Source organism: Ensifer adhaerens (genome assembly GCF_002007205.1).
GTDB lineage: Bacteria > Pseudomonadota > Alphaproteobacteria > Rhizobiales > Rhizobiaceae > Ensifer > Ensifer adhaerens_D.
In genome coordinates this window covers 1-57671 of sequence record NZ_LAZS01000008.1, presented here as the reverse complement: position 1 = coordinate 57671, position 57671 = coordinate 1, and the positions used below count along the sequence as shown (strand labels likewise).

Annotated in this window: 50 protein-coding genes; 35 read left to right on the top strand and 15 right to left on the bottom strand. The window is 63.1% G+C overall.

All coding sequences use genetic code 11. The features are described 5' to 3' along the window. Nucleotides 1-48: 48 nt before the first annotated feature. The 11 genes from XB14_RS18635 (at nt 49) to XB14_RS33580 (ending at nt 15386) form a co-directional block, all read left to right on the top strand. Entirely contained in the window at nt 49-1167 is a 1119-nt protein-coding gene (locus XB14_RS18635) for an NAD(P)-binding domain-containing protein (protein ID WP_077963102.1), read from the top strand. Between the two features lie 213 nt (nt 1168-1380). Further along, nucleotides 1381-2325: an ABC transporter permease gene (locus tag XB14_RS18630; RefSeq protein ID WP_077963101.1), complete on the top strand. Its 945-nt coding sequence runs from the start codon at nt 1381-1383 to the stop codon at nt 2323-2325. Continuing rightward, entirely contained in the window at nt 2322-3140 is an 819-nt protein-coding gene (locus XB14_RS18625) for an ABC transporter permease (protein ID WP_077963100.1), read from the top strand. Before XB14_RS18630 ends, XB14_RS18625 begins: the two co-directional genes overlap by 4 nt. After that, nucleotides 3137-4780 carry an ABC transporter ATP-binding protein gene (locus XB14_RS18620; RefSeq protein ID WP_077963099.1) on the top strand — a complete coding sequence of 548 codons (1644 nt, stop codon included), beginning with the start codon at nt 3137-3139 and terminating at the stop codon, nt 4778-4780. Before XB14_RS18625 ends, XB14_RS18620 begins: the two co-directional genes overlap by 4 nt. Nucleotide 4781: 1 nt before the next feature. Beyond that, entirely contained in the window at nt 4782-5639 is an 858-nt protein-coding gene (locus XB14_RS18615) for a serine hydrolase (protein ID WP_077963098.1), read from the top strand. A gap of 31 nt (nt 5640-5670) precedes the next feature. Continuing rightward, entirely contained in the window at nt 5671-7215 is a 1545-nt protein-coding gene (locus XB14_RS18610; protein ID WP_077963097.1) for an ABC transporter substrate-binding protein, read from the top strand. 113 nt (nt 7216-7328) lie between these two features. Continuing rightward, on the top strand, nt 7329-8768 hold the full coding sequence (locus XB14_RS18605) for a M20 family metallopeptidase (protein WP_077963096.1): 1440 nt from the start codon (nt 7329-7331) through the stop codon (nt 8766-8768). 250 nt (nt 8769-9018) lie between these two features. After that, nucleotides 9019-10278, top strand: coding sequence for a plasmid partitioning protein RepA (repA, locus tag XB14_RS18600; RefSeq protein ID WP_077963095.1), 1260 nt, complete (start codon nt 9019-9021; stop codon nt 10276-10278). A 5-nt stretch (nt 10279-10283) separates the two neighbouring features. Further along, on the top strand, nt 10284-11351 hold the full coding sequence (gene repB, locus XB14_RS18595) for a plasmid partitioning protein RepB (RefSeq protein ID WP_077963492.1): 1068 nt from the start codon (nt 10284-10286) through the stop codon (nt 11349-11351). A gap of 341 nt (nt 11352-11692) precedes the next feature. After that, nucleotides 11693-14554 carry a DNA translocase FtsK gene (locus XB14_RS18590; protein WP_077963094.1) on the top strand — a complete coding sequence of 954 codons (2862 nt, stop codon included), beginning with the start codon at nt 11693-11695 and terminating at the stop codon, nt 14552-14554. A 148-nt stretch (nt 14555-14702) separates the two neighbouring features. Beyond that, nucleotides 14703-15386 (top strand): DUF930 domain-containing protein, encoded by a 684-nt coding sequence (locus XB14_RS33580; protein ID WP_234804080.1) that lies wholly within the window; start codon nt 14703-14705, stop codon nt 15384-15386. Nucleotides 15387-15478: 92 nt separating this feature from the next. Here XB14_RS33580 and XB14_RS18580 read toward each other — a convergent pair whose 3' ends face one another. The 6 genes from XB14_RS18580 to XB14_RS18555 all read right to left on the bottom strand — a co-directional run bounded on the left by XB14_RS18580 (nt 15479) and on the right by XB14_RS18555 (nt 19574). Then, entirely contained in the window at nt 15479-16357 is an 879-nt protein-coding gene (locus tag XB14_RS18580; protein ID WP_077963093.1) for an SDR family NAD(P)-dependent oxidoreductase, read from the bottom strand. Further along, nucleotides 16354-17136, bottom strand: a complete 783-nt coding sequence (locus XB14_RS18575; protein WP_077963092.1) for a hypothetical protein — start codon at nt 17134-17136, stop codon at nt 16354-16356. The genes XB14_RS18580 and XB14_RS18575 overlap by 4 nt, the downstream gene beginning before the upstream one ends. A gap of 10 nt (nt 17137-17146) precedes the next feature. Then, nucleotides 17147-17734 carry a protein-S-isoprenylcysteine O-methyltransferase gene (locus XB14_RS18570; protein ID WP_077963091.1) on the bottom strand — a complete coding sequence of 196 codons (588 nt, stop codon included), beginning with the start codon at nt 17732-17734 and terminating at the stop codon, nt 17147-17149. Between the two features lie 207 nt (nt 17735-17941). Next, a complete protein-coding gene (locus tag XB14_RS18565) occupies nt 17942-18514 on the bottom strand; it encodes a hypothetical protein (RefSeq protein ID WP_077963090.1) in 573 nt (190 codons plus the stop codon). 150 nt (nt 18515-18664) lie between these two features. Next, nucleotides 18665-18796, bottom strand: a complete 132-nt coding sequence (locus XB14_RS33575) for an ABC transporter (protein WP_077963089.1) — start codon at nt 18794-18796, stop codon at nt 18665-18667. 190 nt (nt 18797-18986) lie between these two features. Then, a complete protein-coding gene (locus XB14_RS18555) occupies nt 18987-19574 on the bottom strand; it encodes a L,D-transpeptidase (RefSeq protein ID WP_077963088.1) in 588 nt (195 codons plus the stop codon). A 336-nt stretch (nt 19575-19910) separates the two neighbouring features. Between XB14_RS18555 and XB14_RS18550 the strand changes: the two genes are divergently transcribed. From XB14_RS18550 to XB14_RS18490, 13 genes are all read left to right on the top strand, one after another. Beyond that, on the top strand, nt 19911-20666 hold the full coding sequence (locus XB14_RS18550; protein ID WP_077963087.1) for an SDR family NAD(P)-dependent oxidoreductase: 756 nt from the start codon (nt 19911-19913) through the stop codon (nt 20664-20666). Between the two features lie 193 nt (nt 20667-20859). Beyond that, entirely contained in the window at nt 20860-21933 is a 1074-nt protein-coding gene (locus tag XB14_RS18545; RefSeq protein WP_077963086.1) for a LacI family DNA-binding transcriptional regulator, read from the top strand. Nucleotides 21934-21952: 19 nt separating this feature from the next. Beyond that, the gene (locus XB14_RS18540) at nt 21953-22699 is read left to right on the top strand and encodes a transporter substrate-binding domain-containing protein (protein ID WP_077963085.1); all 747 of its coding nucleotides are present in this window, start codon (nt 21953-21955) and stop codon (nt 22697-22699) included. Nucleotides 22700-22778: 79 nt separating this feature from the next. Then, the gene (locus XB14_RS18535; RefSeq protein WP_077963084.1) at nt 22779-24434 is read left to right on the top strand and encodes an amino acid ABC transporter permease; all 1656 of its coding nucleotides are present in this window, start codon (nt 22779-22781) and stop codon (nt 24432-24434) included. Further along, the gene (locus XB14_RS18530; RefSeq protein ID WP_077963083.1) at nt 24415-25107 is read left to right on the top strand and encodes an SDR family oxidoreductase; all 693 of its coding nucleotides are present in this window, start codon (nt 24415-24417) and stop codon (nt 25105-25107) included. The genes XB14_RS18535 and XB14_RS18530 overlap by 20 nt, the downstream gene beginning before the upstream one ends. Before the next feature lie 13 nt (nt 25108-25120). Beyond that, the gene (locus XB14_RS18525) at nt 25121-28153 is read left to right on the top strand and encodes an aminotransferase class III-fold pyridoxal phosphate-dependent enzyme (RefSeq protein WP_077963082.1); all 3033 of its coding nucleotides are present in this window, start codon (nt 25121-25123) and stop codon (nt 28151-28153) included. Nucleotides 28154-28348: 195 nt separating this feature from the next. Beyond that, the gene (locus tag XB14_RS18520) at nt 28349-29497 is read left to right on the top strand and encodes an ABC transporter ATP-binding protein (protein WP_077963081.1); all 1149 of its coding nucleotides are present in this window, start codon (nt 28349-28351) and stop codon (nt 29495-29497) included. Nucleotides 29498-29517: 20 nt separating this feature from the next. After that, nucleotides 29518-30747: an ABC transporter substrate-binding protein gene (locus XB14_RS18515; protein WP_077963080.1), complete on the top strand. Its 1230-nt coding sequence runs from the start codon at nt 29518-29520 to the stop codon at nt 30745-30747. Between the two features lie 19 nt (nt 30748-30766). Further along, nucleotides 30767-31726, top strand: a complete 960-nt coding sequence (locus XB14_RS18510; protein WP_077963079.1) for a carbohydrate ABC transporter permease — start codon at nt 30767-30769, stop codon at nt 31724-31726. Then, nucleotides 31719-32531: a carbohydrate ABC transporter permease gene (locus XB14_RS18505; RefSeq protein WP_077963078.1), complete on the top strand. Its 813-nt coding sequence runs from the start codon at nt 31719-31721 to the stop codon at nt 32529-32531. Before XB14_RS18510 ends, XB14_RS18505 begins: the two co-directional genes overlap by 8 nt. Before the next feature lie 3 nt (nt 32532-32534). Next, entirely contained in the window at nt 32535-34241 is a 1707-nt protein-coding gene (locus XB14_RS18500; RefSeq protein ID WP_077963077.1) for an amylo-alpha-1,6-glucosidase, read from the top strand. Nucleotides 34242-34270: 29 nt separating this feature from the next. Further along, nucleotides 34271-35305: a LacI family DNA-binding transcriptional regulator gene (locus tag XB14_RS18495; RefSeq protein WP_077963076.1), complete on the top strand. Its 1035-nt coding sequence runs from the start codon at nt 34271-34273 to the stop codon at nt 35303-35305. Between the two features lie 125 nt (nt 35306-35430). After that, nucleotides 35431-37443, top strand: a complete 2013-nt coding sequence (locus XB14_RS18490) for a beta-galactosidase (protein ID WP_179119612.1) — start codon at nt 35431-35433, stop codon at nt 37441-37443. A 105-nt stretch (nt 37444-37548) separates the two neighbouring features. Here XB14_RS18490 and pcaF read toward each other — a convergent pair whose 3' ends face one another. The 3 genes from pcaF to XB14_RS18475 are packed head-to-tail and all read right to left on the bottom strand — an operon-like array spanning nt 37549 to nt 40408. Further along, nucleotides 37549-38754 (bottom strand): 3-oxoadipyl-CoA thiolase, encoded by a 1206-nt coding sequence (gene pcaF / locus XB14_RS18485; RefSeq protein ID WP_077963074.1) that lies wholly within the window; start codon nt 38752-38754, stop codon nt 37549-37551. Further along, nucleotides 38754-39536: a CoA-transferase subunit beta gene (locus tag XB14_RS18480; RefSeq protein ID WP_077963073.1), complete on the bottom strand. Its 783-nt coding sequence runs from the start codon at nt 39534-39536 to the stop codon at nt 38754-38756. The genes pcaF and XB14_RS18480 overlap by 1 nt, the downstream gene beginning before the upstream one ends. Before the next feature lie 11 nt (nt 39537-39547). Beyond that, entirely contained in the window at nt 39548-40408 is an 861-nt protein-coding gene (locus XB14_RS18475) for a CoA transferase subunit A (protein WP_077963072.1), read from the bottom strand. Nucleotides 40409-40577: 169 nt separating this feature from the next. Between XB14_RS18475 and XB14_RS18470 the strand changes: the two genes are divergently transcribed. Next, complete coding sequence (locus XB14_RS18470) at nt 40578-41333, top strand: IclR family transcriptional regulator (protein WP_077963071.1); 756 nt, start codon at nt 40578-40580, stop codon at nt 41331-41333. A gap of 88 nt (nt 41334-41421) precedes the next feature. Next, a complete protein-coding gene (locus tag XB14_RS18465; protein ID WP_077963070.1) occupies nt 41422-42084 on the top strand; it encodes a sulfite oxidase-like oxidoreductase in 663 nt (220 codons plus the stop codon). Here XB14_RS18465 and XB14_RS18460 read toward each other — a convergent pair. Then, nucleotides 42069-42713 (bottom strand): helix-turn-helix domain-containing protein, encoded by a 645-nt coding sequence (locus tag XB14_RS18460; protein WP_077963069.1) that lies wholly within the window; start codon nt 42711-42713, stop codon nt 42069-42071. The genes XB14_RS18465 and XB14_RS18460 overlap by 16 nt on opposite strands. Next, complete coding sequence (locus XB14_RS18455) at nt 42698-44167, bottom strand: amidase (protein ID WP_077963068.1); 1470 nt, start codon at nt 44165-44167, stop codon at nt 42698-42700. The genes XB14_RS18460 and XB14_RS18455 overlap by 16 nt, the downstream gene beginning before the upstream one ends. A 167-nt stretch (nt 44168-44334) precedes the next feature. On the opposite strand from XB14_RS18455, the gene XB14_RS32740 reads away from it, so the two are divergent. Next, nucleotides 44335-44646 (top strand): hypothetical protein, encoded by a 312-nt coding sequence (locus tag XB14_RS32740; RefSeq protein WP_143348445.1) that lies wholly within the window; start codon nt 44335-44337, stop codon nt 44644-44646. Nucleotides 44647-44699: 53 nt separating this feature from the next. Next, nucleotides 44700-45587, top strand: a complete 888-nt coding sequence (locus tag XB14_RS18450; RefSeq protein ID WP_234804078.1) for a sterol desaturase family protein — start codon at nt 44700-44702, stop codon at nt 45585-45587. A 47-nt stretch (nt 45588-45634) separates the two neighbouring features. Here XB14_RS18450 and XB14_RS18445 read toward each other — a convergent pair whose 3' ends face one another. Next, nucleotides 45635-47083 carry an NCS1 family nucleobase:cation symporter-1 gene (locus XB14_RS18445; protein WP_077963066.1) on the bottom strand — a complete coding sequence of 483 codons (1449 nt, stop codon included), beginning with the start codon at nt 47081-47083 and terminating at the stop codon, nt 45635-45637. A 146-nt stretch (nt 47084-47229) separates the two neighbouring features. Then, complete coding sequence (locus tag XB14_RS18440) at nt 47230-48117, bottom strand: helix-turn-helix domain-containing protein (protein ID WP_077963065.1); 888 nt, start codon at nt 48115-48117, stop codon at nt 47230-47232. 128 nt (nt 48118-48245) lie between these two features. Between XB14_RS18440 and pobA the strand changes: the two genes are divergently transcribed. Next, entirely contained in the window at nt 48246-49418 is a 1173-nt protein-coding gene (pobA, locus tag XB14_RS18435; protein WP_077963064.1) for a 4-hydroxybenzoate 3-monooxygenase, read from the top strand. On the opposite strand, the gene XB14_RS18430 is transcribed toward pobA, so the two are convergent. Beyond that, complete coding sequence (locus tag XB14_RS18430) at nt 49412-49954, bottom strand: GNAT family N-acetyltransferase (protein WP_077963063.1); 543 nt, start codon at nt 49952-49954, stop codon at nt 49412-49414. The two genes, pobA and XB14_RS18430, sit on opposite strands and share 7 nt — an antisense overlap. Nucleotides 49955-50028: 74 nt before the next feature. Beyond that, nucleotides 50029-50943: a LysR substrate-binding domain-containing protein gene (locus tag XB14_RS18425; protein WP_077963062.1), complete on the bottom strand. Its 915-nt coding sequence runs from the start codon at nt 50941-50943 to the stop codon at nt 50029-50031. A 300-nt stretch (nt 50944-51243) separates the two neighbouring features. Here XB14_RS18425 and XB14_RS18420 point away from each other — a divergent pair, with 300 nt between their 5' ends. The 6 genes from XB14_RS18420 to XB14_RS18395 form a co-directional block, all read left to right on the top strand. Beyond that, nucleotides 51244-52350 carry an extracellular solute-binding protein gene (locus XB14_RS18420; protein WP_143348444.1) on the top strand — a complete coding sequence of 369 codons (1107 nt, stop codon included), beginning with the start codon at nt 51244-51246 and terminating at the stop codon, nt 52348-52350. A 113-nt stretch (nt 52351-52463) separates the two neighbouring features. Further along, nucleotides 52464-53450, top strand: a complete 987-nt coding sequence (locus XB14_RS18415; protein WP_077963061.1) for an ABC transporter permease — start codon at nt 52464-52466, stop codon at nt 53448-53450. Further along, complete coding sequence (locus XB14_RS18410) at nt 53450-54244, top strand: ABC transporter permease (RefSeq protein WP_077963060.1); 795 nt, start codon at nt 53450-53452, stop codon at nt 54242-54244. The genes XB14_RS18415 and XB14_RS18410 overlap by 1 nt, the downstream gene beginning before the upstream one ends. Continuing rightward, on the top strand, nt 54244-55326 hold the full coding sequence (locus XB14_RS18405) for an ABC transporter ATP-binding protein (RefSeq protein ID WP_060530477.1): 1083 nt from the start codon (nt 54244-54246) through the stop codon (nt 55324-55326). Before XB14_RS18410 ends, XB14_RS18405 begins: the two co-directional genes overlap by 1 nt. A 69-nt stretch (nt 55327-55395) precedes the next feature. Continuing rightward, nucleotides 55396-56505 (top strand): NAD/NADP octopine/nopaline dehydrogenase family protein, encoded by a 1110-nt coding sequence (locus tag XB14_RS18400; RefSeq protein ID WP_179119611.1) that lies wholly within the window; start codon nt 55396-55398, stop codon nt 56503-56505. Then, on the top strand, nt 56506-57671 hold a 1166-nt coding region (locus tag XB14_RS18395), incomplete at its 3' end, for a glycine C-acetyltransferase (protein ID WP_077963059.1).

Below are 57671 nucleotides of genomic sequence, written 5' to 3'. Positions count from 1 at the left end.
CGTGGATGATCTGGCAAGGACTGTCCGGCTTTCGCTTCGGGCCGCACCATGACGGATGCCGCTCCGTCCGTCGATGTCGAAACGCATGCGCGCGTGGCTCGCAAGATCGACATCGTCGTCATCGGCGCAGGGCAGGCGGGACTATCCTCTGCCTACCATCTGGGCCGGCTCGGTCTGGCGCCTCACAGGCAATATGTCGTCATCGATCGGTCGCCGCAGCCGGGCGGGGCCTGGCAGTTTCGCTGGCCGTCGCTGACCCTGAATACCGTCAACGGAATTCACGATCTTCCCGGCATGAAATTCTCCGAAGCGGCAGATACCAGCAAGGGCGAGGTCCACGCGGCCGTCGCGGTGCCGCAATATTACGGCGCCTACGAGAAGGCGTTCGACCTCCCGGTCCGCCGGCCGGTGGCCGTCAAGGTCGTGTGCGAGCGGGGCGAACGCTTCAGGGTCGAGACCGATGACGGCGCCTACGCCGCCCGCGGCATCATCAACGCGACCGGCACCTGGGAGGCCCCCTATGTTCCGCCCTATCCGGGCGCGGAACGCTTCAGGGGACGCCAGCTGCACACGAAGGACTATCAGTCGGCCGGGCAGTTTGCGGGGCAGCATGTGCTGGTCGTCGGGGGCGGTATCTCCGCCATCCAGCTGCTCGATGAAATATCGCAGGTGACGTCGACCACATGGGTAACACGGGAGGAGCCTGCCTTTCGCGACGAGCCGTTTACGCCAGAGGTTGGACGTGCCGCCGTGGCGATGGTCGAGGATCGCGTCCGCCGCGGCCTGCCGCCGGGCTCGGTCGTCTCGGTGACCGGCATTCCGGTGACGCCTGCGATCATTGCAGCACGCGCACGCGGCGTGCTTAAGCGCCAGCCGATGTTTACCGAAATGACCGAACACGGCGTGCGCTGGGCCGACGGGCGCGAACTGGCCGTCGACGTCATTCTCTGGAGCACCGGCTTCAGAAGCGCGCTCGATCACCTGGCGCCGCTCCAATTGCGCAATGTTGACGGCGGTATCCTGATGACCGGTCGGTTGGCGACGCAGGTGGCGAAAGATCCGCGGATCCACCTCGTCGGTTACGGGCCGTCGGCTTCCACCATCGGTGCGAACCGGGCGGGAGGTGCAGCCGCCCGCGAGCTCGCCGATTTTCTTCATCTGACGTAACGAAAGCTGGCGCGATCGCGCAGGTTCGTTGCCAGCAAGCAGCCGGGAAGCGTCTATCCGGCCGCGTTGGAGTTGCATGCCGTTTTCATAGAGGTATGACGTTTACTCATAATATTGCGCGGTTTTTTCCAATCGATCATAGTTCCTGCAACAAGAGCCGACGGGCGGGAGAATCGCGGTAACGCGTGCGGCCAGCCTCAGTACGGGGAACCCATGATCAAGTTCATTCTCAATCGTCTCGCGATGGCGATACCGACGATCGTCATCGTCTCGGTGGCCGTCTTCACGCTCATCCGTCTCATTCCCGGTGACCCGGCAGCGCTGATGCTCGGCGATATGGCCGAGCCGCAGCAGATTGCCGCGTTGCGCACGGAACTCGGTCTCGACCGCAGCATCCCGGAGCAATTCGTCATCTGGGCCGGCAATATCCTCTCGGGGGATTTCGGTACGTCGATCGTCACCGGCGAGCCGGTGCTGCACCTGGTCGTCAGCCGCTTTTTCGTCAGCGCCGAAGTCGTCGTCATCGCTGTGTTTCTCGCGAGCCTGATTGCAGTGCCGGCCGGCGTCATCGCCGCCTGGCGGCAGAACAGCCTGACCGATCTTGCGCTCGTCGGTTCGGCGACCGTGCTTCTGTCTATCCCGACCTTCTGGCTCGGTCTTCTGCTGTTGCTCGCCTTCGGCTTGAAGCTCGGCTGGCTGCCGGTTCTCGGCTACGTGCCGATCTCGGAGAACTGGAAGGCCGGCCTTCTCTATCTGGTGCTGCCGGTCATGACGCTTGTCATCCACGAGATGGGCGTGATCATCCGCATGGCGCGCGCCTCCACGCTCGAAGTGCTTCGGCTCGATTACATCACCCATGCCCGCGCCAAGGGGCTTTCGGAAAGTGCCGTCCTCTGGCGCCACGCCTTCAAGAACGCCTTCGGCCCGACCTGGACGATGATCGGCCTGATCCTCGGCAATCTGCTCGGCGGCATCGCCGTGATCGAGACGGTGTTCACCATTCCCGGTCTTGGCCGCCTGATGGTCGATGCGATCTTCCAGCGCGACTACCCTGTCATCCAGGGCTGCCTGCTGCTCGTCGCCTTCTCCTATGTCGTCGTCAACCTCGTGGTCGACCTTCTCTATCCTCTCTTCGATCCGCGGGTGGTGGCAGAATGAGAAAGCTCACTTTCAACGGCGCCATCGGCGGCGGCCTGATCGGCCTGCTCGTGCTCGTTGCCCTCATCGGCCTCGTCTGGACGCCCTATGACCCGATGGCGCTCGGCTTCACCGCGCGCCTGGCAGCACCCGGTGCCGCCCACTGGCTCGGCACCGACGAGTTCGGCCGCGATGTCGCGAGCCGCCTGATGGTCGGCGCCCGCGCCAGCGTCTGGATCGGCTTTCTGACCGTCACCTTCGCCGTCGTCTGCGGAACCTTCATCGGCATCGTCAGCGGCTATGCCCGCGGCTGGGTCGACGGCGTGATCATGGCGATCAACAACGCGCTCTTGGCGTTCCCCGGCATCCTGCTTGCGCTCGGCCTGCTCGCCGTCTTCGGCGCCAACCAGTACGGCATCATCTTTGCGCTCGGCATCGCCTACACGCCGTCGATGGCGCGTGTGGTGCGCGGCGCGGTGCTGTCGCTGCGGGAACGCGAGTTCATCGAGGCCTCGCGCGTCATGGGCAATGGCGAGATCTACACGATGCTGCGCCATATCCTGCCCAACTGCGTCGCGCCGATCACCGTGCTTGCGACCTCGATGTTCGGCTGGGCGATCCTCTCGGAAAGTGCGCTTTCCTTCCTTGGCCTCGGCGTGCCGCCACCGGCGCCCACCTGGGGCAACATGCTCGCCGCCGGCCGTCCGTTCATCGAACAGGCCGTCTGGCTCGGTTTCTTCCCCGGTCTCTGCATCGCTCTCACTTTGCTCGGCATCAACCTTCTCGGCGATGCGCTCCGTGACAAGCTCGACCCCCGCATGCGAGGCCTGAAATGACCGGCAAAACTCCTCTGAGCCCCCCTCTTCTGAGCGTGCAGGGCCTCTCGCTTGCCGTCACCCATACCGGCAACCAGGTGGTCAGGAATGTCAGCTTCGACGTCGCTCCGGGCGAAATCGTCGGGATCGTCGGCGAAAGCGGCTCGGGCAAGACGCTTGCGACGCGGGCGATCATTGGCCTCATCCCACCGGCCGTCCGCCATACCGGCGGCACGGTCCTCTACCGGGGCAAGGACGTGCTCAGCATGAAGGACCGGGACCTGCGCCAGCTTCGCGGTGGCGCGGTCGGCGTCGTCTTCCAGGAGCCGATGACCTCGCTCAATCCGTCGATGACCATCGGCCGGCAGCTCGAAGAAGGCCTGATCCTGCACACCAAAATGTCGGTCGAGGAGCGTCGCACAGCGATCCTCTCGATGCTTGGTCGCGTCGGCATCCGCGAGCCCGAGCGGGCGCTGACCGCCTATCCGCACGAGTTTTCGGGCGGCATGCGCCAGCGCATCATGCTGGCCTCCGTCATGCTGCTTAAGCCGGCTTTGCTGATCGCTGACGAGCCGACGACGGCGCTCGATGCCGTCGTCCAGCGCGATGTCATGGAGCTGATGGTCGAGCTCACCCAGGCCGAGGGCACCGCGGTGCTGCTCATCAGCCATGACCTGCCGATGGTCGCCCGCTACACCAACCGCTTCGTCGTGATGGAAAAGGGCGTCGTCGTCGAGCAGGGGCTGACCGAGGAGATCCTGCAGGCGCCGCAGCATCCCTATACCCGCAAGCTGCTGTCGTCGCTGCCCTACCGGGGTGCTGCCCGTGAGCTCGACATGACCCGCACGCCGATGGTGTCTGCGCGCAACATCGTCGTCGACTATCCCGGCCGCAAGGGGCTGTTCCGCAGGCACGAGCCGAAGCGGGCGCTGCACGGCGTCAGCGTCGACATCCATGTCGGCGAGGTGGTGGCGCTCGTCGGCGGATCGGGTTCCGGCAAGACGACGCTCGGGCGAACGATCGCCGGCCTCGTTGCGCAGAGCCAAGGCGAGATCCTGTTCCAGGGTCGAGAGCGTAGCGCCGACTGGCGCGATTATCGCCTGAACTGCCAGATGGTGTTCCAGGATCCCTATTCGTCTCTCGATCCGCGCATGACCATTCAGGCACTGGTCGAAGAAGCGCTGCGGCTGGTGCCGGACCTCGACACGCCGGCCAAGCGCCGTCGTGCGCTTGAAACGCTTGAGGAAGTCGGTCTCAGCGCCGATTTCGCCAATCGCTATCCGCATGAACTTTCCGGTGGCCAGCGCCAGCGCGTCGCAATTGCCCGCGCCATCGCAAGGCGTCCGAAGTTCCTGATCGCCGACGAGCCGGTCTCCGCGCTCGACGTCACGGTCCGCGCACAGGTGCTGGAACTCTTCTCCAACCTGCAGAAGCGCTACGGCTTCTCCTGCCTGTTCATCAGCCACGACCTCGGCGTCGTCGAGCAGGTCGCCGACCGGGTCATCGTCATGCAGGACGGGCGCATCATCGAAGAAGGCGACCGCGACCGGATCTTCGATGCGCCGAAGGAGGCCTATACCCGCAAGCTTTTGTCTGCGATCCCGGCGCTCGATCTCAACCAGACCGGCGGCGTCACTCTCAAATGGCGACTGGAGGCCTGAGATGAGCACGGAAATTAAGACCGGTGCGATCGCGGACGAACTCCACGCGATCGCCGACGCGGAGCCCTTCGTCACTCGATTCCTGGTGCGCAATCTCGTGAGCGGCGAAACGATCGGCCGTGGCGAGCGCGAAGAGACGCCGTCGGCGAGCACCCGCAAGACCTCGATCATGATGGCGGCGCTGAAGGCGGTGGCAGAAGGCCGGCTTAATCTCGACGAGCGCATCACCTATGAAGCACGGCTCGCCCAGGAAGTGGCGAGCGGCATGTTCCGCTACCTGACGCCCGGCATCGTCATTTCGCTGCGCGACGCCATCGTCGGCATGATGGTGTTGAGCGACAATGTCTGCACCAAGATGGTGTTCGAGCGGCTGACGCTCGAAGAGGTCGACGGCTATTGCAAGGCGCTCGGGATGGTGGGCACGCACCACCGTTTCCTCATCCCGCCGCTGGCGCTCAAACCCGATCATTCGCTGGCCGACGTCACGACGACGACGGCGGCCGATCAGGTGATGCTCTTGGAACTTATCCTGGCGGCTGAGAACGATGCCGCGGCCGCAGCCAAGCTCGGCATCTCCTTCGAGCTTGCCGCCTTTGCCTTGAAAACCCTGAAGAACCAGGTGCTGCGCTACGGCATCCGTTCGCGGCTGCCCTTCGATACGGTGGCGGCCTGCAAGGGCGGTCGCGGCAAACGCGGCCGCATGGATGCCGGCGTCGTCTACCGCGACGGCAAGCCGCTCTATGCGATCGCCGCCTTTACCGACGGTGTGCCCGCGCTGATGCCCGACGGCACGCCCGGCTACACCATCGCGCTCGAAACCATCGGCAAGCTGTCGCAGGCCTGCTGGCGCGCCTTTTGAACCGACAACCAACAACAAGAGAGAGGAACCCATGAAAACCGTACTTCTTGCCGGCACCATGCTGATGAGCGCGATCGCGCTCGGCCACGCCCGCGACCTGACCGTCGCCCAGAGCTCCGACATCCGCAGCAACGAGCCCGGCGTCAACCGCGACGGCAACACCGACTCGGTGATCTTCCATATCGTCGAAGGTCTCGTCGGCTACGCCGAAAACGGCGAAGTGAAGCCGTTGCTGGCGAAAAGCTTCGAGGTTTCCGCCGATGGCCTCACCTATACCTTCAAGCTGCGCGACGACGCGAAGTTCCACAACGGCAAGGCGCTGACCGCCGAGGACGTGGTCTGGAACTGGAACCGCTACATGAAGCCGGAGACCAAGTGGACCTGCGCCGGCGACTTCGACGGCAGCAAGTCGATCAAGGTCACAAACGTTGCAGCCGCCGACGCCTCGACCGTCACCATGAGCATCGAGAAGCCGTCCGCGATCTTCCTCGGCCTGATGGCGCGGCCGGAATGCGGCTATACCGGCATCGTCTCCAAGGATTCCGTCGGCGCCGACGGTGCCTATGTCGCGCCGATCGGCACCGGCCCGTTCAAGTGGGCCGAGTGGAAGAAGGGCGAATATGTCCGGCTCGAAAAGAACGCCGACTATGTTTCGCCGGTCAATGACGGCAAGCCCGATGGCATGGTCGGCTCGAAGCGGCCGCTCGTCGACGGCATCAAGTTCATGGTGATCCCGGACGCCTCGACCGTGAAGACCGGCCTGCTTTCCGGCGCACTCGATACCGCCGAAGTCTCGGCCGATCTTATCGCGGAGTTCAAGGATAGCGACACGATGCAGCTCATCGTCAAGCGCAACAACGGCAAGAACCTGCTCTACTTCCAGACCCGCGACAAGATCCTGAGCAACGTCGCGGTCCGCCGCGCCATGGCCGAGGCGCTCGACCTCGATCAGCTCGTCGCCGCCGTTTCCAACGGCACGGGCGAAGCCAACGCATCGATGGTCTCGGCCGACTCGATCTTCTATTCCGACGTCCAGAAGAAGAAGATCCCGATGGATTTGGAAAAGGCGAAGAAGAACCTCGCTGAAGCCGGCTACAACGGCGAGCCGATCACCATCATCGCGAACAAGCGCGGCAACGTGCCGAGCTTCCCGGCTGCCGTCATCGCCCAGGCGATGATGCAGCAGGTCGGCCTCAACGTGCAGATCGAGGTGCTCGATTATGCGACCCAGGTCGATCGTCGTCGTTCCGGCAACTACCAGGTGATCTCGCAGTCGGTGTCTCCGCGTCTCGATCCGGCGCTGATGTACAGCTTCTATGTCGGCAACAAGGACAAGAACGCCTCGCTGATGTGGGACAACCCGAAGGGGGTCGAACTGATGAAGGCGGCCTATGTCGAGGCCGACCAGGCCAAGCGCCAGGCCATCTTCGACGAGTTCCACCAGCTGATGCTCGACGAGGTCCCCGGCATCTTCATGTACGACATGGTCGACATCTGGGGCGCCACCAAGAAGCTGCATGGACAGCCGGTCTGGCAGTCGAACACCCGCCTCTGGGAAGTGACGCTCGACGACTGATGCGGGCGTAGTCCTTTCTCTCCAGCGGATGGCTGCCGTTTGCCGCCCTCCGCACCTCCTTAGACAAAACTGCTGATGCGACCGCGCCCCGCGCCGTCGCAAAAGGATGATTGATGCCAAATCCAGCCGCCCGGACCGCCCTTGTAGACACGATCGAAGCGCTGAAGCCCGAATTCGCCGCAATGAGCGACGCGATCTGGGACCATGCGGAACTGAGTTTTCATGAGGAAAAGTCGGTAGCGACGCAGATCGCCATGCTGGAGAAGCACGGGTTTCGCGTGTCGCGCGGACTGGCGGACATCGATACCGCCTTCGTCGGCGAGAGCGGGCAGGGCCTGCCAGTGATCGCCTTTCTTGGTGAGTTCGACGCGCTTGCGGGTCTGAGCCAGGTGGCCGGTGTCGCCGAGGCGAAAGCGCTCACTGAGGGCGGTACGGGCCATGGCTGCGGTCACAATCTGCTCGGCACCGGTTCGCTGCTCGCCGCCGTTGCGCTTGCCCGCTACCTCAAGGAAAACAACTTGCCGGGCACCGTGCGCTATTATGGCTGCCCTGGCGAGGAAGGCGGATCCGGCAAGACCTTCATGGCGCGCGCCGGCATCTTTGCCGATGTCGATACGGCGCTGACCTGGCACCCCGCGCCTTTCAACGGTGTGCGTTCGACCAACAATCTCGCCGTTCTCGAAATCTACTACCGCTTCAAGGGCGTGGCGGCACACGCGTCGAACGGCGCACATCTTGGCCGCAGCGCGCTCGACGCGCTGGAACTGATGAATGTCGGCGTAAACTTCCTGCGGGAGCACATGCCGCAGGATTGCCGCGTGCACTATGCGATCACCGACGCCGGCGGCAAGGCGGCAAACGTCGTCCAGGCCCGCGCTGAAGCGCTTTATCTCGTGCGCGCGCCGCAGATGCCGGAGGCGCTGGCGCTTGCGGCTCGCATCGACAACATCGCCAAGGGAGCGGCGATGATGACGGAAACCGAGGTCGAGATCGTCTTCGACCGCGCGGCGACCAATCTTCTGCCGAACATCGCGCTGGAAACGGCGATCCACGACAACATGGTGGCGCTCGGACCGGTTCCCTTCGACGAGGCCGATATCGCCTTTGCCAAGGACATCCAGAAGACGCTGACGCAGGAAGCAATCTCGAGCAGCATCCGGCTTTACCAGATCAAGGGCGATGTTTTTGCGAACAGCCGCATGGACGGTTCGACCGGTCTGCATCTCGGCCTTCGCGATTTCGAGGGCCAGTCGCATTTCCGCGCCGGTTCGACCGATGTCGGCGACGTCAGCTGGATCGCGCCGACCGCGCAATGCTGGGCGCCCGCCTGGGCGATCGGTACGGCGCCGCACACCTGGCAGGTAGTGGCGCAGGGCAAGAGCCCGGCCGCCCACAAGGCTTTCGCCCACGCGGCAAAATCACTGGCCACGACCGGCCTCGACCTGATCCTCGATGCCGATCTTTTGGCACGGGCAAAGGCCGAGTGGCGTGAAAAGACCGAGGGCAAGCCTTACCAATGCCCAATCCCCGATCATATCGGTCCGAAACTCTGAAATCATTTTTCGATGTCTGCAAACGCCCGCGCCACCCCCGCGGGCGTTTCGTTTTGTCGGCGTCCGGAACGTCTGCCCGGCGAGTGCACGCCCCTTTGAATGGCGTCCGACTCTTGACGCGAATCGCAAGCTCCGGCATCTCTGTTACGGAGTTTTCCGAATAAGTGCCGATTGGCCGTATTTGAATTGAATCTCTGTTAGCGTGATGTGGCGCCGTTGGGCCGCTGACGCGCGCAAGGAGTATGGCAGAATGAATATGACGGCAACCCAGGCAAGACAGGACGCGGGTCACTCCCAGGCACGCCGTCCGGCCGACGAAGCGATCGCGGCCGATGCCCGCGCGCTTTCCGAACAGTTGAAGGCGATGCGCGAGCGCCTGTTCGCGCCGACGGCGATGAAGACATTGCGCAGCTTCACCTCGGGCGAGGCGGCCAAGCTGATCGGCGTTTCTGACGGCTATCTGCGCCAGCTCTCGCTTGCCGGTGAAGGTCCGCAACCGGACACCGGGCTTGGCGGCCGCCGCTCCTATTCACTCTCCGACATCAATGCGCTTCGCCGGCACTTGGCCGAACAGGCGCTTGCCAAGGGCAACGTCGCCAAGGCGCGCAGCTATCTCAAGTGGCGCGATGCGGAAGCGGGCGAACACCTGCAGGTGATCTCGGTCACCAACTTCAAGGGCGGCTCCGGCAAGACCACATCGTCGGTGCATATCGCGCAATATCTGGCGTTGACCGGCCACCGCGTGCTCGCCGTCGACCTCGACCCGCAGGCGTCGCTGTCCGCACTCTTCGGTTACCAGCCGGAACTCGACCTTACCGGCAATGACACGCTCTATGGCGCGATCCGCTACGACGCCGAGGCGCGGCCGTTGAAGGACATCATCCGCAAGACCTATTTCGACGGCCTCGATCTCGTACCCGGAAACCTTGAGCTGCAGGAGTTCGAGCACACGACCCCGCAGGCACTCAGCGCCCGTCACAACGGCACCGATGCCGGCCCGCTGTTCTTCGCCCGCGTGCAGGCAGCCCTTGCCAGCGTCGCCGACGACTATGACGTCGTCATCATCGACTGCCCGCCGCAGCTCGGCTATCTGACGCTTTCGGCGCTCTGCGCCTCGACTTCCGTCGTCGTCACCGTGCATCCGCAGATGCTCGACGTCGCCTCGATGAACCAGTTCCTTTACATGACCTCGGACCTCCTGAGCGTCGTGCGCGAGGCCGGCGGCGAACTCAACTTCGACTTCCTGCGCTACCTCGTCACCCGCTTCGAGCCGAATGACGGGCCGCAGGCGCAGATCGTCGGCTTCATGCGCTCGCTGTTCGGCGATCGGGTGCTGACCTCGGCGATGGTGAAATCGACGGCGGTTTCCGACGCCGGCCTGACGAAACAGACGCTCTACGAAGTCGGGCGCGAGAATTTCACCCGCGCCACCTATGACCGGGCGATTGAATCCCTCAACGCCGTCAACGGCGAGATCGAAACGCTCATTCATGCGGCTTGGGGGCGCTGATCGATATGGCTGGCAACCGCAAGAACGAACTGCGCGCGCTCTTCTCCGGCAACGTGGCCCCGGCCGCGGAAGCTGACGACAAGGCACCCGCCGCAACGAGCGTGCAGCCCGTAAAACCCGTGGTCGTCCCCGCCTCCCAGGCGGATGTGCCGCGGGCGGCCTCCGGCGCGATCAAGGCCATGGGGCTTTCGCTCGGCAGCATCACCCGCGAGGCGGAGGAGGCACGCGCGCTGCGCGAGGCCTTGCACCAGGGCGAGCGCGTCGTCGAGCTCGATCCGGACCTGATCGATGCCTCCTTCATCGGCGACCGCCTGACCGATGGCGAGACCGATGACCCGGAGTTCCTGGCGCTTGCCGACAGCATCCGCGACAGCGGCCAGCAGTCGCCGATCCTGGTGCGCCCGCACCCGGAGAAAAAGGGCCGATACCAGACGGCCTACGGCCACCGCCGCCTTAACGCCGTGCGCAGCCTCGGCATCAAGGTCAAGGCCATCGTCCGGCCGCTGACCGACGACGAACTGGTGCTGGCACAGGGCAAGGAAAACGCCGAGCGGCGTAACCTGTCTTTCATCGAACGCGCGATGTTTGCCTCTGCCCTTGCCGACCGCGGCTTCGACCGCAAGGTGATCGGTGAGGCGCTCGCCGTGCAGAAGAGTGAGCTTTCACGTCTCATCCAGGTGGCCGAAGGCGTGCCGCCGGCGATCGCGCGCGCCGTCGGTCCGGCGCCCAAGGTCGGCCGCGAACGCTGGATGGCGTTCGGCGCGCTGCTTGAGGATATGGCGACCGTCGAAGTGGCGCAGGAAGAGTGCCGCTCGCGACGCTTCCTCGAAGCCGAAAGCGACCAACGGTTCCAGATCCTGTTTGCCCGCCTGTCGCGCAAGCCGAAGCCGGAAGCGGCGGCCAAGCCGGAAACGCTGGTCGACGCCGGCGGACGCGCCTTCGCCAAGCTCAAGCGTGACGGCAAGAATGCCCACATCGAGTTCGCAGCCGATGTGGATCCCGCTTTCATCGACGAGGTCGTCGAGCTGCTTGCCAAGCAGCATGCGGTGTTTGCGTCCGGCCGCGAAGGCTGAGCGAAGCCTACGTCTCTGAGAGTTCCAATCGGGCCTGCGTGATGCTCTCACGTGGGCCCGATTCGTTTTGCCAGTGGCACCGGTGGCAGGTCGCCGCGGGCATCCCTTTCCGGGCGCGGATATCACCTCCATCCAAGAAATATTTTCGGCCGCGCGCGGCCGGCGACCGGATGTCGCGGCGCCCTTGAGGCGTCGGGCATTGCCGTTGCATGAAGCCCACAGAAGGGCGCCAATCGACCACAGGCCCCGGCTCGAAACGGGGCGTTGGAAGGGACTTGTTAACCTTCATTTCCTATCGCTTAGAAGGCCCCGCGGCGATGTCTCTAGCTCTTCCAGGACCCATGCGTATTCCCAGGACAAACTTCTCACAGGCTGCTTTGCATGATGCAAACCAGGCGGATTATTTCGATGGTCCGCAGGATGATGCGTTGAGCGGTATGCCCACCCATGAGGCGGAAACCGCCGATCCCTATCAGCTGTACGAGGCGCCGTCGGCGCCCCGCCGGCCGGCCAACCAGCAGGCCGAAACCATGAGCCGAGCGACCCGCCTCTACGGGCAGGGTTCTGCCTACGCTCCTGCACAGGTGACGTCGACGATGAGCGAACCCTTGCCGACCCTTTCGGAGATTGCCGGCCACTACGGCGATTCCACCTGGGAGAGCCATTTCTTCCTGGCGCCGAACGTGCGCTTCACCCGCACGCCGGAGCGCGAATTCATGAAGCGGCGCGCGCCGCAGGTCGAGGAAAGCGAAACGGCAACCGAAGTCGAAGAGGCGACCGTTGCGGTGGCGGCGGAGCCTGCTCCGGTCTTGGTGGAAGCCGTCGAGCAGGTCGTGACGGCTCCGGCCGAGCCGGCGCGGGTGGAAGCAGCGGCCTCTGCCGTTGATGAAACGCCGCAGGCCGAGGTCGCCCTGCCGTCCTTCAGCCCGTCCGAACTGTTGCGCATGCTGACCAACCAGCTGCCGACCTGGACCGCGGCGCAAAACACGATCGAGCCGGCAATGCTTGAGCGCGCCGAGGCCGATGACGCTATCGCGCTTGCCCCGGTTCTCACGACTCCGATCGCCGTTTCCGACCCGGTCGCGGAAGCGCAGCCGACGCCCGCGCAGGCAGCAGGCGACGCCCCCGCCGATCGGGGTTCTGCGCATCCGATTTTCCTGTCGGATTTTGCTTTCTTCGAATTCGGTCCGGCCGATGATGCCGAGATCGCCGGCGAAGAAACCGCGCGTCCGAAGCCTTTTGTCGAGACGCCTGCACCGACGTCGATGACGCCGGTTGTCCCCACTGCTGTCGTTGCTCCCGCTGCGCTCGCCCCGCCGGCGCCCGTGCGCCCGGTCGAAATCCGCCGCATGCCGCCGACGGCGATCACTTCGCTGTTCCGCGTCGTCGACGTTCGTGGGGCAAAGGCAGAAGAGATTCCGGCACCGCAATCGCTTGGCGCCGCTGCCGAGGTCGTTGCCGACGCTGCTCCGGTCGCCGTTGCCGCGGAACCCGTGTCCGTCGCCGCAGTTGAAATCATCGCCGCAGAACCCGTCGAGATCGAACAGCCCGCTCACGTCGCGTCGAAAGCCGCGATCACCATGCCTGCACAGGTCACTCGCGCGCCGAACACAATGCCGGCGATCGGTGTGGTTGAACGCACATTTGCCGGGGACGCCTACGAGTTTCCGTCCGAGGACCTCCTGCAGGAGGCGCCTGTCGGTCAGGGTTTCTTCATGACCCAGGAGCAGCTGGAGCAAAATGCCGGCCTGCTTGAAAGCGTGCTTGAAGATTTCGGCGTCAAGGGCGAGATCATCCACGTGCGTCCCGGCCCGGTCGTCACGCTCTATGAGTTCGAGCCGGCGCCCGGTGTGAAATCGTCGCGCGTGATCAACCTTGCGGACGATATCGCCCGCTCGATGTCGGCGCTTTCGGCCCGCGTTGCCGTCGTTCCCGGCCGCAACGTCATCGGCATCGAACTGCCGAACGCGACCCGCGAGACCGTCTATTTCCGCGAGCTGATCGAATCCGTCGACTTCCGCAAGACCGGCTACAAGCTGGCGCTTTGCCTCGGCAAGACGATCGGCGGCGAACCGGTCATCGCCGAGCTTGCGAAGATGCCGCATCTGCTCGTCGCCGGTACCACCGGCTCGGGCAAGTCGGTGGCGATCAACACCATGATCCTGTCGCTGCTCTACCGGTTGAAGCCGGAAGAGTGCCGCCTGATCATGGTCGATCCGAAGATGCTCGAACTTTCCGTCTATGACGGCATCCCGCATCTGCTGACGCCTGTGGTCACCGATCCGAAGAAGGCGGTCATGGCGCTGAAATGGGCCGTGCGCGAGATGGAAGACCGCTACCGCAAGATGTCGCGGCTCGGTGTGCGCAACATCGACGGCTACAACCAGCGCGCCGCCGCCGCCCGTGAAAAGGGCGAGCCGATCATGTGCACCGTCCCGGCCGGCTTCGAGAAGGGCACCGGCGAGCCGCTGTTCGAGCAGCAGGAAATGGATCTGGCGCCGATGCCCTACATCGTCGTCATCGTCGACGAGATGGCCGATCTGATGATGGTCGCCGGCAAGGAGATCGAAGGCGCGATCCAGCGGCTGGCGCAGATGGCGCGCGCCGCCGGTATCCACCTGATCATGGCGACGCAGCGTCCCTCGGTCGACGTCATCACCGGCACGATCAAGGCGAACTTCCCGACCCGCATCTCGTTCCAGGTGACGTCCAAGATCGACAGCCGTACCATCCTTGGTGAACAGGGCGCCGAACAGCTGCTCGGCCAGGGCGACATGCTGCACATGCAGGGCGGCGGGCGCATCGCCCGTGTCCACGGCCCGTTCGTTTCCGACCTCGAGGTCGAGCACGTCGTCGCACACCTGAAGACACAGGGGCGTCCGGAATACCTCGAAACCGTCACGGCGGAGGAGGAAGAAGAGGAGCCCCAAGAAGAGACTCCGGTCTTCGACAAGAGCGCGCTTGCCTCCGAGGACGGCAACGAACTCTACGACCAGGCGGTCAAGGTGGTGCTGCGCGACAAGAAGTGCTCGACCTCCTACATCCAGCGCCGCCTCGGCGTCGGTTACAACCGTGCCGCATCACTGGTCGAGCGCATGGAAAAGGAAGGTCTCGTCGGCCCGGCGAACCACGTCGGCAAACGCGAGATCATCTACGGCAACCGCGACCACATGAGCGCGCCCGACAACGACGACATGGATTGATCCGGTCGTAGGCGTCGCCCCAGGAACACGGATTTCAAGCCGCCGCTGACAGGTTGTCGGCGGCGGCTGTTCTATCTTCGACGTGGTGATAGTGTCACAGCCGCCAGGAGTGGTTGTGACCGGTGTCGCGCATGGGATGATCTGATCGGTGCAAGCAGTAGCGCGTCGCCGCAATGAGACTACCATCTGGCAAAGCCTAACGCTTGCTCTCATCATTCATGCCATCGCCGTGCTGGCGCTTTTCCTTCTTCCGCCGCCTCAAAAACCCGCCCCGACCCCGGATGAGGGGATCGCCGTTCAGATACTGGAATTGCCGCCGCTCCGCCCTGACCTGGTGCAGCCGGTGCTTGGGCCACAGAACGCGTCGCCGGCGCCGCAGTCAGCTCAGGAGACGGCTCCTGCGGTGGAAGCAGCCACGCCACCGCCGGATGCCCGGCCGACCATTCAAGCAAAACAGTTCTTTTCGGCGGCGATACTCGCCGACCCGCGCAGCAGGCAGGCGCTTGAAGGGCTCTCGCAGCTTGCAGCCGATGAACGGATCGTCCAGCTCTGCAATCTCGAGGCGATGGAGCAGGTTCACCGCTGGCGCGTTGACTTCATCCCCGATTTGCTCGTCGCCTACGCCATGGCGGATATCCTCTTGGCCGGCCGGAATCTCCGCGCCGATGGCGCCGCCTTTCGCAGCAGGGGCCGCTGGTTCAACATCAAGTTTGGCTGCGCTGTCGCGCCGGATATCGAAAGCGTCGTCCAGTTCGAATTTCAGATTGGCGACGAAATTCCGGAAAGCGAGTGGGAGGCGCATTTCCTCCCCGCTGATGCCAAAGCCCAGTGATCGTGGCCATTGATCGTGGCCATGGCCGAAGTCCGACCGCTCCTGGCGCACTTTGACGAGTCATCCCACGGGACGCTGGCTGCGGAGGCGGATCAAGCCGAGGCCGTCCCGCCCTTGGCGTGGCCTGCGCGGCAGCAGTGCTTGAGCTGCTTGCCAGATCCGCAAGGGCAGGGGTCGTTGCCGCGCAGTTGCAGTTTACCGACCAGCGGCAAAAGCGCCGCGGAGGGAAGGATGCCTGCCATCAGGATGGCCAATCTGGCCGACATGCCGGGAATGACGAGCCGCCGGCGGGCCTTGAAACCGCGCCAGGCGCAATCGGCCACATATTCCGGACTGGCCTTCGGCAAAGCCTTGAACAGGGCAGCCCTGTTGGCGCCGGACTTTTCGAGGAATTCGGTCGATACCGGCCCGGGCGCAACGCAGGTCACCGTTACACCCGTCCTTCGCGTCTCCTGATACAGCGCTTCGGAAAAGGAACGAACGAAGGCTTTGCTCGCATAATACATTGCCATGTACGGGCCGGGCGTAAAACTCGCGACGGAGGCCAAATTGATGACGCCGCCACGGCGGCGCGCGACCATGCCCGGCAACAGGCGCAAGGTGAGATCGGCAAGCGCGCGAACGTTGACATCGATCATTCCAACCTGGTCGGCAATCGGCAAAGCGGTGGCCGCGCCGCGCAGACCATAGCCGGCACTGTTGACAAGGACGTCGCAGACGAGGCCTTCGCGCGAGAGAAATTCTTCAAGGATGCTTGCCGCATCGTGGGCGGTAAGATCGACCGGCAGCGAGAATGCCTCGCCGCCCGCTTGTTTGATCGCGGCCTCCACGACGCGCAAACTTTCGATGGTTCGCGCGACCAGAACGACCGGCGCGTCGTCTCGTGCGGCAAGCTCGGCAATCGCTCTGCCTATGCCCCGGGACGCTCCTACAACGACGATGGCGGGTCGTGGTGACTGCTGCGATGTCATGCCGATGGTCCCGGCGTAGCGATTGACGGATTGTCGACTTTGGAAAGGCCCGCCACTTCCTCGGCGATTTCCCCGTTCAAGATTTCCTCGAAACGAGCCAGGGCGCGCGCGACGTTGGCGCCGTCCATGACGCGATGATCATAGTGGATTCTGACGGTGACCGATCCGTCATCGCCGATCGGTCCGTAGTTGAAGATCGTCGTCAACGGCGTCAGCGGATTGAGCGATTCCGCACCCAGGCCGGAATAGACCGACAATTGGAAGGTACCGAACCGGTGGCCCCTTTGGCGCCCCATGTTCAGGCTGAGCCACATCAGCAGCCGCCGCAACGGCGCCGGCAAGCGCGCAATCTTCAACGCCCGCCGGAATTCCCTGACCTCGAGCACGGGACGGGACCGGGCCTCCTGGAGCAGGGCGCTCAACTCGGAGATGGACCGTCGCTCGGGTGTCTTGATCGTACTGAGAAGGACCACCCGTTCGCCTTCGTGCTCGCGCTCGTGGGCCACGGACGCGACGCTTCCCGGGTACTCATAGAGTTGCGGTCTCGGCAGCTTGACGTAAGCCCGGCGAAACTCCGGCGTCTCCGCCGAAAGCAAACCGTAGCCCTTGAGAAACAACACCATCCACGAAGGCCGATCCGATTGGCTTGCCCGGGCCTTGTGCAGCGCGCTGATGTTCATCTGTCGCTGCACCGTCACCCGGGGGACGCCGATCGAAAATCGCATCAGATCGCCGACGAGGCGTCTTGCCGCAGAAAGCTTGACCGGTCGGCCGCGCATCGTGTCACCTCTAGTACAGATAAGGTATAATGCGCTTCGTCCTGTCCATGTAGGCGCGATATTCGGGGCCGAAGAATTCCAGCATCAGGCGCTCCTCCTTGTCCACACGCAGGAAAAAAAGCACGGCAAAGCCCAGGACACCCACGAGGCCAGCCACCCAGTTCGACAACAGAAACATCTGGCCGATCCCCATAAGCAGGAAACTCGTGTACATCGGATGGCGCACGAGGGCGTACGGCCCCCTGCTGATCAGTTGATGTTTTTCGCGGATTTCCAGTGAGATCGACCAGTTTCGTCCGAGTTCCTTGTGGGTGCGGCGGAACGTCCAAAGAGCCAAGGCGAAGATGAGGCCGCCGAGGCCCACCAACCATGGAGACGCGGGATAGTCGGCAGCGGCGGGGATTCCCGTAGCCACATAAAGTCCAGGCAAGATCGCAAGGCCCAGCAATGCGGCAGCTAGGCCAACCGTATCGGTCGCCGAGCGGCGACTGCTCGTCACCCGCACGCGCTTTGCCCTGCGCTCGAATGGATAACGGATAACGTACCAGCCAATGATGCCTATGACCCAGACGATTTCGCCGATGGTAGCGACAGACATGTTCACCTTGTATCACCCAAGCTTTTTGCTGCTTCGGTCACCGAAACGGCCAGTGGAGATGAGACTGCCACGCGTCGCCTCGACCTGACAAGGTGCCGAAACGTCTGCGGCCAACCGGTACCCAGCGGCCAAGGGTGACGGTGGCAGCCAATGATGGCGCGGGCGATCCTTGTTGACCGTTTGGAGGAGTACACGTGCTCCGGCAGCCTATCCGCCATTCATCTCGCGCAGTCTCGTGATGAACTCCTGGGGGCGGAGCCAGATACCAGGTGTCTTGTATCCCATGGAGCGCGCGATGTCGGCGACGAACGCGTTGCAGTTGTAGATTGACGCCTGCCAGAATTTTGCTTCGGCCTTGAGTTTTCGGATCTTGGTGACGACGTCGCGATACTCCGCTTCGGTCAACGTGACACGCCAGCTAGCAGACCTGTATTGTTCCTCCAGGTCGCCATCGCTTGCGCCCGTCTCAGCCGGTACCGGCAAAACATGACCAATAACATAAGGAGCGGTATCGTTTGTCGCGGGGGCAAGGCCCGCAACTTCTGGATTGATCATTGCTCCAGTTTGGCTGAGTCGGCCAAAAATCACATAGGAGTGGCCGTAACTGAGCGCATAACGGGAGCGGAATTCGATGAAATAGCCCTGATCGCGCTGTTGTGACGTGGTGCCCGCATAGCTTGAGACAAATCGCGGCTGAGGGCCCTTGTCCTCCGATTGACATGCCGTAACCACCAATGCGGCTAGGACGGCGAACGAAATACGACCACGTGAACGCGTCATTATTGCGTCATCTCTCCCGAGTTCTGATGGGCACGTGTGAATGCCACCCCAGGCAGCTTTCGATCCGCGCGCCGCGATGTGTGGCCAGGCCGGCCACGCTCAGACAGGGCGGGAAGGACCGTGAGGTCCTCCCCGAACTAAGGTCGGTAACTACTTGTAAACGGGCGCCGGTTCTTCGGCCACCGGTGGCGGCGCCTTTCCTTTGCCTTTGCCGATCGTTCCGCAAGCGGCGAGACTGGCCACGGAAAGCAACGCAACTGTCACGATTAGAATTCTGCTCATCTATATTTCCTTTCCTAGGTTGTCGGAATGGTTATTCGAAGGCAACACTCACAGTATTAGTAGCAATTCGCGATTCGGCCTAGTGCGGAAAGAGCACACCCATTGGTCGGTTTATCGTTACCGAACTTCAAACAGTGTATCAAAGTCATGTGGGCCCTACTCCAATACCGCAGTAAGATAGAGTGAGTGTTCAAATGATCAATACCTGAGTTCCAATCGGCGTGCGGGCGTAGAGATCGACGATATCATCGTTCGTAAGCCGGATGCAGCCATTGGAAACGGCCTGCCCAATCGTCCAGGGCGCATTCGTGCCGTGAAGGCGAAACTTGGTGTCCTGACCGTTGCGATACAGGTATAGGGCTGACGCTCCCAAGGGGTTGTGAGGGCCGCCGGAAACGCCACCGGCGTATTGCGCCAGTTCCGGCTTGCGTCGGATCATGCTTGCCGTGGGCGTCCAGGACGGCCACTCGGCCTTTCTTCCGATGACGGCCCGCCCCTTGAGGGTAAGGCCTTCCTCTCCAACGCCGATTCCGTAGCGCATCGCCCATCCGCCACTTTCGACCGAGTAGAGGTAGCGTTGCGTGGTGTCGACAACGATTGTTCCGGCCGGCTCGTTGCCGTCGTACCGGACGTGCCGCTTTCGATAGCGGCGATCGACGCCCGGAGTGCCGCCGTACAGGGATGGGAAGGAAACGCCTTGCCAGGTCGAGCTGCATCCGGCCAACAGGCCAAGACTTCCGACGAGCAGAAATCTCCGTGTAATGCGGTGATTGTCCATCTTTACCTGCTGAGAAAAATGGTACGCCCCGATTCGCTTTTAGCATTACAATGGTCTCCGGCCAAGTTCCAATAAATCAATCTGCGATTGGCGACAGGATAGGCAAATGGCACGGCAGGTTTGTGGGGCCTTGTACCAGGGAAATGCATGGAAAGGATTGTATAACTAGGGGCGGGTTCTGGGGGCCGTGCATGATTCGAGGCAGGAATTCTTGCGATTCCTGTGTGTTGTTGCGGCAGGGGTCTGGAAGGTGAAGCCCTGAAGTGCATTTGATGAAATGTCTTGCGATATCGTGCGCGTCCGAATAGTCAAAACGTGTAAATTAGGAATGGCAGCATGAATTTAGGCTTCGCTGGCAAGGTAGCGCTCGTGACCGGCGCGGGTTCGGGAATTGGCGCAGCCGTGTGTCGGCAGCTCGCTGCCGAGGGGGCGGAGGTGGTGGCCGCCGACGTTGACGCCGAAGCTGTACGTCAGGTCGTTGCTGAGATTCGCTCGAATGGCGGCGCAGCCCATGATGTCGTCGTCGATGTTGCCGACGCTGCCGCCGTGGAAAAATTGGTGACGTTCGCCGTGCAGACCTGCGGTGGCCTGCATCTGGCGGTCAACAATGCCGGCGTCGACGGCATTCGCAAGGCGACCGCCGACTATCCGCTTGATGGCTGGCACGCATTGATGAACGTGAACCTGCACGGCGTCTTTTACTGCATGAAGTACGAGATCGCGGCCATGGTCGCTCAGGGCGGAGGCGCCATCGTCAACACGTCTTCCATTCTGGGCGCCGTCGCTCTGCCGACTGCCGCCGCCTATACGGCCGCCAAGCATGCAGTGGTCGGGCTGACGAAAGCTGCAGCAATCGAGTATGCCCGAACGGGAATTCGCATCAATGCCGTGGCGCCCGGCTGGATCGATACGCCGCTCTCCGCAGACAATGCGGACGTGGCAAATAATAGGCGCATAATGTCTATGCAGCCGATGGGGCGTCTCGGCACGCCCGATGAGGTCGCTGCCCTGATCTGCTTTCTGTTGTCCGAGCAGGCGAGCTTCGTCACCGGTAGCGTTCACCTCGTCGACGGCGCCTATACGGCGCACTGAGCTAGCCGGATCGCTCAATCATTGAAAATCACTGCCCCGCTGGTCCGGGCCTGTATTGCTGGTTCCGCTCGTGGCAATCGCGCCCATTTGCATGCGCGCCATTCAAAATAAAAACGTTTTTATTTCTCTTGAAAACGTTTTTATTGGCTGTTACCCATATCCCCCAGGAGAAGCCGCGAGCCTGGGAGGGTGCATGGCGACTGAGATGCACAGGGCGCGGCGCACACCGACGCCGACGATCAAGACCCTGGCCGAGATGACGGGCTATTCCATCGCCACGATCTCGAAGGCGTTGCGCGAATCTCCCGTGGTCGCGCCGGCGACCAGAGACATCATCTACAAGGCGGCACGCGAGGTCGGCTATCAGGCGAACGCCCGCGGCATGGCGCTTCGCACCGGCAAGAGCTTCCAGGCGGCGGTGCTGATGCCGGTGACCGCGGCGCGCGACTATGAATGGGACGGCGTCGAATACACCCAGATCCTGAGCGGCATCAGCCAGGCGCTCGAAGGCACGGATTACCGCATGTCCGTGCATGTCATTCGCGATGCGGCCGACGGCGCGGACGCGGCGCGTCGCATCGTCGACCAGGGGCTTGCCGATGGCCTGATCTTCTCCGGCATTCTTGCCGATGACCCGCGCATCGATCTGCTCGTCGCCGAACACTTCCCCTTCGTCTCGATGGGCCGCTGCCGTGGAGATCTCGACTACGCCCATGTCGATATCGACAACGAATGGGCGGCGCATGCGGCGACCGCGCGGCTGATCGCCGGCGGCCATCGCCGCATCGCGCTCGTCAATCCGGAACGGCGGCTTTCCTATGCCCTCGACAGGATCGACGGTTTTGTCCGCGCGTTTCGCGAGGCGGGGCTCGATGCGCCGCTGGACCTGATCGCCGAGGGCGATCTCTCGACCCATTTCGGCCGGCAGACGGTGATCGATTTCCTGCAGCTGGACGATGCCCCAACCGCCTTCGTCTGCATCAACGAATCGACCACGCTCGGCGTGCTCTCGGGGCTCGGAGCCCTTGGACGCCAGGTCGGCGTCGACGTCGACGTCATCGCCTATGACGACATCAACGTCAGTGCCTATTTCACGCCGCCGATTACCACTTTCTACCAGCCGATCGAGGTGCTGGGCCGCACCCTCGGACAGTTCCTGTTGCGCCGCATGGAGGGGGAGGACCCCAAGGCGCTCAGGCAGGTTTTCAGGCCGACACTGATCACGCGCCAGCCCGACAATCTCGGCGGCCGCCTGACCCAAAGTTAATCATCCAAGGAGGAGAACCATGAAAAAACTGATGATTGCCCTGGCTGTAGCAGCCCTTGTTGCGAGCGTGTCCCATGCCGCCGATCTTGGCGGCAAGCTCTTGAAGGTCGGCTCCGACACGACCTCGCCGCCGATGGAGAGCATCGACCCGGCAACCGGACAGGTGGTCGGCTTCGACGTCGATGTCGTCAACGCCGTCTGCGCCAAGATCAACTGCCAGGCCGAATTCGTCACGACAGGCTGGGACGGCATCTTCGCCGCCCTCGACCAGGGCAGCTTCGACCTCGTCGCCTCGGGCGTGTCGATCACCGAGGAGCGCAAGAAGGCGATGGATTTCTCCGACCCCTATATCGTCAACAGCCAGGCCGTGCTGATGCGGGTTGAAGACCAGGGCATCACGCTTGATCGCTTCAAGGATGCCGGGAGAAAGCTCTCCGCCCAGGCGAACACGACGGACGCGCAGGTCGCCGAGAGTGTCGTCGGCAAGGAGAACGTTGCCGCCTACGACACGTTCAGCGCCGCGATCATCGCGCTCAAGAACAAGGACGTCGACGGTGTCGTCATCAACGGTGCGAACGCCGCTGCCTACGAGCGCGAATTCGCAGGTGAACTCGTCGTCGCCATCAAGGACCTCGAATCCGACCCGCTCGGTCTCGTTTTTCGCAAGGGTGACGAAAACGTCGCGGCTTTCAACGAAGGCCTGAAGATGATCAAGGACGACGGCACGCTCGACCAACTCGTCAATAAGTACTGGGGCTTGAAGTAAGCTCGTCATGCCGATCGGACCCGGATCGCGCTAGCGCTCCGGGTCTTCCGTCTGTCTATCAATGCCCCCGGAGGAATGAATGTCGTTCCTGAGAAGCGTGCGTCCGAGCAATCTGATCATCCTGACCGCGCTGCCCTTCATCATCTATCTCTTCATTTCCTCCGGCGACTATCAGCGCTCGCTGCGGGCGATCCTCGGTGTCGAAAACGGTTCGTCCGCTTTCGTGCCCGGCTTCCTGGCGCTCGCGATCGCGTTCGCATCGGGCATTGCGGTGCTCGTGTTTTCGCGCGCCAAGGCGGCGCGCCCGCGGCTGGCCAATGTCGCAGCCGCGCTCAATCTCGCTGCGGCAGCCGTGCTCGTCATCGGGCATAACATCCATCCCTTCGTCGCCTCCGTGGTCGCCAACGGCGTCGATCCGTTCAAGTCGACTCTGATCGTCAAGGGCGTGACGCCGCGGCAATTGACCGAGGCTGCCGACCTCATGGTGCGTGGCGCCGAAGGTTGGCTGTTTCCTGCCTATCTCGTCGTCACGGTGATCGGCCTCGGGCTGCATTTCCTCGGCGGTCGTTCCGATGCCCCGTCGGACGCAAGGACAAGGCGTGTCGCCCGCTGGATCATTGGCCTCGTCAACGGCGCCGGTCTCGCCTTCATCTTCTTCTTCGCCCATATCGCCTTTGCCGCAGGGGTCGCCACCACCATCCGTGCGGCGATCGCCGCCTATATTCTCGCCGCGATCATGGGCCTCGTCTGGGTCGGGTTGCTACAACTGCATTCGACGGTCCGGACCAGCCTCTATTTCGCGATCGCCACCCTTGTGCTGGCCCTTGCTGCCGGCTGGTTCCTGCTGCAGCCGCGCGACACCTATGTGCTGGCCGGCACGCTGGAGGGCAAGGTCGGCATCGTCACCAATACCCCGGCGGGACTGATCAGCGCGGTCCGCTTCGGCCAGTATGACGGCGCGCCGCAGACGGAAACGCCGGTCCGCACCTTCGTCGGCCCCACCGAGGCGCTCGCCTCGATCGCCAAGGGTGAGGGGGTCTCGGCGGCGCTGCTGCCGGCCGCCTCCGCGCCCGCCAATATGCCCGTCCTCTGGCAGACCGAGGCGCTGAACGATCGCGACCGCGCGGCAGGTCTCACCGTTGCCGTACTCTCGATCGTCCTTGGTCTCTTGACCTTCGGCGGCTACCTGCACCAGCGCCATCCGCTCGCGATCGGCTCGGAATTCATCGTCGATACGATCCGCGGCATACCCATGTTGGTGATCGTGCTCTATGTCGGCCTGCCGTTGAGCGGGGCGCTGAAAGACGCGACGCAGGGCGTACTCGATCCACCGAACCTGATGCGCGGCATCGTTGCCATGGCGCTCGCCTACTCGGCCTATCTCGCCGAAATTTTCCGCTCGGGTATCAATGCGATCCCGGTCGGCCAGGTGGAGGCGGCGCGCAGCATCGGCCTCAACCGCTGGCAGACGGCCCGCCTCGTCGTGCTGCCGCAGGCCTTCCGCATCATCATTCCGCCGCTCGGCAACGAGCTGATCGCCATCCTGAAAGACACGTCGCTGTTGTCGATCCTCTCGATCCGCGACATCACCCAGCGCATGCGCGAGTTCCAGTCGGCAAGCTTCCTGCCGTTCGCACCCTATAACTCGGCGGCGATTTTCTACATCTTCCTGACGCTGGCTGCCGCCAGCCTCGTCAACATGGTCGAGCGGAAATATGACATCAAGCACCGCTAGGCGACAGACGGTCCTGATATCAGGTGCCTCCCGCGGGCTCGGCGCGGAACTCGCGCGGCTCTATGCCGAGGATGGCTGGCGGGTGATCGCCTGCGTGCGGGGTGTACCCCCACACGCGAGCGCAGCGGATCGGTATCCGCTTGATGTCGCCAATCCTGCCTCGATCGACACTCTCGCAGAAACGCTCCAAGGCACGGCGATCGATGTGCTGATCAACAACGCGGCCGTGCGCGGCGATACCGGCGGATTGGCGACGCTCGAGGCCGACGACTTTCTCGATGTCATGCGCGTGAATGCTCTCGCACCGCTCCTGGTGACGCGGGCGCTCCTTCCAAGCCTGCGCGCCGGCAGCAATCGGGTCGTCGCCAACATCAGCAGCCGCGCCGGCTCGCTTGCCGAAGGCACGCTCGACGATGATGACGACGACTATGCTTATCGCTGTTCCAAGGCGGCACTGAACATGGCGACGGTCAAGCTCGCGCAGGATCTGAAGAGCGACGGGATTTCCGTCGTCTCGCTGCACCCCGGCTGGGTGCAGACGGACATGGGCGGCAGCGATGCGGTCGTGTCTGTCGCCGACAGCGCGGCAGGCCTGAAGGCAATCATCGACAAGGCGGATCTGGCCGCCAGCGGCAGTTTCCGCGCCTATGACGGGCAGCGGGTTTCGTGGTGACAGGACAGAGAAAATGGCAGACAGAGATTTGAGAACCGAGCAGGAACTGGCGACGATCCGCGCCTGGCTCAAGGAGACCTACGGCATCGAGGCAAGCCTCTCGCCGCTGCCGGGCGAGCACGATCTCAACTATCGCGTCTCTGCTGCCAATGGCCAGGAATACCTTTTGAAGTTGCACGCGGCCGGCGATGCGGACGAACTCGACATGCAGGTGGCGGTGCTTGAACACCTGGCCGCCAAGGCGTCGGCTCTGCCGATCTCTCGGGCGTATCGCAATCTCTCCGCTGGCGTTACCAGCAAGATCGAGCTCCGCGGCATCCGCACTGCGCGGCTTCTCTCGTGGCTGCCCGGCGACATCTGGGCGAAGGCGCCGTTGCACGATACGGCGAGTGCCGAAAGCCTCGGCCGACTGCTGGCCGGCCTCGACCGTAGCCTAGAGGGTTTCTCCCATGCCGGCGCCAAGCGCCTCTACGCCTGGGATATCGGCCGAGCCGACATGCATCGCAAGCACGTGGAGCTGATAGGCGGTGCCGACAAGCGCGCGGCAGTCGGCACGATCCTCGACCATTTCGCGTCGACGGTCCTGCCGCGCCTGACGACCTGCCCGATGCAGGTCATTCACAACGACGCCAACGATTACAATGTGCTGCTCGACAAGGACGGTACGGTCAGCGGCCTGCTCGACTTCGGCGACATGGTCGAGACTTTTCGCGTGATCGAAATCGCCGTCGCTTCGGCCTATGCGCTGATCGGTTCTACAGATCCGGTTGGCACCATCGCGGCGATTGCGGGTGCGTACCACGAGGTCAATCCCTTGAGCGAGACGGAAGTCGAGCTGGTCTTCGATCTTGTCCTAACGCGCTATGCTGTCAGCATGTGCATGGCGGCAAAGCAGATCCGCGAAAACCCTGAGAATACCTATCTGCTCGTCAGCCAGGAGGATGTCTGGCGCGAGCTGAACCGCCTGCAGGGCGAGAACCGTGCGATCGCCGGCGCGCGCATCCGCGATGCCTGCGGCCTGGCGCCGATCGCACATGCCGCGGCCGTCGTGCGCTGGCTCGAAAAGAGCGCGCATGACTTTGCGCCGATCGTCCGACCCGAAAATGCCAGACCCAAGGTCGCCGTGTTTGATTTCTCGGCCGCGGGGTCGGAGGCTGCGCAATGGGCCAGCCTCGATGCGGCGCAGGCCGAGGCGCGGATCATGGCGCAAATCGGCAGCGAGCATGCCGCCTTCGGCATCGGCCTTTATGGCGAAGACCGCGGGATCTACCAGGGCGATGCCTATGAAACGACCGTCGAGGGCGCACGTCGCTCAGTGCATCTCGGCGTCGATATCTTCGCGCCGGCCGGCGAGCCGGTCTTCGCACCCTTTGCCGGCAGGGTCGCCTTCATCCATGACGACGCTGTCGCCTATGGCTTCGGCCCGACGGTGCTGCTCGAACACGGGACTGAAGGCGGCGTTCGCTTCTGGACGCTTTACGGTCACCTGTCGCGCGAAAGCGTAGCCAGCCTTTCCGAGGGACAGTCGGTCGCCAAGGGCGAGGCTTTCGCCGCCTTCGGTTCCGCGGAAGAGAACGGCAATTGGGCCCCGCATCTGCATTTCCAGATCGTCACCGATCACCTCGGTCTCGGCGGTCGCATGCACGGCGTCGGCGTGCGCGACCAATGGCAGGTGTGGCGCGAGGTAAGCCCGGACCCGAGTGTGGTGCTCGGGCTTTCGGTTCCGGTGTCGGTGATCGTGCCGCGTGACAAGGAATTCCTGGTGCGCGAGCGCCATCGCCGGATCGGCCGGTCGCTGAGCATCGCCTATAGCGCTGCACCCCTGAAGATCGTCGGCGGCGAGGGCGCGCATCTGATCGACGAGGAGGGGACGCGCTGGCTCGACATGGTCAACAATGTCTGCCACGTCGGCCATTGCCATCCGCGTGTCGTCAAGGCCGCACAGGCGCAGATGCAGCGGCTGAACACCAATTCGCGCTATTTGCACGATTCGCTGGTCGAGTACTCCCGTCGCCTCGCCGCGCAGTTCCCGGATCCGCTGAACGTCTGCTTCTTCGTCAATTCGGGCAGCGAGGCCAATGATCTCGCGATCCGGTTGGCGCGCGCCTATACCGGCAATCGCGACGTCATCACCGTCGATCATGCCTATCACGGCCATCTGTCGAGCCTGATCGACGTCAGCCCCTACAAGTTCGCCGGCAAGGGCGGCGAAGGGCAGGCGTCGCATGTAAAGGTCGCCGAGATGCCGGATCTCTATCGCGGGCGCTATCGCTACGGCGATGCGGATGCCGGCCGGAAATATGCCGAGGACGTGCGTAACCAGGTCGCGGCTCTTGCTGCCGATGGCCGCCGCCCGGCGCTGTTCTTCAGCGAAGGCATTCTTGGCACCGGCGGCCAGCTTTCGCTGCCGGAAGGCTATCTGCGTGAGGCCTATGCGCATGTGCGCGCCGCCGGCGGCCTCTGCCTTGCCGACGAGGTGCAGGTCGGTTTCGGCCGCGTCGGCAGCCACATGTGGGCGCATGAGTTGCAGGGTGTTACCCCTGATATCGTCACCATGGGCAAGCCGATCGGCAACGGCCATCCCATGGCGGCCGTCGTGACGACCGAGGCGATCGCCGCCTCGTTTGCCAATGGCATGGAGTACTTCAACACCTTCGGCGGCAATCCGGTCTCGGCCGAGATCGGTCTCGCCGTGCTCGACGTCATTCGCGACGAGCGGCTGATGCATCATTGCCGCGTCGTCGGCGACTGGCTGATGGATGGCGCGCGGGCGCTTGCTAGCAAGCATACGATCATCGGCGATGTCAGAGGTCATGGTCTCTTCAACGGCATCGAGCTGGTGCGCGACCGCGAGACGCTGGAGCCGGCAGCGCGCGAACTCGATTTCGTCATTGCCGAGATGAAGCGCAAGTACCGCATTCTGCTCAGCAGCGAGGGGCCGCACCACAATGTGCTGAAGGTCAAGCCGCCGGCGCCCTTCAGTGCCGAGGATTGCGACTATTTCCTCAACGCGTTGGACGATACGCTAGGGCGTCTAAACGTCTGAGATAAAAGGTCAAAACGGTCGCCTTCGGGCGGCCGTTTTGCTGCCGAACATGGCCTTCAACAGCAAAATCTGATCGACGCGATTTTTCCCTTTACAAGAAAGTTAAACGTTTTTATCGTGTATATAAACGTTTAACTTGATGCTGCGCTTGAGCCCTTGGCCCGGTCGCAGCGCTCCGCCGGCAGGGAGGGCCCGTTGGCAGCGATCCGTATCGACAATTTGCGCAAAGGCTTCGGTTCGCTTGAAGTCTTGAAGGGTATCAACCTCGATATCGCCGACGGCGAGTTCGTCTGCTTCCTCGGCCCGTCGGGCTGCGGCAAGAGCACGCTGCTGCGCTCTATCGCCGGTCTCGAGGATCTGGATGGCGGTTCCATCCATCTTGGCGAGCGCGATATCACCGATGTCGCCTCGGCCAAGCGCGACATCGCCATGGTCTTCCAGAATTACGCGCTCTACCCGCACATGAACGTGCGCAAGAACCTGTCCTTCGGCCTGGCGCTGAATGGCATGAAGCGAGACGAGATCGACCGTCGGGTCGACAATGCCGCCGACATCCTGCGCATCAAGGAACTGCTCGCTCGCAAGCCTCGCCAGCTCTCGGGCGGTCAGCGCCAGCGCGTGGCGATCGGCCGCGCGATCGTTCGCGAACCGAAACTCTTCCTGCTCGACGAGCCGCTGTCGAACCTCGACGCGGGTCTGCGCGTCACCATGCGCGTCGAACTCGCGGCGCTGCATGAACGCCTCGGCGTGACGATGATCTATGTGACCCACGACCAGGTGGAAGCGATGACGCTGTCCGATCGTGTCGTGGTGCTCGACAAGGGCAAGGTCAGCCAGTTCGGCACGCCGCTCGAACTGTTCTATCAGCCGGCCAACCTGTTCGTCGCCGGCTTCATCGGCTCGCCGCGCATGAATTTCGTCACGACCGAAGTGACCGGGCAGGTCGGTGCGTCGGTGACGCTCAATGGCGGTGGTCTCGCCCATCCGCTGACGCTTGAGATGATGGCGGCAGCGCCGATTGCCAAGCCCAAGTCGGTCACCCTCGGTATCCGTCCGGACAAGATCGAGTTGGTCTCGGCCGAAGAAGGCCATCTCGTCGGCGACGTGCGGCTGGTCGAACGGCTCGGCACCGAGAGCCACGTCCATATTAGCCTTGAGAACGGTGGCGATATGACCGCTGTCGTGCGTGGCACGCATCCGGTTTCCGCCCGCGAGCGCGTGCACCTGCGCTTGGCCGCCGAGCATTGCCATCTCTTCGACGGCGACGGCCAGGCGGTTGTGCGGCGTCTCGATGCCGAGACGCAGGCGCTCATCAATCAGGAAAAGGCAAAGCGGGTCGCGTGACCCGAATGAGGAGGAGAAGCATGCTCAACAGGAAGTCGATCATCGGCTCGCTGATGGTTCTGGCAATGGCCGGAACCGCCACGGCCCGCGCGGAAGAAGTGCTGCGCTTTGCGACCTGGGACACGGACGAAAGCCTGGCGATCCAGCAGGAAATCGCCAAGAAGTTCGAGGAAAAGCACCCGGGCGTGAAGGTCCAGGTCGAGCCCTATGCGGATGGCTACGATCAGAAGCTGATCGCCGCCTTCGGCGCCGGCAACCCGCCTGACGTCATGTATATGTGGAACTTCCCACAATACTACACGTCGCTGAAGCCGCTCGATGACCTGATCGCCAAGGACGCGGCCGAGATCAAGCCGGACGATTTCCCACAGGGGCTGATGAACACGGTGCGCGTCGAGGGCAAGACCTACGGCATGCCGTCAGGTTTCACCACGCAAGTGGTCTTCTACAACAAGGACATGTTCGCCAAGGCCGGCGTCGAGGAGCCGAAGGACGGCTGGACCTGGGACGACCTGCGCGCCAAGGCGGCCAAGTTCCGCGACGAGCCGAACAAGGTCTACGGTTTCGCCGTCGACGCCAAGCCGGATCCTTACGACTTCGAGCAGTTCCTCTGGTCGAACGGCACCAAGTACATCTCCGACGACGGCAAGAAGATCGACGGCTACATGAACAGCGATGCGGCAGCGCAAGTGCTCGACATGTTCGGCGACATGGCCAAGAAGCAGGAAGCGATCACGCTGAACCTCGGCGACGACACGACCGGCAGCACGCTGTTCAAGGGCGGCAAGATCGCGATGTTCCAGAGCGCCATGTGGTCGAAGTCCGGCATCGACGCGTCCGGCATCAAGTATGGCGTGGCACCGCTGCCGAAGTTCGGCGACAAGACGGCGCATTCGGCGCTCGGCGTCTCGGCGATCTCGATCGCCAAGGATGCGGCGCATCCGGACCTCGCCTGGGAATTCGTCAAGTTCTTCTCTTCGCCCGAAGCGGTCGCCATGCGCATCAACGACCTGCCGGTGCGCACCAGCGTCGCGGAAGAAAAGGGCATGACCAAGGATCCGGTCTACAAGCCCTTCTTCGACATTCTCGCCACCTCGAACACCGAGACCCATGCGTTCCTGAAGAACGCCAACTGGGGCAAGGTCCAGGACAATCTCGCCCGCGCCATCGAGGCGACGATGATCGACCAGGGCAATGCCAAGCAGCATCTCGACGATGCGGTCAACCGCTCCAAGCGTCTGATGAAGTAAGAAAAGGGAGCCCGGGGAGATGGACATGTCCTATGCAACAGCCGCAGTGCCGGTCGTGGCCAAGCGCAAGCGCTCGGCCTTCGCTCGCCACATCGTCGCCTATCTGTTCATCTCCCCGTGGATCCTCGGGTTCCTGTTCTTCACCCTCGGCCCGCTCGTCTTCTCGCTGACGATGAGCTTCTACGATTGGCCGGTCGTCGGCGAGCGCAGCTTCGTCGGCCTCGAGAACTATCGCTCCATGCTGTTCGAGGACCCGCAATTCTGGGAGAGCCTCTGGATCACGGTGAAGTTTGCCGCGATCTACGTGCCGTTCAACATCGTCATGTCGTTCCTCCTGGCGTTGATGCTGCACCACATCACCTTTGCCAGCGGCTTCTTCCGCACCGCCTTCTACCTGCCGAGCGTCATTTCCGGCGTCGCGCTGGTGACGATCTGGAGCTGGATCTACAGCCGTGAATACGGCCTTCTGAACTTCATGCTGTCCTTTATCGGCATCGACGGGCCGAACTGGCTCGGCGATCCGAACCTCGCGATCGTCGCCATCATCATCGCCAGCCTCTGGGGCCTTGGCGGCACCATGTTGATCTTGCTCACCGGTCTCAAGGCGATCCCGAAGGAACTCTATGAGGCGGCGACCGTCTCGGGCGTTCCCGGCTGGGCGCAGATGGTCTTCATCACGCTGCCGATGCTCGGCCCGATGCTGCTTTTCACCTTCATCACCTCGATCATCTCGGCCTTCCAGCAGCTGACGATCGCGCTGCTCCTGACCAAGGGCGGACCGCTCGGCTCCACCTATTTCTTCGCCATGTACATCTACGACAACGCCTTCAAGTATTTCGACATGGGCTACGCCGCCGCCGGCTCCTGGGTGATGTTCATCATCGTGCTTCTGCTCAGCCTCGGCGTCATGCGCTGGTCGGCCGCCTGGGTCTATTACGAAGGCGAAGTCCGCCAGAACGATGGAGAGCACAATGCGTAAGACGCTGCTCTATTCCGCGCTCATCCTGCTCTCGGCGCTGTTCGTCGCGCCGTTCTACTGGACCTTCATGACGGCCATCAAAAGCTCCGCCGAGCTTTACCAGTTCCCGCCGGTCTTCTGGCCGTCCGAATGGCACTGGGAGAATTTTGCCGCCGCCTGGAACAAGCAGCCCTTCGGCACCTACCTCACCAACTCGGTGATCGTGGTGGTGCTGTCGACCATCGGCCAGCTGATCTCCTCGTCGCTGGTCGCCTATGGCTTCGCCCGCTTCCGCTTTCCCGGCCGCGACCCGCTGTTCATCCTGCTGCTCGCGACCATGATGATCCCGTGGGACGTGAAGATGATCCCGCTCTACATGGAGTTCAACCTGCTCGGCTGGATCAACACGTTGAAGCCGCTGATCGTGCCGGCCTATTTCGCCGACGCCTTCTTCGTCTTCCTGCTCCGGCAATACATCATGACCGTGCCTGTCGAAATCGACGAGGCCGCGCGCATGGATGGCGCCAACGCCTTCGACATCTACTGGCGCATCCACCTGCCGCTGATGATGCCGGCGCTGGTGCTGGTCGGCACCTTCCATTTCATGAACGCGTGGAACGACTATCTCGGTCCGTTGATCTTCCTCAACGACCAGTCGAAATACACGCTCACGCTCGGGCTTTCGATGTTCAAGGGCCTGCACGAGGTGGACGTGACCTCGATCGCCGCGATCACCGTCATCCTCTGCCTGCCGCCGCTCGCCCTCTTCTTCGTCGCCCAGCGCTACATCATGGATGGCGCGGTCGGCTCGTCGGTGAAGGGATAAGGGATGCTGTTCGATATCGACTTCGTCCCCTTCAGCCGCAGGGGCCGGTTCCTGACGCTCTCGATGATGCGCGTGCCGGGCCGTGACGAGGAGCGGGCGCTTTATCTGCGCCACGTTGCCGGTGGTGACGAGCGGCCATCACTCGGTCGCCTCTGCCGCGTCGAGTTTCTCGATGCAGCGGGTAAGACCGCGACGCCCGTGCTCGTGCTTTCCCCGGAACGACTCGACGCACGCGTCGGTGACGGCGAAGTCACCTTCGTCATCGGTGAAGGGGAACGGCTGCACATCGCGGGACAACGGGCGGGCGTGCGCTTCCATCTCGAAGGTTCGCGCTACGACTACGTCTACCGCACGCCAAACGGCGAGGATTGCCTGGTCGCGGCGGTCGAGAACGTCAAGTTCATCCCGCGGGCGATCGCTGGCGAGCTGACCGTCACCGGCGCCTGGCAGCGCGACCATTCCGAAGACGTGTCCTTCACCTTCTCGGGGGTGAATGCCTTCGAGGGCAATGTCGATTTCTTCCGTACAGTTCCGCCAGTCGATCGGCCCGGCCGTTTCGCCGAGGCGCTTTCGGGTGCGACGGCCGAGTTTTCTGAATGGCACGCACGCGTTCCCAAGGGCGTCCAAGGCCAGGATGAGGCACACCTGTTGGCGAGCTATCTGCTCTGGGCGAACGGCGTTCCGGCCGGTGGCGCGCTGACGCGGCCGGCGATCTATATGTCGAAGAACCACATGATCAACATCTGGAGCTGGGACAACGCCTTTTCGGCGCTGGGCGTCGCCGCCTTCGACCCGGATCTTGCCTTCGACCAGTTCGCAGTGATCTTCGACCACCAGGACGCGTCCGGCCTGCTGCCTGATTACATCAACGACCGCGACGTGCTCTTCGCCTTCACCAAGCCGCCGGTGCATGGCTGGGCGGTATCGCTGATTGCCGCGGCTGATCCGAGCTTCCTCACAGTAGAGCGCAGATCCTACCTGCGCGACGCGATCGGCAAGCAGGTCGATTACTGGCTGACCTATGGTCGCAAGTATGCGGCGAGCCTGCCGTCCTATTTCCACGGCAACGACAGCGGCTGGGACAACGCCACCTTCTTTGCCGAAGGCGGCCCGGTGATCTCGCCGGATCTGCCCGTTTTCCTGATCCTTGCCTGCGAGGCATTGGCCGAGCTTCTTGAAGACGATCGAGAACGCCGGGCGGTGTGGCGGCAGAAGGCCGACGCGCTGCAGGGACTGCTGTTCGAGCGCCTCTGGACCGGCGAGACCTTTGGCGCCCGGCTCGCTGCGGATCCGGAGCGGATCTTGCCAGGCGAAAACCTCATCCAGTTCATGCCGCTGCTGCTCGGCGCGCGTCTGACCCCCGACATGCGCGAAAAGCTTGTGGCGCGGCTTGTCGCCGGTGGTTTCATCACCGAATGGGGCCCTGCGACCGAAAGGCCGAAAAGTTCCTTCTATGAGGATGACGGCTATTGGCGTGGGCCGATCTGGGCGCCGACCACGCTGCTTCTCTGGGACGGCCTTCGCCGGCAAGGGCAGATTGAACTGGCGGATGAGGTCGCGGAAAAGTTCTGTTCACTTGCCAGCAAAAGCGGTATGGCCGAAAACTTCGACGCGCGCTCGGGGAGGGGCCTTCGCGATCGCGCATTCGCCTGGACATCCGCAGTCTATCTTCAGCTGGCGGCATCGCTCAGCCGAACCAAATCATCGTGATCTAGCAACCCGTGACGAGCAGAACCGCCATGCAGAGACCGACGATCAAGACCATCGCGCAGGAGACGGGGCTTTCCATCGCCACGGTTTCCAAGGCCCTGAAGCATTCGCCTCAGGTTCGCCCGGAGACGCGCGCGATCGTGATCGAGGCGGCCGAACGCGTCGGCTACGAACTGAACATGCACGGCGTGCAGTTGCGCACCGGCAAGACCTACCAGGTCGCAGCCATCATGACGGCGCCCGGCCCGAAGCAGAACGAATGGGAAGGCGTCGAATACGCCCAGCTCTTGAGCGGCATTTCCTGGGCGCTGGAAGACAGCCCCTATCGCGTCTCGCTCTATGCCGTCCGGAATTTCGAGGAGAGCCAGGCGGTCATCAAGCAGATCGTTTCGCTGAAGAAGGCCGACGGCATCATCATCTCGGGCACCCGCGCCGACGATCCCCGCATCCGCACGATGCAGGCGGCCGATTTCCCCTTCGTCACCTATGGCACCAGCATCCACAACGCGCCGCATGCCTATGTCGATGCCGACAACGAGCAGATGATCCGGGTGTCGATGGCGCGGCTCACCGAGCGCGGCCACCGCCGCATCGCATTGCTCAATCCGCTCTCGGACTTAAGCTACGGCATCACCCGGCTCGAAGCCTACAAACGTGCCCTTGAAGTCGCTGGTCTCGCTTACGATCCGGCACTCGTCGCCCATGGCCGCCTGACGCCGGCCTTCGGCCGCGAGAACGTGCTGACGATGTCGGAGCTCAGCAATGCGCCGACCGCCTATATCTGCGCCAACGAAGCCTCCGCACTCGGTGCCTTCTCCGGCTTCCACGAGCGCGGGCTGGTGCATGGCCGCGACGCGGTGATCAACGCCACCGACGATCTCAACGTCAGCCAGTACTTCGCGCCGCCGATCACCACCTATTACCTGCCGATCAGCGAACCGAGCAGCCTGCTCGGCGCCTATATCCTCAGGCGCATGGAGGGCGAGCCGCCGGAGGCGCTGCAGACGCTGCTCATGCCGAACCTGATCGAGCGCTGCGACGACCGCTTGAACCCGAACCGTTGACGAATTTCTCGCCCGTTTAGGGCGCCCGTTCATGTCCTTGAATATAAACGTTTATATTTGAGGGCGCACTGACAAAACCCGAGGCCGGAACCAACCAGCCGAATGAAATGACAAGGACCGGACCCGTGCACATGCCCATGACCAGAACCAACCGCTTCAACGCCAAGGAACAGCGGACCGACATGCTGGAGCTCGGCGTCTGCTACTATCCGGAGCAGTGGCCGCGCGCGAAGTGGGAAGAGGACGCGCGCCGCATGGTCGAGCTCGGCCTTGCCTGGGTACGCATCGGCGAATTCGCCTGGGCGAAGATCGAGCCGCGTCCGGGCGAATTCCATTGGCAATGGCTGGATGAGGCGATCGAAGTGCTCGGCGATGCCGGCCTCAAGGTGATCCTGGGAACACCGACCGCCGCACCGCCGAAGTGGCTGATCGACCGCTATCCGGACATTCTGCCCGTCGATGTCAACGGCGTGGTGCGCAAGTTCGGCGCCCGTCGCCACTACTGCTTCTCCAGCCGCCGCTACCGCATCGAGGCGGCACGGATTTCCGATGCCATGGCCGAGCGCTACGGCAAGAACATCTTCGTGCACGCCTGGCAGACCGATAACGAGTACGGCGACCACGACACGATCTACAGCTATTCCGATGAGGCGCTGCGCGCTTTCCGTGAATGGCTCAAGGCCCGCTACGGCACGGTCGAGGAACTGAACCGCGCCTGGGGCACGGCCTTCTGGGCGATGAACTACCTGACCTTCGACGAGGTCGAGCTTCCCAACAACCTCGTGGAAGAGCCGAGCCCGACCCATATCGTCGACTACATCCGCTTCTCTTCCGACCAGGTGAAGAGCTTCAACAAGGCGCAGGTCGATATCATCCGCAAGCACTCGCCGGGCCGGCCGGTGACGCACAATTTCATGTCGCAGAACACCGACTTCGACCACTACAAGGTCGGCGAGGACATCGATATCGCTTCCTGGGACGTCTATCCGATGGGCGGGCTGCTGAACGGCCGCCTGTCCTCTGAAGACAAGGGCCGCTATCTGCGCGTCGGCGATCCGGACCAGCCGGCCTTCAACCACGATCTCTACCGCGCCGTCGGCAGCGGCCGCGTCTGGGTGATGGAGCAGCAGCCGGGCCCGGTGAACTGGGCCTCGCACAACCAGTCGCCGGCCGACGGCATGGTCCGGCTCTGGACCTGGCTTGCCTATGCCCACGGCGTCGACATGGTCTCCTATTTCCGCTGGCGCCAGGTGCCGTTTGCGCAGGAGCAGTTCCATGCGGGCCTGCTGCTGCCGAACAGCGAGGCCGACCAGGGCTATCTCGAAGTCGCGCAGGTCGCCGAGGAAATGAAGCGGCTGCCGAAGGGCGAACGCCGCGAGAAGGCCAAGGTCGCGATCCTGCTCGACTACACTTCGCGCTGGGCGACCCGCGCGCTGCCGCAGGGCCGCACCTATCTGGCCTCGCAGATCGCGCTCGACTGGTATTCGACCGTTGCCCGCTTCGGCGTCGACGTCGACATCATCGGCCAGCATTCGGACCTCGACGGCTACCAGCTCGTCCTGGCACCTGACCTCGTCATTCCGGAGCAGGCCTTCGTTCAGAAGCTTGCGGCGTCCGGCACCAAGGTGCTCTTTGGACCGCGCAGCGGCAGCAAGACCGAGGACATGCATATCCCCGAGGGCCTGCCGCCGGGGCCGCTCGCATCGCTGATCGATGTCAGCGTCGCGCGTGTCGAGTCGCTTCCGGAATTCCATGCCGAAAGCGTGCTCTACGGCAACGAGACCTATCCGGCCGGAGTCTGGCGCGAGACGGTTCGCACCAACGAAACCGTGCTTGCGACCTTCGAGGGCGACTATCGCAATGGCGCTCCGGCGCTCGTCGGCAACGACAAGGCACGCTACATGGCAACGGGTGCACGCGGCGAGCTCCTGGACAAGGTGATTGGCGATGCGCTCGGCTGGGCTTCGGTGGAAGCGCTGGCCGATCTTGGCGATCTGCGCATCACCCGCCGCGGCAAGCTCACTTTCGCCTTCAACTACGGCAAGACGGCCGTGGACGTGCCGGCGTCTGCGGGCGCAACCTTCCATGTCGGTGGCCGCAAGCTCGGCCCGGTCGACGTCGCGATCTGGACGGAGTGATCGGAAGGCGGGTTATCGCCCGCCGACCGACCGGTAGCACCTAAAAGCAAAGAGCTCGGCTTTGGAAACAGGCCGGGCTCTTTGCGTTTCGTACTTTTTCCGTGGTCAGGCGCGTTCCAGCGCGATGGCGATGCCCTGGCCGACGCCGATGCACATGGTCGAGAGCGAGTAGCGCCCGCCCGTTTCCTGCAGCTCGAGTGCTGCCGTGCCGGTGATGCGGGCGCCGGACATGCCGAGTGGGTGGCCGAGCGCGATCGCCCCGCCGTTGCGGTTGACGCGCGGGTCGTCGTCGGCAATGCCGAGGTCGCGAAGCGTGGCGAGCCCCTGTGAGGCAAAGGCCTCGTTGAGTTCGATGACGTCGAATTGCGCCTGCGTGAGACCGAGGCGGGCCATCAGCTTCTTCGATGCCGGAGCGGGGCCGAAGCCCATGATGCGAGGCGGTACGCCGGCGGTGGCACCGCCGAGAATGCGGGCAATCGGCCGCAATCCGTATTTCTTCGCCGCCGCTTCCGAGGCGATGATCAGCGCCGTCGCGCCGTCGTTGACGCCGGAGGCATTGCCGGCGGTCACCGTGCCGCCTTCCTTTTTGAAGGGCGTGCCGAGCTTGGCGAGCGCTTCCGTGGTGGTTGCGCGCGGATGCTCGTCGCGATCGACGACGACAGGCTCGCCCTTGCGCTGCGGGATCGTCACCGAAACGATCTCCTTGGCCAGCCGGCCATTGGCCTGCGCGGCCGCTGCCTTTGCCTGGCTGCGCACAGCAAACGCATCCTGGTCTTCGCGGCTGACGTGAAAGTCAGCCGCGACGTTCTCGCCCGTCTCCGGCATGGAATCGACGCCATATTGCTTCTTCATCAGGGGATTGATGAAGCGCCAGCCGATGGTCGTGTCGTAGATTTCGGCGTTGCGCGAAAAGGCGGTGTCGGCCTTCGGCATCACGAAGGGCGCGCGTGACATGCTCTCGACGCCACCGGCGATCATCAGCTCGGCTTCGCCCGACTTGATGGCGCGCGCTGCGGTGATGACGGCATCCATGCCGGAGCCGCAAAGCCGATTGATCGTCGTGCCGGTGACGCCGACCGGCAGGCCGGCCAGCAGCAGCGACATGCGCGCGACGTTGCGGTTGTCCTCGCCCGCCTGGTTGGCGCAGCCGAAGATCACGTCGTCGACCGCGTCCCAGTCGACGTCGGCGTTGCGTTCGAGGAGTGTCTTGAGTGGGATTGCACCGAGGTCATCGGCGCGGACGGACGAGAGACTGCCGCCGAACCGGCCAATCGGGGTGCGGATATAGTCGCAGATGAAAGCCTCGGCCATCACGCAGCCTCCTTGTTGCCCTGATGCGCCTTCTTGGTGCGGGCATTGATGTCGCGAAGGGTCGTCAGTTCCAGCGCCGTCGGCGGCGGGGTTTCGATGACTTGATCGGCGAACTTGATCGTCCAGCCGCAATTCTCGACGATCTGCTCGCGGGTAACGCCCGGATGGATCGAAACGACTGTCAGTTCCTTGGTTTGCGGATCCGGTTCGAGGATGCAGAGGTCGGTAATGACGCGGGTCGGCCCCTTGGTCTTCATGCCCAGCCGTTCGCGGTGATTGCCGCCTTCGCCATGGCCCATGGAGGTGATGAAGGGCAGCTTCTCGACGAAACCACGCTTCGACAGCGCCATGGTGATGAAGATGCGGCCACAATTGGAGGCGATCTCCGGCGCGCCGCCGCCGCCCGGTAGTCGCACCTTCGGATGGTCATACGGGCCGACGACCGTGGTGTTGAGATTGGCGAACCTGTCGATCTGGGCGCCGCCGAGGAAGCCGGTGGTGATGCGGCCACCCTGCAGCCAATAACGGAACATTTCGGGCACCGAGACGGTAAAGAGCGCGGTGTCGCAGAGTTCGCCGTCGCCGATCGAGAGCGGCAGCACGTCCGGCTTGGTTCCGACCGTGCCGCTCTCGTAGATCAGCGTGATATCCGGCGCATGGGTCAGCCGCGCGACGTTGCAGGCGGCCGAAGGCGCACCGATGCCAACGAAGCAGACGTCGTCGTTCGAAAGCGCCCGGGCGGCGGCAATCGTCATCATTTCAGTGGGGGTAAAATCGCTCATCCTATCCTCCCTCAGGCCGCTTTGGCCGGCTTGTTGCCGGCGTGCTTGGCGAAGTCTTCGGGTTTCGCCTCCAGGACGTTTTGCTTGATCCAGGCGGTGAAGCTGTCGCGGTCGCGGGCGATCTCGTCCCAGCCGATGTAGAAGGCGTTGGAGCGCGGATAATAGCCATGCGCATAGGACGGGAAGGCGCCGCCCGGAACGTGAGCAACGGACGTGACCGCCCAGCTCGGCAGCACCAGGGAATTGGGCGACGGCGGGTCGAGTTCGTCGACGATCTCCTCGACCGTGACGATTGAGCGCTTGGCGGCAAGAACCGCCTCCTTCTGCACGCCGACGATGCCTTCGATCAGCACGTTGCCTTTCCTGTCGGCGCGCTGCGCATGGATGATCGTGACATCGGGGCGGATCGCCGGCACGGCGGCCAGCACTTCGCCGGTGAAGGGGCAGGTGACCGACTTGATGTTGGGGTTCACCTTCGGCAGGTCGGCGCCGATGTAACCGCGCAGCGTCGCGAAAGGCAGGTTGGCAGCCCCTGCCTCATAGGCGTTGGCCATGGCGGCGTGCGAATGTTCTTCGATCTCGATCGGTCGCGGCCACTGGTTTTCGACGGCGTCGCGGAAGCGGTGCAGCGAGCCGACGCCGGGGTTGCCACCCCAAGAGAATTTCATGCCACGCGCCGCACCCACGCCGATCAGCTGGTCGTAGAGAATGTCCGGCGTCATGCGCACCAGATAGAGGTCCTTGCGACCCTGGCGGATCACCTCATGGCCGGCGGCATAGGGGATCAGATGGGTGAAGCCTTCCATGGCGACGGTGTCGCCATCCCTGACATTGTCGCCGACGGCCTCGGCGAGCGAAACGATCTTCGCCATGTTTCCTCTCTTGTCGTTGGGGCTGCTTGCGCGCCATCGGGCGGCGGTCGCCTTCCTCTTCCGCATGTCAATAAGCGCCGATCGATGAGATCGGTCAAATAATTTGTGCGATATTTGACTTTTGTTCGTATATCGCACAAACTCGAATAGCGTGATATGGGAGGCATGGATGCGCGAAACCGATTTCGTCAGTGGGTTTGCGCGGGGTCTGACGGTGATCGAGGCCTTCGACGAAACGCGGCCGAAGCTGTCGATCGCCGAGGCGTCGAAGATCACCGGCCTCGACCGGGCGACAGTCCGGCGCTCGCTCCTGACCCTCTCCGAACTCGGCTACGCAGACTACGACGGCAAGTTCTTCGCGCTGACGCCGAAGATCCTGCGCCTCGGCCATGCCTATCTTTCGGCAACGCCGCTTCCGACGATCATCCAGCCCTATCTCGACCACCTCTCGGATCGCGCCGGGCAGAGCGCCTCGGCCTCGGTGCTCGATGGCACGGAGATCGTCTACATCGCCCGCGCCTCGCAGAAGCGGGTGATGTCGATCAACCTGACGACCGGTTCGCGCCTGCCGGCCTATTGCGCCTCCATGGGGCGCGTGTGGCTCGCGGCGCTTCCGGAGCACGAGGCGCGGGAGATCCTTTCGCGTTCGAACCTCAAGGCGAACACGCCCTATACGAAAACCGATCCCGAGGATCTGATCGCCGAGTTCCGCCGCGTGCGCGAGCAGGGCTATGCGCTGATCGACCAGGAACTGGAGCTTGGTCTCTGCTCGATCGCCGTGCCGCTCGAAAACGACCGCGGCCGCATCGTCGCGGCGCTCAACATCGGCGCGCCGGCGGCGCACGTGGCCGCAGCCGACATGGTGGAGCGCTACCTGCCGCTGCTCAAGGAGACGCAGGCGGCGCTGCGTGTGGTTCTCAGGTAGCACGGCCAAGGCCGGTGCTTGACGTTGCGCGGCGCTGCCCTTTTTATTCCCACTTGGCGAGTGAATTCGGGCTGGGGAGCAGAACATCATGACCGACGACGCGCATCCGCCGGAAACCAAGCTCACGACGACGAAGCGGCGCTGGGCCGCCGACGGCAAGTTCCTGACCGGGCGGGTCACCCGGCCGGAGGATGAGCGCCTGCCACCTGGCCAGCATCTGGTCAAGGACTGGCCGGTGCTCGACCTCGGCCAGCAGCCGATCATTCGGACGGAAAGCTGGCGGCTCGACATCACCGGCCAAATCGAACATCCCCTTTCGCTCGACTGGGCCGCCTTCAAGGCGCTGCCGCAAAGCGACAGGCTCTCGGACATGCATTGCGTCACGACCTGGTCGCGCTACGACAATCGCTGGCAGGGTGTCGCGACCCGCGACCTCCTGGACTACGTGATGCCGAAGCTTGAAGCGAGCCACGTCATGCTGACGAGCTACGACGGCTATACGACCAACCTGCCGCTCGAGGATTTTGCCGCCGAAGACGCAATCCTTGCGACCGACTGGGAGGGCCAGCCGATCAGCCGCACCCATGGCGGGCCTATGCGGCTCATCGTTCCGCACCTCTATTTGTGGAAGAGCGCCAAGTGGCTGACGCGCATCGACTTTCGCGAAGGCGACATGCCCGGCTTCTGGGAGCGGAACGGTTATCACATGCGCGGCGATCCGTGGCGCGAGGAGCGCTATTCGGACGACTGATCCTCGGGTCCGTGCCCGTTTGGCGCCATCAGCGACTGCAACCCGGCGAGTTGGTAGCGCCAGAAGAGGTCGATCGCCGCCCCTATGGATGGTGGATCGTCATAAACGGCGAGCGTGTCGGCGATGGTGTCGACGGTTCGCGTAAAGGTGCGCTCCAGCATGAAACGCATCAAAGGCGACAGCGCGGCAGCGCCCTGCGTGTCGGTCAAATAGAGCGATGCAAGCCGGACCATCTCGCGGATCATCAGGCCCCTGACATGGGCGTAGCGTGTGCCTTCTGCGCCGCGAAGCAAGGTGAGGACAACGAGGCGCTGTTCGATCCAGAAGGCGAGCAGCGCCCGCGCGCGCACCGAGCCGCCGGCATCGGCTTCCAGCCAGTTGCCGACCGAACGCAGTTCCCGAATGCGGGCACGCAGCAAGCGCAGTAGTTGTCCGGCGAGCGCCGGTGTCACGATCTCGTGGAAGAGAGCTTCCTTGTCGGTGAAGTATTTGTAGATGTTGCTGGGGCTGGTGCCTGCACGTTGGGCGACGTCAGCGAGCTTCGCTCTTTCGAAACCTTGTTCGGCAAACACCGCCGCGGCCGCCGCCAGCAGGCCTTCTCGCATTTCCTGCTTCAAGCGCTGAGGCATGAGAGCCTTTCTGAAAGTTCCGTGAGTCGCGGCTGCCACGGTGCTGCCTCTTCCAGCTGGAAGGCAAGCGACAAGAGCAGCGCGTCCTCGCCTGTCGCCGCAGCGAGGTGGCAGCCGATCGGCAGTCCCTCGTGCGACCAGTGAAACGGCACCGACATGGCGGGCCAGCCGGCGAAGGAAGCCACGTTGGTAAAGCCGGCAAGGCGTTCGGTGAAGGCAATGAGGTGGTCTGGATCCTCGGTCGGGCCCTCCGTTCCAAGCGGAAAGGCCGTGAAGGGAACGGTGGGCGAAAGCAGCACGTCATAGGCGGAGATCGTCTGATTTGCGCTCGCCTCGGCCCTCATCGTCACGCCGATCGCTTCGGCAATTGCCGCCTCCGGTAGCAGCCTGGCGCGGCGGACGAGCTCGACGGTGTAAGGCTCGAACTGGGTCTTATCGAAAGCGCCGCCCATCGCGGCCGCGATCTGGTCGAACAGACCGGAAAGAACAATTCCCGTCAGATTGAAGAAGGCGCGGCTGGTTTCCGGCGCGTTGACGTCGGGGCCGTCACACGCAATGACGTCATGGCCGAGCGCTTCGCAAACGGAGATGGCGGTCTTCAGAGCGTCTTCGGCCGCTTCGGACACGCCGCTGCCAAAAGCATCGTGCCGATAGACGCCGATCCGCAGCCGCTTCTGCGGGCCGCGGCGCATATCGTCGATCGCAGGCAGCACCCGCGCCGGGTCCCACCGTTCGGTTACGGCCAGCCACGCGGCGCTGTCGCGCACGGAACGGCTGACGCAATGATCGCTGATCAGCCGCGCCGTCGGCATGGTCGGCGGCAGACCGGCATTCACTGTCCGCTCACGGCTCGGCTTGAAACCGAAAAGCCCGCAGAAGGACGAGGGGCCGCGGATCGAGCCGCCACCGTCGGACGCGTGGGCGACCGGCACCATGCCGGAGGCGACGGCTGCCACCGCGCCGCCCGACGAGCCGCCGGTCGAAAGGGAGAAATTCCAGGGATTGCGGGTCGCGCCATGGGCGAGGGTCTCGGTCGTGCCGAGCAGTCCGAACTCCGATGTCGTCGTCTTTCCAAGGACGATCAGCCCGGCCCTGTCGAGCGCGTCCGTATAATCCGATCCGCCTGGAGCGGGTTGTCCCTTGAGCAGGCGCGAGCCGAAGCCGGCCGGGTGGCACGGATAGGCCAGCAGGTCCTTAAGCAGGGTCGGCACGCCCGGGAACGGCATATGCGCCTGCGGCCGCAGATCCCTGGCGCGTTTGCGCGCGAGATCGAAATCCATGGATGCGAGAGCGTTGATGCGCGGCTCGAGCCGCTCGATCCGCTGAATGGCGGCATCGACGAGTTCGAGCGGCGAGGCTTGCCCCGTCGAAACGAGATGGGCTTGTTCTGTGGCGTCCAACGCGGAAAGGCCGTGCGATTCCTGTTGCGGGAGTTCGAGAATGGAGGCGCTCATTTGTTCAGCTTCCTTTGACGACGAAAAGAGAATGATAGATTCTCTTTTCGTCGTCAATGAACGGTTGCATCGCCGAGCGTCTGATTGCATCTTCCCGTCTCCTGCAATGCTGGTGCAACTCACCCCCCGCAAAGCTCGTGGCAACGTTTCAACAAAGGACGTTGTCGATGCGCCTGGCCATTTTACCCATGTGGTTGATCCTTTTCGGTGTGGGCCCAAGCCATGCCGATGAAAACGGAGTGTGGATTGCGGACAATCCGTATCGGGCCGTGCAACCTCTGTACGATCCCTGTCGTGATGGTCGGCTAAGTGATGGAAAGCCGCGAACCTGCGCCGAGATCAGGCGCATGTACGGGCATGGAAAAAGCGGTGGCTGGTCCGAGGAGGACCATCGCCTGGATGCATGTAGCGACGGCCGCGTCAGCGACGGCCGGCCGCGCACATGCCGGGAACTGCTGGAATGGATGGAGCGTCGTTAATGAAGGCAGAGCGCAGAGGCACCGTGTCGAAGCTCGGACAAGTTTTCAGGTTAATGCTCGGATATCTGTCCTGGCCGCTGGTGTTCTTCGGTGGACTGCTCGGCGCGTATTACGCGTTCGCGAGCGCAAGGCCGATGGTCGGATTCGCGGCGGTCTATGCGGCCGCCGTCTTCGTTCTGTTTCTTCTCGAGCGCTGCATTCCCTACGAGCGGGGCTGGCTTCAGCCGGACGGCGAAACGGTGAACGATATCGGCCACACGCTGGCGACGAAGGGGCTGCTGCAACTGGCTGGCCTGATCGCCGCCGTCTTCCCGATGTATGCCGCCAACATCCTGCAGCCGCTCGCAGCGCTCACGTTCGGTCTCTGGCCGTCCGATTGGCCGATGGTGGTTCAGGTGGCGCTCGCCGTGGTCGTCGCCGAATTCGGCCTCTACTGGGCGCATCGCATCGCCCATGAAAAGCTGTTCTTCTGGCGGTTTCATGCGCTGCATCACAGCGTCGTGCGGCTCTGGGTCATCAATACCGGCCGCTTCCACGTCGCCGATTCGCTGTTCAAGATCGCAATGAGCCAAATCCCGCTCTATTGCCTCGGCGCGCCGCTCCCGGTTTTCTGGTGGCTCGGCGCGGTCACGGCCTTCATGGGCATTCTCACCCATTGCAACGTCGATATGCGCACCGGGCCCTTCGACTATCTCTTCAGCACGCCGCGGCTTCACCGCTGGCATCATTCGAAGGACCTTCGCGAAGGCAATATGAACTACGGCGAGAACGTCGTGGTCTGGGACCTTTTGTTCGGCACGTACTACAACCCCGACCGCCCGTCCTCGACCGACATCGGCATCAAGGGCCGGATCGCCCGTGGCTTCCTGGCGCAGTTGACGCAACCTTTCACCAAGGACGGGGTACGTGAAATCCTTGGCCGCCCGAGGCGCGGCTCCTGAGAGATTGGTGCCGTACCCGATCGTCTGACGGGTACGGCGTTCGAAAGCTAGGCAGCGAAGGCGGGTTTGCGCGCGCCGATCCTTAAGACGTAGTAGATCGCCCCGCCGATGGCGACGCCGAAGAACCAGCCATAGGTTCCCCACCAGGCGGGCAGAATGGTGGTGAATGTCGGCAGGATCGAGGAGAACAACGCCCCGACGGCCAAGGCGATGAAGGCACTGCCGTGCCAGCCGCCCTGGAAGCGGAATTCACTGTCCTCGTGATAGAGCGCTTCGACATTCAATTGTCCGCGGCGGATGAGATAATAATCCACCATCATCACCCCGAAGATCGGCCCCATCGTCGAACCGATGAAGTTGACGAAGTGCGCAGCGCCCGTCTCCCAGGGGGCGAACGGGTAGAGGATGAGGGCGATCAGGGCGGCGATGTAGCCGCCGCGCTTGAAGTTGATCTGCCGCGGGAAGACGTTGGCGAAGTCGAAGGCGGGCGACACGAAGTTCGCCACCACGTTGATGCCGAGGGTCGCCACCGCAAAGGTGAGTGCCGCCAGCAGCGCCAGGAACCAGCTGTCGAACTTCGCCGAAATCTGGTCCGGGTGCAGCAGCACTTCGCCATAGACGGCAAAGGCGGCGGTCGTCGTCACGCCGGCAACGAGGCAGAAGGCGAGCAGGTTGATCGGCAGGCCCCAGAGATTGCCCTTGCGCAGCGTCTTCTCGTCGGTCGCATAGCGCGAGAAATCGCAGAAATTCAGATAGAGCGCTGCGAAGTAGGTGATCCAGGTGGCGGCGACCGCGGCCAGCGCCGGGAAGGTGCCGGGCTCCCAGGGCACGCCCGCGTCCTTGGTCTTTTCGATGAGCACGTCGCGCGGAATTTCCGAGCCGAAGGAGAAGGTTCCCGATTTGACGACGAGGTAGACGGCCAGGATCAGCATCATGATCCAGACGGCAGGGCCGGCCCAGTCCTGGAACTTGCGTACGGTCTCCATGCCGCGCTGGATGATGAGCAATTGCAGCGACCAGACGACGACGTAGCAGATGACCTCGAGCGTCGAATGGCCGAGCATGTGGCTGTTCTGGTGGAACGCCAGTATGCTTTCATTGCGAATGAGAAGCGCGACGATCGCGCCGGAGGCAGCCGCCGTCTGCGCGCCGTACCAGAAGCAGGCGACGACCGCTCGCACGAGAGCGGGTACGTTGGCGCCGAAGGTGCCGAAGGAGGCGCGGGCGAGAACCGGGAAGGGCACGCCGGTGCGCACGCCCGCATTGCCGACAAGGCTCATCAGGAAGAAGATCACCAGCGACCCGATACCGATCGCGATCACGAAATTCACGAAGCTGCCGCAGAGCAGGAACAGGCTCGCCGCGAGGTAATAGCCCCACAGGCTATGCACGTCGGATGTCCAAACATTGAAGATGCTGAAGGCGCCCCACCGGCGCTCCTCGGCCGGTGCCAGATCCTCGTTGTACAACGAGGGCGACGGATCGCGTACTGCCATGTCTTCCTCCGTATTTCCTCCGGGTCCCCCTCGGACCCGAGCCTTGATTCTGCTCCCGTTTTGAGTCGTTGCAAAAAGCTTTTTTGAGATTGTATACAATCTCTCCCAGGCTTGCGTGGCCAGCGGCCGAAAGCTGCTCCGGCGCTTTACGCGCCGAGCCTGTCCCGTTCGGCGAGCCGCCAGGCACGCGGCGTCATGCCCGTCTGGCGCAGGAAGAAGCGGGAAAAGTAGGCGGGATCGGCAAAGCCGAGGCGGAAGCTGATTTCCTGCACGCTGGCGCGGGTGAAGACGAGTTCGCGCTTCGCCTCGCCCATGAGCTTCCGCGAAATCATCTCGTGGGCGCTGAGGCCGGTGACGGCGCGCGTGATCCGGTTGAGATGGGTTTGCGACAGGCCGAGTTCGCGGGCATAGGCGGCGGCCGGCCAATGCGCGTGATGGTGTTGCTGCAGGAGGGCCTGGAAGCGCTGGACCCGTCGTTCGTTTTCACTCTCGCCGCTGTCATCCCGCTCGTCGCTCGCCTTGTCGAGACGGGCTGTCAAAGTCAGGACGGAGGTGAGGTAGGCGTCCAGCAGATCTGCGCGATTGCTGCGGCTGGTTTCCCATTCCTTGGCCAGGCGTGTGAGGGTTGCTGCGATGTAGGCAGCGTCGTTACGGTCGTCGAGCCGGATCAGGTGCGGGACGGCGAGCCAGGCGCCAAGGCGGCTGCGCTCGCCGGGCGTTGTCTTCAAGTGCGAAGCAAGGATGGTGAAGACGAAGCCGTCAATGTCGCGCGAGAAGCGGAAGCCGTGGCTTAGCGCCGGCGGAACGGTAATGACCATCGGCGGTTCGATCATGTGGACCGCGTTGCGGAAGACGGCATCGCCGGAGCCGCCGGAAATGTACAAGATCTGAAAGAAGCTCTCGTGCCGGTGTAGCCCGATCTCCCAGTGGTAAAGGCTGCTTCGTGATGGAATGGTCTCGCAATGCAGCCAGAAATCCGGCCGTTCTCCGGTCTTTTCGCCGTAGAGTTCGTAGGTCGGAATCGTCGTTTTCATGCAGCACATCCTGAAGCCATGTTCGATTTGTGCAATTTCATGGCGGATTTGTCCATTGAGAGCGAAGCCGGTCCGGCGCAGATTTTGCCAAAAGACAATTCTGACAAAGAGCAATTCCGGAGGAGAGCATGCGCACCAAGGTGGTCATCATCGGGTCGGGCCCGTCAGGGCTTTTGCTCGGGCAATTGCTGATGGAAGCGGGCATCGACAATGTCATTGTCGACCGTGTCAGCAAGGACTACATCCTCGGGCGCGTGCGCGCCGGCGTGCTGGAGGAAGGCACGGTCGGCCTGATGGATCGCGCTCAAGCCGGGGCGCGCATGCATCAGGAGGGCCTGCCGCATGACGGCTTCTCGCTCGCCTTCGATGGCCGCGATCACCGCATCTATCTCAGGCAACTGACCGGGGGCAAGCGCGTCATGGTTTATGGCCAGACGGAGCTGACGCGCGACTTGATGGAGCATCGCGAGCGCTCAGGGGCTGTCACGATCTACGAGGCGGCCAATGTCCAACCGCATGATTTCGACGGTCATCTGCCCTATGTGACCTTCGAGAAGGATGGCACGGCGCAGCGCATCGACTGCGACTTCATCGCCGGCTGCGACGGCTTTCACGGGATCAGCCGCAAGTCGGTACCGGAAAAGGCGCTCAAGACCTTCGAGAAGGTCTATCCCTTCGGCTGGCTGGGCATTCTCGCCGACGTGCCGCCGGTCGACCACGAACTGATCTATGCCAACCATCCGCGCGGTTTCGCGCTTTGCTCGATGCGTTCGACGACGCGCAGCCGCTACTACATCCAGTGCGCGGTGAGCGAAAAGATCGAGGATTGGTCCGACACGCGCTTCTGGGACGAACTTCGCCGGCGGCTGCCGTCTCATCATGCCGAAGCAATGGTAACGGGACCGTCCTTTGAAAAATCAATCGCGCCGCTGCGCTCTTTCGTTGCCGAGCCGATGCGTTTCGGCCGGCTGTTCCTGGTCGGCGATGCCGCCCATATCGTGCCGCCAACCGGCGCGAAGGGTCTGAACCTTGCCGCCAGCGACGTGCATTATCTCTTCGAGGGGCTGCTCGAACACTACCAGGATCGCTCGAATGCCGGCATCGACGCCTATTCGGCGCGGGCGCTGGCGCGCGTGTGGAAGGCCGTGCGCTTCTCCTGGTGGATGACGACGATGCTGCACCGTTTTCCGGATACCGGCGATTTCGACCAGCGCATCCAGGAAGCCGAACTCGACTACCTCACCCATTCGGTGGCGGCAGAAACGGCGCTGGCGGAGAACTATGTCGGCTTGCCTTACTGAGCGGCGGCGGTGCGGTCGGCCCATTCGCCTCTAAGCATGCCATAGATCGCTGTGTCCCACCTGGCATCTCCGACCTTGGCGGAGGAGCGTCTGACGCCTTCCTCGTAAAAGCCGAGGCTTCGGTAGGTGCGGATCGCCGCCTCGTTGAACGTGTAGACGTTGAGCTCCAGCCGCTCGAAGGCGGGGTCGGCGAAAAAGCGGCGGGTGACTTCGCTGAGGAAAGGCTGGGCGAGGCCTTGGCCGCGCATGCGTGGATTGATGGCAACCCGGGCGAGGCGTCCGACGCCGTTTGCCCAGTCGAGTGCCACCTGCGCATGGCCGGCGAGCTTGCCGTCGACGACGCCTGCAAACATCAAGCGCTCAGGTTCGGCACCTTTGGTTCCGGCGAGCATCGCTTCGAGCTGTGCCGCTTGCAGCGGAAAGGAGAGGTCGGGGCCGCCCCATTGCACCAGCGCCTCCAGGCTTGAAAACCAGTCGAGCATCTCGGGGATGTGCGCTTCGGAAAATGCGTCAACAAGGAGGGGAGCGGTCGGCATGGTTCACCATTTTGTCGGGGCCGCAATCTTGGCTGTGGAGCGGGGCTTGTAAAGCCGCGAATTCCGACACGGCCTCAGTTCGCCTCCATCGCCAGCCGCATATCCTGGACCGTGGCGCGGGTCGCCTCGACATAGGCGTCGACCAAATGGCGGTTTCTTGTCTCGCGCAGCCAGCAGAGGCTGAGATCCGACGCCATGTTGGGGAGGAAGGGTTTGATCGTCAGCCGGTCGCGCTGGCCGAAGGCGAAGACCGGATCGACGATGGCGATCCCCAGTCCGTTGGCGACCATTTCGCATACCGCCGGCGCAAGGGTCGCGTCCATGATGTAGTTCAGGCGGGTGCCATAGGCATCGAGCGTGCTTTCGATCTTCTGCCGGATGCGGTTGTCGGCGGCAAAGCCGATATAGGGTTCGCCGTGGATGTCGCTGGGCACGATCTCCTGTTTTTCAGCGAAGCGATGATCGCGCGGTGCGATGCAGACGAGGTCTCCGCCGCGTAAGGGAACGCATTCGATATAGGGGTTGTCCGTATTGCGATTGATGAGGCCGATATCGACCTGCTTGGAAAGCAGCCACTCGACGATGAACTGCGAACTGCGGATCACCACCGAGATGTAGGCGTCGCCGTGCCCGGCAAGAAAGCGCTTGTTGGTGTCGCTGATGAAGAGGCCGGAAAGCGCCGGCATCACACCGACCGAGATCTGCCCCAGTTCCTCGCGCCGGATCAGGTCGACGGCGCGTTCGATCTGCTTGATGCCGGCGAAGACACGATCGATCTCCTTGTAGAGCCGCATGCCATGCTCCGAAGGAATGAGCCGCCCCTTGATGCGGTCGAAGAGCTCAAGCTCCGTATCTTCTTCCAGATGCGCCAGGAGCTTGCTCACGGCGGGCTGCGAGATATGCAGCACTTCCGCGGCACGGCTGACCGTGCCGCATTCGATCACGGCTTTGAGAGCCTCGATTTGTCGCAGATTCGGTGCGCGCTTCATTTCATAACTTCATTCGGGGCAAACTTGCCCATACCCTAGCTTTGCGCGCGGAGGTTGACAATGCGGCCGACCGAGACCCCTGCAAAATATCGCCGTTTGCCGTGCCGGCTTAAATTCTGGGCTATAACCTTTTGGAATGGATGCAGGCTCAAAAACAATTAGACGGACCAAATTTGCTGCGCCAATCTTTATGCAGGCTGCAACCGGATCGATCCGGCTGCGCGATCGGCGACGGGATCAGAAGCGCGTATGCGCGCTCTGGCGCCATCAAGTCACGCTGGGAGGCGAGAGGAGGAACAAATGATTATCGGGCAGAAGATGAATCGCAGGAACGCGCTCAAGCTGTTGGGGGCCGGTGGCGCAACGGTGCTCGCCGCGCCTTACCTCATCCGGTCGGCGCGTGCAGAGAGCTCGGTTCTCAACATCACCACCTATGACAAGTTCCTGCCGCAGGATTTCATCGATCAGTTCCAGAAGGACACAGGCATCGAGGTTCGCATCCGCCTGACCGATGACCAGGGCAAGCAATACAACCTGCTGACGGCGGAAGGCGCAAATCCGACGACCGATATCGTGACGGTCGCGGGCCACCGCTACGGCCAGTTCATTGGTTCTAAACTGGTGCAGGCGCTGGATACGGCAAAGCTGCGCAACTGGTCGAACCTCAATCCCGCCTATCAGGATGCCGCCTGGGCACGTTACGAGGGCAACCTCTGGGGATTGCCGATCCTCGCCGGCTATGAAGGCCTCGTGCGCAATACGGACTACGTGCCCGAAGCCGACAGCTGGGGCATTATGTTCGACGAGAAATACGAAGGCCTGACCGCCTACATGGCCGGCGATTTCATGTCGATCACCATGAAGTATCTGGGCCATGACGGCGACTTCGTCACCTACACCGACAAGGTCGAGGAGGCCCAGAAGGCCGCCAGCCAAGCGCGCGACCACCTGATCAAGCACAAGCATATGGTTCGCAAATACTACGATGCGGCGAGCGAAGTGCAGCAGATGTTCATCAACGAGGACATCCACCTGGCGCAGGCCTGGTCGGGCCCGGCAGCCAAGCTGATCATGGACGGCGTGCCGGTCAAGCTCTCCGTGCCGAAGGAAGGCACCTACGGCTTCTGCTACACGCTGAACATCGTCAACAACGCGCCCAACGCCGAGAATGCCTACAAGCTGTTCGACGCGATCCTGGCGAACCCCGAGGTCGGCGCGGCGATGACCCGCACCTCCGGCTTCAGCTCGACGATCTCGGGTGTCGACAAGCTGCTCGACGACAGGGAGCGGCTGGCATCGACCCTGCCGCAGGAAGAGCTCGAGCGCGTCACCTTCTTCAGCTCGCTCAACCGCTCGATGAAGAACGAGATCATCGATCGCGCCGTCGCCGAACTGAAGGCGGCCTAAGCAATCGCATTGCGATGACTGACTGACTGACCTCGCCGTGACGGCGGGGTCAGAACGGTGACGCATATCCTGCCAACGCCCGTCGGGTCGCGGACAAGCTTTGGGATAATTCAATGGCCGTCGGAACACATACGGCAGGTGGCGGTCTCCCCGTCCGTGCTGCGCACATGAAATACTCGACCGGTGTGGCGAGGGTGATCCACTCACCGCTCTATCGCTACACCTTGGGCGCCGTTGCCGAGTGGCGATATGGACGCATCCTGCTTCTGGCCGGCGTGCCGGTCGTCTGGATGCTGATGATGCATATCGGACCCATCTACGAGATGCTGCGCATCAGCCTCTTGTCCAGCTACCCGCCGCAGCCGGGTGTCGAGGCCGAATTCACCTTCGACAACTACGCGCTCTTCTTCAGTGAAAAGCTTTACTGGATGCCGCTGCTGCGCAGCTTCATCTATGCGTCCGTCGCAACGGCCGTCACTTTGGTCGTCGTCTATCCGGTCGCCTATTACGTGGCGAAGGTGGTTGCGACCGGCAACAGGTCACGCGCGCTGCTCCTGCTCTTGGCCCCGTTCTGGGCCGGCGAGATCATCCGCATCTTCTCGGTCATCATGCTTCTCGCCAATCGCGGTGCCGTTAACGTGCTGCTCAGGGAAATCGGGCTGACCGAGCGTCCGATCCAGATGCTCTACACCTCGTTTTCGATCAGCTTCGGCCTCGTCTACATGGTCTGTCTTTACATGCTGCTGCCGCTCTATTCGGCGATCGAGAAGATCCCGAAGTCGCTGCTCGATGCCTCAGCCGATCTCGGGGCAGGGCCGTTCACCCGCTTTCGCCGCATCATCCTGCCGCTGTCGCGCGACGGCATCGTGTCCGGATGCTCGCTGGTCTTCCTCACCTGCATGGGCGTGTTTGCCGCTCCCATTCTCCTCGGCGGGCCGACCACCAGCATGTTCTCCGAAACGATCAGCAGCTTCTTCCATGGCGCCAGCAGCCGTTGGCCGGCGGGTGCCGCCTTCGCAATGATCATGCTTGCCGCGTCGCTCGTCACCGTCGGTCTGTTCATGCGGGTCGTCGGCGGCTCGAAGCAAAGGACATTCTGATGCGCGCCATGTTTCACGATTGGCCGGGGCTGGCTCTCAAGTCCTTCTACTGGCTGTTTGTCCTGTACCTGTTTCTGCCGTTGTCGCTGATGGTGGCGGTCAGCTTCAAGGACGCGAGCTTCATTTCGTTTCCGCTCGGCAATCTGACGATCGACTGGTATGCCAAGGTCATTCAGGACAAGCAGTTCCTGGACGCCTGCCTCTACACCATCATGATCGCCGCGGCGACGACGGCCATTGCAACGGTGATCGGTGTCTGGATCGCGATGCTGATAGGGTCGCTGCGCGGGGCCGCTCAGTACGTGGCCTTTGCGGTGGCCTGCCTGCCGGCCGTGGTGCCGGGCATGATCTCGGCGATTTCGCTGCGCATCTTCATCACCACCATCGATCTGCCGACGGGCACGGTCGCCATCATCCTCGGCCACGTCGTCCACGCCGTGCCTTTCGTGGTGGTCATGGTGCTGACGCGGCTGCGCTCGATGCCGGGCAATCTGGTCGATGCCGCGCGCGATCTCGGTGCCGACAGCATCGTCACCTTCTTCCGCGTCACTCTTCCCTATCTGGGACCGGCCATCTTCGGCGGCATGATCTTCTGCCTGCTGCTGTCGAGCGACGACTTCGTCCGCACCTTCTTCCTCGGCGGCTATCGCCCAACGCTGCCGATGCTGATCTTCGCCCGGGTGCAGTCCGGCATGTCTCCGGAGATCAACGTCATGGCGACGCTCGTCCTGGTCGTGACCGCCGTGGTCGGGCTCTACGCAGAATATCTCACACGTCGTTCGAGGATCCGCTGATGCAACCGGTTGTTCAGTTCGAAAATATCCGCAAGAGCTTCGGCAGCTTTGTCGCCGTCGATAATCTCAATCTCAACATCGAGCGCGGCAAGTTCGTCACCCTGCTCGGCCCCTCCGGCTGCGGCAAGTCGACGACGCTGCGCATGCTGGGCGGGTTCGAAACGCCGACCGAGGGCCGCATCCTGCTCTCCGGGCGCGACGTGACAATGGTTCCGCCGAACCGGCGCAACGTCAACATCGTGTTCCAGGATTACGCGCTGTTCCCGCACATGTCGGTCGCGAAGAACATCGCCTTCGGCCTGGAGCTGAAGGGTGTCGACAACCGCCAGATCCAGCGGCGCGTATCGGAGCTTCTGGAACTCGTGCAGCTGCAGGATTTTGCCGGACGTCTTCCGTCCGAGCTGTCGGGCGGCCAGCGTCAGCGCGTCGCGCTGATGCGCGCCTTGGCGCCCGATCCCGACGTTCTGCTTCTGGACGAGCCGCTTTCCGCCCTCGACGCCAAGCTTCGCCAGACGATGCAGATCGAGCTCAAGGCGATCCAGGAACAGACCGGCAAGACCTTCATGTTCGTGACCCACGACCAGGAAGAGGCGCTCACCATGTCGGATACGATCGTGGTCATGAACAATGGCCGGATCGAGCAGATGGGCGATCCGGCGACCCTCTACAAGCGCCCCGGCTCCGCCTTCGTGGCGACCTTCCTCGGCGAAACCAATCTGTTGCATTCCGACGTCGTCGGCACTGACGCCGGCGAAGCGGCGGTGCGGTGGAACGGCATGACGATCAGGGCGTCGGCCGGCGCGCTTTCTCCCAAGGCGGGCGACGCGATCTATGTCGTCCTGCGGCCGGAAGCGATCCAATGTTCGGCGCAGGAGCCGGGTGTCGCCAACCGGGTAAAGGGGCGCATCCGCCAGCGCGTTTTCAAGGGCAACCACACATCGCTCAAGGTCGAGATCGGCGAGGGGCATCTGCTCAACGCGCTCGTCCATCCAAGCGAGGTGGAAGGCTTGAGCCGCGACGACATCTGGGTCGGCTGGTCGTCCGAAGCGACGACGCTCATCCCCGCCCGAAACGCGGCTTAGCCGCAACACCTCGACAGCGGGCGCCCCGGCTGCGCCCGTTACCCGATATCAATGAAAGTGGAAAACGACATGCGCGTAGGTATCGCAGGTGCTGGCTCTATTGCCTTCGGCACCGCTGCACTTCTTGAAAAACTGGGACACAAGGCAACGCTCTGGTCGCCGTCCGGCACCGGGACTGTGGCACTTGCCGACGGAAAGAGCCTGACAGCCGAGGGTGCCATCGAAGGCACCTTCGTTCCGGCCGTTGCCGAGAGTGCGGAAGATCTCGTCCACGATACCGATGCGATCCTCATCGCGCTGCCGGCCTATGGTCACCGCTTCGTGCTGGACGCAATCGGGCCGCATCTGACTGCCGGTCAAGTGGTGATCTTCAGCTCGCACACCTCGTTCGGAGCGCTTTATCTCTCGTCGCTTCTGGCAGCACGCGGCATCACCTTGCCGATCGTTGCCTGGGGCACGACGATCGTCAGCGGCCGGAAGCTCGGCCCTGCGCTGGTGCAGGTGAACACCATCCGCAAGCAGGTCGATCTCGCGACCGTTCCGGCATCGGAAAGTGCGCGGGGCCATGCGGTCTGCACGGCACTCTTCGGCGAACATTTTGTCGATCGCGGCAGCCTGCTGGCGATCGCGCTTTCAAACCTCAATCCGCAAAACCACCTCGGGATCGCGCTCGGCAACATGTCGCGCATGGAGCGCGGCGAGACCTGGGTTCAGGCCCAGAACGTCACCCCCAATATCGGCCGTCTCCTGGAGACGCTCGACCTCGAACGCCTGGCTGTCGCCGAGAAGCTGGACCTGAAGGTGCGCGACATTTTTCAGCATTTCCACCTGTCGTTCCATGTGCCGGTCAGCACGATCTCGCAGATGAACCAGGAAATGCATGAGGCCGGACATAACGGCACGGGTCCTGCGACGGCCGACAGCCGCTACGTGACGGAGGATGTTCCCTTCGGTCTGGTGGTCACGGCGCAGCTCGCGCGCCTTGCCGGATGCCCGGCTGACCTGCACGAGGCCGGTATCCGCATCTTCTCGGCCATGTACGGCCGAGACTTCGAAGGCGAGAACGACCTCCTTCCGGAACTGGGCCTCGAGCGGCTGGATCTCGAAGGTCTCGATGCCCTGTGCCGCACCGGCTTCCCGCCTGTCGTCGCTGTCGATCGAGCCGAGGGACGTGTCTGAATGAGTGATCGCTTCCTCACCCATCTCCGTTCAGAACTCGAGGGCCTGAAGACGGCCGGGTTGTACAAGTCGGAGCGTGTGATCACCTCGAAGCAGGCAGGTGAGATCAAGGTCGCCTCGGGCGAGCGGGTGCTCAACTTCTGCGCCAACAACTATCTCGGCCTTGCCGATAACGCGGAACTGGCCGAGGCCGGCAAACAGGCGCTCGACCGTTACGGCTACGGCATGGCCTCGGTGCGCTTCATCTGCGGCACGCAGGAGGAGCATAAACAGCTGGAGGCACGCATTTCGTCCTTCCTCGGCCTGGAAGACACCATCCTCTATTCCTCCTGTTTCGATGCCAACGGCGGCCTGTTCGAAACGCTGCTCGGCGAAGAGGATGCGATCATCTCCGACGCGCTCAACCACGCCTCGATCATCGACGGCGTGCGGCTGTCGAAGGCCAGGCGCTTCCGCTATGCCAACAACGACATGGCGGCGCTGGAGGAGGAACTGAAGAAGGCCGAGGGCAGCCGCTTCAAGCTGATCGCCACCGATGGCGTGTTCTCGATGGACGGCATCATCGCCAATCTCGGCGGCGTCTGCGATCTCGCCGACAAGTACGGCGCCATGGTCATGGTCGACGACAGCCATGCGGTCGGTTTCGTCGGGAAGAATGGCCGTGGCTCCGCCGAACATTGCGGCGTCGAGGGCCGGATCGACATCATCACCGGCACGCTCGGCAAGGCGCTCGGCGGTGCCTCGGGCGGCTACACCTCGGCCAAGGCCGAAGTGGTCGAATGGCTGCGCCAGCGCTCGCGTCCCTATCTGTTCTCCAACACCCTGGCGCCGGTGATTGCGGCCGCGTCGCTGAAAGTCTTCGACCTGATCGAAAACGGCGACGGGCTGCGTCAGCGGCTCTATGCCAATGCGAGCCTCTTCCGCACAGAGATGTCGAAGCTCGGCTTCACGCTTGCCGGCGAGGGCCACCCGATCATCCCGGTGATGCTCGGCGATGCGGCACTCGCCCAGGAGATGGCGGCGCGCATGCTGAAGAAGGGCGTCTATGTCATCGGCTTCTCCTTCCCGGTGGTGCCGAAGGGGCAGGCGCGCATCCGCACGCAGATGTCGGCAGCGCATAGTGAAGCGGACGTCCGGCGGGCGATCGCCGCCTTCGAAGAGGTCGG

What these genes read in the sequence shown, in the direction of transcription:
- XB14_RS18555 (WP_077963088.1), bottom strand. Translation starts at nt 19,574, where the DNA reads ATGGACAATCACCGCATTACACGGAGATTTCTGCTCGTCGGAAGTCTT.
- XB14_RS18525 (WP_077963082.1), top strand. Translation starts at nt 25,121, where the DNA reads ATGGCAGACAGAGATTTGAGAACCGAGCAGGAACTGGCGACGATCCGC.
- XB14_RS18630 (WP_077963101.1), top strand. Translation starts at nt 1,381, where the DNA reads ATGATCAAGTTCATTCTCAATCGTCTCGCGATGGCGATACCGACGATC.
- XB14_RS18420 (WP_143348444.1), top strand. Translation starts at nt 51,244, where the DNA reads ATGATTATCGGGCAGAAGATGAATCGCAGGAACGCGCTCAAGCTGTTG.
- XB14_RS18580 (WP_077963093.1), bottom strand. Translation starts at nt 16,357, where the DNA reads ATGACATCGCAGCAGTCACCACGACCCGCCATCGTCGTTGTAGGAGCG.
- XB14_RS18575 (WP_077963092.1), bottom strand. Translation starts at nt 17,136, where the DNA reads ATGCGCGGCCGACCGGTCAAGCTTTCTGCGGCAAGACGCCTCGTCGGC.
- XB14_RS18470 (WP_077963071.1), top strand. Translation starts at nt 40,578, where the DNA reads ATGCGCGAAACCGATTTCGTCAGTGGGTTTGCGCGGGGTCTGACGGTG.
- XB14_RS18515 (WP_077963080.1), top strand. Translation starts at nt 29,518, where the DNA reads ATGCTCAACAGGAAGTCGATCATCGGCTCGCTGATGGTTCTGGCAATG.
- XB14_RS32740 (WP_143348445.1), top strand. Translation starts at nt 44,335, where the DNA reads ATGCGCCTGGCCATTTTACCCATGTGGTTGATCCTTTTCGGTGTGGGC.
- XB14_RS18445 (WP_077963066.1), bottom strand. Translation starts at nt 47,083, where the DNA reads ATGGCAGTACGCGATCCGTCGCCCTCGTTGTACAACGAGGATCTGGCA.
- XB14_RS18590 (WP_077963094.1), top strand. Translation starts at nt 11,693, where the DNA reads ATGCGTATTCCCAGGACAAACTTCTCACAGGCTGCTTTGCATGATGCA.
- XB14_RS18550 (WP_077963087.1), top strand. Translation starts at nt 19,911, where the DNA reads ATGAATTTAGGCTTCGCTGGCAAGGTAGCGCTCGTGACCGGCGCGGGT.
- XB14_RS18475 (WP_077963072.1), bottom strand. Translation starts at nt 40,408, where the DNA reads ATGGCGAAGATCGTTTCGCTCGCCGAGGCCGTCGGCGACAATGTCAGG.
- XB14_RS18635 (WP_077963102.1), top strand. Translation starts at nt 49, where the DNA reads ATGACGGATGCCGCTCCGTCCGTCGATGTCGAAACGCATGCGCGCGTG.
- XB14_RS18450 (WP_234804078.1), top strand. Translation starts at nt 44,700, where the DNA reads ATGCTCGGATATCTGTCCTGGCCGCTGGTGTTCTTCGGTGGACTGCTC.
- XB14_RS33575 (WP_077963089.1), bottom strand. Translation starts at nt 18,796, where the DNA reads ATGAGCAGAATTCTAATCGTGACAGTTGCGTTGCTTTCCGTGGCCAGT.
- XB14_RS18510 (WP_077963079.1), top strand. Translation starts at nt 30,767, where the DNA reads ATGGACATGTCCTATGCAACAGCCGCAGTGCCGGTCGTGGCCAAGCGC.
- XB14_RS18530 (WP_077963083.1), top strand. Translation starts at nt 24,415, where the DNA reads ATGACATCAAGCACCGCTAGGCGACAGACGGTCCTGATATCAGGTGCC.
- XB14_RS18570 (WP_077963091.1), bottom strand. Translation starts at nt 17,734, where the DNA reads ATGTCTGTCGCTACCATCGGCGAAATCGTCTGGGTCATAGGCATCATT.
- XB14_RS18415 (WP_077963061.1), top strand. Translation starts at nt 52,464, where the DNA reads ATGGCCGTCGGAACACATACGGCAGGTGGCGGTCTCCCCGTCCGTGCT.
- XB14_RS18400 (WP_179119611.1), top strand. Translation starts at nt 55,396, where the DNA reads ATGCGCGTAGGTATCGCAGGTGCTGGCTCTATTGCCTTCGGCACCGCT.
- XB14_RS18440 (WP_077963065.1), bottom strand. Translation starts at nt 48,117, where the DNA reads ATGAAAACGACGATTCCGACCTACGAACTCTACGGCGAAAAGACCGGA.
- XB14_RS18535 (WP_077963084.1), top strand. Translation starts at nt 22,779, where the DNA reads ATGTCGTTCCTGAGAAGCGTGCGTCCGAGCAATCTGATCATCCTGACC.
- XB14_RS18455 (WP_077963068.1), bottom strand. Translation starts at nt 44,167, where the DNA reads ATGAGCGCCTCCATTCTCGAACTCCCGCAACAGGAATCGCACGGCCTT.
- XB14_RS18565 (WP_077963090.1), bottom strand. Translation starts at nt 18,514, where the DNA reads ATGACGCGTTCACGTGGTCGTATTTCGTTCGCCGTCCTAGCCGCATTG.
- XB14_RS18540 (WP_077963085.1), top strand. Translation starts at nt 21,953, where the DNA reads ATGAAAAAACTGATGATTGCCCTGGCTGTAGCAGCCCTTGTTGCGAGC.
- XB14_RS18430 (WP_077963063.1), bottom strand. Translation starts at nt 49,954, where the DNA reads ATGCCGACCGCTCCCCTCCTTGTTGACGCATTTTCCGAAGCGCACATC.
- XB14_RS18480 (WP_077963073.1), bottom strand. Translation starts at nt 39,536, where the DNA reads ATGAGCGATTTTACCCCCACTGAAATGATGACGATTGCCGCCGCCCGG.
- XB14_RS18620 (WP_077963099.1), top strand. Translation starts at nt 3,137, where the DNA reads ATGACCGGCAAAACTCCTCTGAGCCCCCCTCTTCTGAGCGTGCAGGGC.
- pcaF (WP_077963074.1), bottom strand. Translation starts at nt 38,754, where the DNA reads ATGGCCGAGGCTTTCATCTGCGACTATATCCGCACCCCGATTGGCCGG.
- pobA (WP_077963064.1), top strand. Translation starts at nt 48,246, where the DNA reads ATGCGCACCAAGGTGGTCATCATCGGGTCGGGCCCGTCAGGGCTTTTG.
- XB14_RS18625 (WP_077963100.1), top strand. Translation starts at nt 2,322, where the DNA reads ATGAGAAAGCTCACTTTCAACGGCGCCATCGGCGGCGGCCTGATCGGC.
- XB14_RS18615 (WP_077963098.1), top strand. Translation starts at nt 4,782, where the DNA reads ATGAGCACGGAAATTAAGACCGGTGCGATCGCGGACGAACTCCACGCG.
- XB14_RS18610 (WP_077963097.1), top strand. Translation starts at nt 5,671, where the DNA reads ATGAAAACCGTACTTCTTGCCGGCACCATGCTGATGAGCGCGATCGCG.
- repB (WP_077963492.1), top strand. Translation starts at nt 10,284, where the DNA reads ATGGCTGGCAACCGCAAGAACGAACTGCGCGCGCTCTTCTCCGGCAAC.
- XB14_RS18405 (WP_060530477.1), top strand. Translation starts at nt 54,244, where the DNA reads ATGCAACCGGTTGTTCAGTTCGAAAATATCCGCAAGAGCTTCGGCAGC.
- repA (WP_077963095.1), top strand. Translation starts at nt 9,019, where the DNA reads ATGAATATGACGGCAACCCAGGCAAGACAGGACGCGGGTCACTCCCAG.
- XB14_RS18605 (WP_077963096.1), top strand. Translation starts at nt 7,329, where the DNA reads ATGCCAAATCCAGCCGCCCGGACCGCCCTTGTAGACACGATCGAAGCG.
- XB14_RS18495 (WP_077963076.1), top strand. Translation starts at nt 34,271, where the DNA reads ATGCAGAGACCGACGATCAAGACCATCGCGCAGGAGACGGGGCTTTCC.
- XB14_RS18425 (WP_077963062.1), bottom strand. Translation starts at nt 50,943, where the DNA reads ATGAAGCGCGCACCGAATCTGCGACAAATCGAGGCTCTCAAAGCCGTG.
- XB14_RS18545 (WP_077963086.1), top strand. Translation starts at nt 20,860, where the DNA reads ATGGCGACTGAGATGCACAGGGCGCGGCGCACACCGACGCCGACGATC.
- XB14_RS18465 (WP_077963070.1), top strand. Translation starts at nt 41,422, where the DNA reads ATGACCGACGACGCGCATCCGCCGGAAACCAAGCTCACGACGACGAAG.
- XB14_RS18505 (WP_077963078.1), top strand. Translation starts at nt 31,719, where the DNA reads ATGCGTAAGACGCTGCTCTATTCCGCGCTCATCCTGCTCTCGGCGCTG.
- XB14_RS18460 (WP_077963069.1), bottom strand. Translation starts at nt 42,713, where the DNA reads ATGCCTCAGCGCTTGAAGCAGGAAATGCGAGAAGGCCTGCTGGCGGCG.
- XB14_RS18410 (WP_077963060.1), top strand. Translation starts at nt 53,450, where the DNA reads ATGCGCGCCATGTTTCACGATTGGCCGGGGCTGGCTCTCAAGTCCTTC.
- XB14_RS18500 (WP_077963077.1), top strand. Translation starts at nt 32,535, where the DNA reads ATGCTGTTCGATATCGACTTCGTCCCCTTCAGCCGCAGGGGCCGGTTC.